This window comes from Sphingobium sp. RSMS (genome assembly GCF_005406185.4).
GTDB classification, from domain to species: Bacteria; Pseudomonadota; Alphaproteobacteria; order Sphingomonadales; family Sphingomonadaceae; genus Sphingobium; species Sphingobium fuliginis.
In genome coordinates, this window is record NZ_CM191257.1 from 2,203,136 (window position 1) to 2,260,806 (window position 57,671).

Consider the following 57,671-nt stretch of genomic DNA (forward strand, 5'->3'; position numbering starts at 1 on the left):
AGAGCGATGACTTGCTGGCGCAGGCGCGCACCGCTGCGGCTCCGCTTTATGAGCGGGCCTACAAAGCCCCTGTCATTGGCACGCCCACACTGGATTCGCTCATCAATACCCCGTTCGGTAGGCAGGCAGTCGGCAAGGCACGGACGATCGCGGCAAACGAACGTCGCGATCCTGCGGCCATGGGCTTCCGTCTGGACGCTGACGGCAATGTGGTGCTGGAGCCGACCGTGCCGATGACGCTTACCAGTGCAGGGCGAGAAGGCGGTGCACCCGTTCAACAGCCCGGCTACACCACGCAAACGCTCGACTATGCGAAGCGCGGCATGGATGACGTGCTGGAGCAGTATCGTAACCCCATCACCGGCAAGCTGGACCTGACCACGGCGGGCCGGGCGGAAAACGGCGTGCGCGCAGACTTCCTCACCGAACTGGACAAGTTGAACCCGGCCTATGCGCAGGCCCGCGCCGCCTATCAGGGGCCAATGGAGTTGCGCGACGCGCTGGCGGCCGGTCGTGATGCGGTGAAGCAAAGTCCCCGTGAGGTTCAGACTATCGCGGGCCGCTCCTCTCCCGCACAGATGGAGCAGATGCGACTTGGCTATCGCGTTGGCCTGAACGACCGCGCCAACGATATGCGCTATTCGTCCAACCCGTTCGAGGGCATTTTGGGGACGCCAGCGGCGGAACAGCGGCTGTCGGCGGTCTATGGCGACAACTTCCCTGGCGTCAGCCGCCTGCTGCGCCAGCGCGACATTGAGCGCAATCTGGCACGTTCCACCAATGACATTCTCGGCAACAGCAAGACGGCGCAACGGATGATTGCCGATGAGACGTTCGGCAACAGTGCCGCCGTCAACGCTCTCGACGCAATTTCGGACATCGCCTCCATGAAGGTCCCGGTCAAATCCACCATTGGATTTTTTGGCCGTGCGGCGCTTAAGGATCGCGCCCGCCTTGGCAGCATCCGGAACGCTGAGAAACGGGCCAATGATCTGGCGCCCCGCCTTTTCAGTCCCGATACTGCGGCGATTATCGACGCCGTAGACACGTTGATGGGCCAGACGGCTCGCTACCGGACTCGCCAGAATTTGCTGGAGCCTGTCGTCGGCCAGATGGGCGGCGCAATCGGGGGCATGACGCCCGGCTGGCTATTTGGCCACTAAGGCGGGATCAAAGCTAAGGAAGAGCGGGACGCCGACCGCAAACGCAGAGGCAATAAACACCCACAAAGCGATCTTGGCCCGACGCTCCCATTTTCTGAGCGTCAGGTCAGCCTCGTACATGCCGGTCTTGGGGTTATACTCCATCGGGATACTGCTCCGCCCGGCTTTCCATAGGCGATAGCGGGCGATCAGGAACATCCCGAAAGAGAAGCTGAACGCGTGCAGGAAGATGGAGAGGGTCGTCTGGCTCACGGGTTCAGCCTATCGCATCAGCGCGGCAATCGCCAGTCTATCGACGGGTCGGTATTGCACCCGGTAAAAGTGGTGCGATCTGCATCACTTTCTTGAAGCGCTACTGCTTTTCCCCGTCCGCGTCTGTGTAGCCCGCCATCCAGTTTATCCACAATTGCGCACGCGCCTTCAGATTGGGATGGTCAGCCACGGCGGACACCATCAGTTGATGCGCCCGGTCGGTGTCAATTTCGACCTTCTCGCCCAGAACCCGGATCATAGCCGCCAAGGCCACAAGAGCGGCGTCAATTTCATCAGCGCTGCGGGACTGGAAATTGGAGTGGACGGGCATAGCTTCTTCCTCGCTCGCAAGGGGTATCATTATTAGTGATACCCTTCGCATGGGGGCGCGCTCAATGCACACCCTTAAGCGCCCTGCTATAGATCGCGCTGCTACAAAGCATGTCGCACGATGGTACGAGCTTTCCGGTTCTCGCTTGGGGTGTGTCCAGTTTTGGGCATACCCATGTCACGCGCCGCGACATGGCACAGGAAACCAACGTCGCACGCTGCGACATAGGTTTGGACGGGTGCGACAAAATGACGCACCTGTCTTGTCCGATGGGAGGTGATCCGGCCCCAGCATGAAAAAGTTTCAAGGTTTCAACGTCCGCGCTCACCGTCATGAATTTGCTGCGCTGTGCAGCAAACTCCCTGACGCCCTATGCGCAACATAGACCCTTCGTCCGAAATTCGGACGATGAACCAAATTTGGATCATCCGCTGGCTTCCGGAATACTCCCCGAAATTGGGGAATACCCAAGCGTCTGAATTTCAGGCGGCCGGGCGTGATCGCACGATCCCCAATGGGGGACGTGCCGATGGTTCCCCCGATTTGGTGAACCAAGCCGAACGCCAGCGTCCCACTATCCGAAGCGCGGACAGTGACCAGCCAGGCGAAATTCGTTCGCTTGATCCGGCGCGGTGCCGTGCCGCGACGTACGTCCCAGACTGTTACGAACGTCACGGGAGATTTTTCCGGAACGGGAAAGAACTGCGGCTTCCACCAAAGGTGGGAGTTGCCGCCGATCGGTGTAACGGCCTGTGACGCCGATCCAGTTACCACCGTTGGTGGAAATTGCCGTTCGGCCTGTCCTGATCCCCGCCGCGACCGCAGGGTATGGGCATCATACACATACCTTCGCTCAAAATCGGTTCGCGCCACGGTGCCGCAAACCTATCGCGCCTAGCGACCTTCCTCTATCCTGCCCAGATGATGACCCGCGATCAGGAGCTATGGGGCATGGCGTCGATGGTCCTGCGCCAGCATGGCGACCGTGCGCCGGTCGTGGTGGCGGAGAGGATCGGCCAGCTTGCCAGCGAGGGAAAGGCGGAAGGCGTGGCGCTGTGGAAGGAGGTTGCGCGGCGGCTAGAGCAACTGATGGGACAGGATTCGACCCAGTAGCGCGAGTTTTCTCCCCGCGCTTATCGCGTGCTTATCCACGGCCGTTCACCTGAACGGACTGGCGTGGAGTGCTGCTAAGTGCTTGAAAACTGGTGCCGCTTACGTGACTCGAACACGTGACCCTCGCATTACGAATGCGATGCTCTACCGACTGAGCTAAAGCGGCGTTGGGGCGGGCAGATAACAGCGCTTGGCGGGAAGGACAAGCGGGCAAATGCGATTTGCCATGCCCATCCAGCGTCAAACCGCTTCGGATCATCATTTCACCCCGCCTTTACACCATCTTTACCATCCAATGGCACTGTCGATTCTCAAGGAAAAGCTTTTACCTGAACCAAGGACCGATGGGATGGACACTCTGCGGGGGCATGAAATCGCCGATGACGAGGACGATTTCGGCCCGGCCGACGATGCAGCGATCGAGACGCCGCCGCTTGTCGGCGCCGATGAGCGCCGGATGCAGGTGCGTGCCTATAATTATTGGGCGTCCCTGCTGGGCGACCGCAGCCTGCCGTCCATTGAGGATCTGGCGCCCCAGGATCTGGAAGATTTCGGCCCCTTCAGCGTCCTGCTCGACTTCAGCACCGGGCTGGAGAATCCCGCCATCGTCTATCTCGGCACCGCGCTGCGCGAAGAGTGCGAGATCGACGGGCCCATCCAGTATATCAACGACGTCCCCGCCCGCTCGCTGCTGTCGCGGCTGACCGACCATTATCTCCAGATCATCGCCAACGCCGCGCCGATCGGGTTCGAGGCCGGCTTCGTCAACCAGCGCGACGCGGAAATCCTCTATCGCGGCATTTTGATGCCCTTCTCCTCCGATGACGAGACGATCGACTTCGTCTTCGGCGTCATCAACTGGAAGGAAGCGGCGAGCCAGGCCGTCACGGCGGAGATCGACCGGGAGGTGGAAGCCGCCCTGCTCTCCAGCCCCGCCGCGCCGCCGGTCGCGCCGATCTGGGCGGACGGTCCGGCGGTCGAGGATTTCGACACGCTCGACCTTGGCGGCATGGAAAGCCCTGACGAGGACGCTCCGCTGGCCGATTGGCTGGCCCTCGCCCGCGACAGCGCGGAGCAGGCGCGCACCAGCGAGGCCCGCAGCCATGCGGCGCTCTATCGCGCCATCGGGCTCAGCTACGACTTCGCGCTGGTTACGCTCGCCCGGCCGGAGGAATATGCCGAACTGCTGGAGAATAGCGGCCTCAAGGTCCAGGCCCGAGCGCCGATGACCGCCGTGGTGAAGCTGGTCTTCGGCTCCAGCTACGACAAGACGCGCATCACCGAATATGCCACTGCGCTGGATCATGCCCGCGCCAACGGCATAGCCCTGGGCAGCTTCGGCGACTATCTCGCCAATTATGACGGCGGGCTGAAAGCGCTGGTCCGCGACGAACGCGCCCAGCGCCGCACCGACGGCCCGGCCAAGCCCGATCGCCAGCAGACCGCCCGCGCCGCGATGAAGGCGGCCGCCGCGCTCGATCCCTTCACTGTCGCCACCGATGGCGACGGGCTGGCGGTGGTCATCGCCCGGCGGGAGAAGGACGGATCGCTCGCCATTGTCGGCGCGCTGCCGGAAGGGTCGGAAATCGGCCAGAGGGCGATCGTCGCCGCTGCGAATTAGGCGTTGTCGCCCGGCCTGCTCCCGCGCGGGAGCAGGGTGCATTCAACCGGGGCGCATCCTTAATCGCGGCCCAGGCCCCTCCCATCGGCAGAAACGGCCGCGCCGGATTGACAGAACGGGATCATGGGCCGATTTCGTGGCTTACTCTCCAGGGCGTTCGTCCCATGCTGCGCTGCATCATATTATTTCAATTTTACGTAACTTTATTTCCCATCCTGGGTTGAGCCTCAAGACGCAGTGGCGCATAGTGGACGGCATCGGTTTGAGAAGTCGCGTGGCGGTTCTCCGGCGCCTTCTCCGTTCACAGAAGCGGGGCTGAACCCGCGGGCAAGAGGCAGGCGCATGACGGCATTGGCTGAATCGAGGCAAGTTGACCACAGCATAAGCGAAGCGCTGGAGGCGGCGCTGGCTCGGGGCGCCCTGCCCGGCGAAAGCGAAGGATTCGACCAGAAGGCGATGCTGGCGGCGGCGGCCTTCATCGCCGGCACCGCCGCGACCCGCCGGCCCGGCCATGTCGCCATCGGCATGGAAACGCTGGGCGAAGGCGCGACGGGGCGCTACATGCGGATCGCCATCGTCAATGACGACATGCCCTTTCTGGTCGATTCCATCGCCAATGCGCTGGCCGCCGCCGACATCATCATCCATCGCCTGCTTCATCCCGTCCTGTCGGTCGAGCGCGACGGCGACGGCCATTTGAAGGCGATACTCGACAATGAAGCCGCCGGGGCGCGCCGGGAATCGATGATCTATATCGAGGCGGACCGCGCCGACGCGAAGGCCCGCCGCGCGCTGGAAAAGGCGCTGGAGGAAACGCTGGCGGACGTCCGCGCCGCCGTGTCCGACTGGCCGAAGATGCGGGAGGCGATGGCGGCCGATGCCGATGCCGTGCCCGACGAGGAAGGGGCGGCGCTGCTGCGCTGGTTCCTGGCCCGCCACTTCACCCAGATCGGCCATGAGGTTCGCCACCGCGACGGAAAGGCGGACGCCGGCATCGGCATCTGCGGCCTGCGCGACCAGCCCCTGCTGGCCCCCGCGACGCTGGAGGCGGCCTTCAACTGGTTCGAGGAAGGCAAGCGCACGCCGCTGATCATCAAGTCCAACCGCCTCTCCCGCGTCCACCGCCCCGTCCTGCTGGACCTGATCATCGTGCCGGTCCGGGACGGCAAGCAGGTGACGGCGCTGTCCATCCACGCCGGCATGTGGACCAGCGCCGGGCTGGCGACCACGCCCGACAGGGTGCCGCTGCTGCGGTCTGCGCTGTCGGCGCTGATGGACAAGTTCGATTTCGATCCGCACGGCCATGCGGGCAAGGTGCTGACCCATGCGCTGACCGCCCTGCCCCACGACATCCTCATCGGCTTCGACCGCGAGACGCTGGAGCGGCTGGTGCTGACCTTCATGTCGCTGACCGACCGGCCGCGGCCGAAACTGGTGCTGGGCACCAGTGCGCTGGCCCGCCATCTCTATGCCTTCGCCTGGCTGCCGCGCGAGGAGCTGACCACGGCGCGGCGCGTCGCGGTGCAGGACATGCTGAGCCAGGCCTGCAACGGCCCGGTGCTGAGCTGGTCGATCGCTCTGGAGGAAAGCGGCCTGGCGCTGCTGCGCATCACGCTCGACCTGCGCGACGGCGGCGTGGTGCCCGATGAACAGCCGCTCGACCGGCAGTTGAAGCAAATGGTGCGCGGCTGGCTGCCCGCTGTCGAGGAGGCGCTGGCCGAAAGCGAGGAGGCCGGCCGGGCCGCGACGCTGGCGCAGCGCTACGCCCCCGGCTTTCCCATGGGCTATCGAAACGGCGCCGGCCCGGCCGAGGCGGCGATCGACATCCGCCTGCTGCACAGCCTGTCCGCCCCCGGCGACAAGTCGATCCGCATCTATCGCAACGAAGAGGATGCGCCCGAACGGCTGCGGCTGAAGCTCTACAGCCATGACGCCATCGCCCTGTCCGAAGTGGTCCCCGCCTTCGAGAATTTCGGTTTCCGCGTGATCGACGAGATGCTGACGGCGGTCGAAGCCAGGGGACAGGCGGGCGCGCTGGGCCATGTCCAGCGCTTCGTCCTGGAACTGCCGGCGGGAGGCGATGCCGAAACCGTGATCGCCCGCGCCAACATCGTGACGGAAGCGATCGCGCAGGTCACCGAAGGCGTGGCGGAGAATGACCGGTTCAACGAGTTGATCGTCACCGCCGGGCTGGACCAGCGATCGGTCGTGCTGCTGCGCGCACTGTTCCGCTATCTGCGCCAGACCGGCATGGCCTATGGCATGGCGACCTTTGCCGAAACGCTGCGGCGTGAGCAGGGCATCGCCCGCCAGCTCATCGAGCTGTTCGAGGCGCTGCACGATCCGGAGGCCAAGGATGGACCGGCGCGCGCCGCCGCCGCGCAACAGACGATCGAGGCGGGGCTGGAGAAGGTCACGGCCATAGACGAGGATCGCGTGCTGCGCCTGCTGCGCGCCGTGATCACCGCGACGCTGCGCACCAATTTCTACAGCCCGGCCGCGCAGGAGGCGCTGGCCTTCAAGCTGGACAGCGCGCAGGTCCCCGGCCTGCCCGCGCCGCTGCCATGGCGGGAAATCTGGGTCTATTCGCCACGCGTCGAGGGCATCCATCTGCGCGCGGGGCCCGTAGCGCGCGGCGGGCTGCGCTGGTCCGACCGCCGGGACGATTTCCGCACCGAAATATTGGGCCTGATGAAGGCGCAACGAGTGAAGAATGCCGTCATCGTGCCGACAGGCGCCAAGGGCGGCTTCTATCCCAAGCAGCTTCCCAACCCGCAGGTCGACCGCGACGCCTGGTTCGCGGAAGGCACGGAAAGCTACCGCATCTTCATCCGCGCCCTGCTTTCGGTCACCGACAATATCGTCAAGGGCAAGGTGAAGCACCCGGCGCAGGTCGTCATCCACGACGGCGACGATCCCTATTTCGTCGTCGCCGCCGACAAGGGCACGGCCACCTTCTCCGACGTCGCCAACGCCCTTGCACTGGAACGCGACTTCTGGCTGGGTGACGCCTTCGCCAGCGGCGGCTCCCACGGCTATGACCACAAGGCGATGGGCATTACCGCCAGGGGCGCGTGGATCAGCGTGAAGCGGCATTTCGCGGAAATGGGCGTCGACGTGCAAAGCGAGCCGGTGCGCGTCGTCGGCTGCGGCGATATGTCGGGCGATGTGTTCGGCAACGGCATGCTGCTGTCGAAGGCGATCAAGCTGGTCGCCGCCTTCGATCACCGCCACATCTTCCTCGACCCCGATCCCGATCCGGCGAAAAGCTGGGAAGAACGCAACCGCCTGTTCCAGTTGCCGCGCTCAAGTTGGGACGATTATGACAAGACGCTGATCTCCAGGGGCGGCGGCGTCTTCCCGCGCAGCCTCAAGAGCATCCGCCTCACCCCGGAGGTGCAGGCGATATTGGGCGTCACCGACGCCGAAATGGAGCCGACGGCGCTGATCTCCGCGATCCTGAAAAGCCCCAACGACCTGCTCTGGTTCGGCGGCATCGGCACCTATGTGAAGGCCGCCGCACAGAGCCATGGCGATGTGGGCGACCCCGCCAACGACCGCCTGCGCGTCAATGCCGAGCAGCTTCGCGTGAAGGTGGTGGGCGAAGGCGCCAATCTGGGCGTCACCCAGGCGGGCCGCATCGCCTTCTCCCTGCGCGGCGGGCGGATCAACACCGACTTCATCGACAATTCGGCCGGCGTCGACTGTTCGGACAATGAGGTCAACATAAAGATCGCGCTCAACAAGGAAATGGCGGAAGGCCGCCTCTCCTTCGACGACCGCAACAGGCTGCTGGTCGGCATGACGGACGCGGTGGCCGACATCGTGCTGGAGGACAATCGCCTCCAGGCGCTCGGCCTTTCCATCGCGGAGGCGGGCGGCGCGGCGGAACTGGCGAGCTATGTGCGGCTGATCGAAACCTTCGAGGAGACGGGCCGGCTCGACCGGCAGGTGGAAGGGCTTGCCGCCAACGACCAGTTGCTGCGGCGCGGTCAGGAGGGGCTGGGCCTCACCCGGCCTGAACTCGCGGTGCTGCTGTCGACCGCCAAGCTCGCCTTGCAGGACGCCATCGAGCATGGCGACCTGGCCACCGACCCCAGCATGGACGACGAACTCGCCCAGGCCTTCCCGCCCGCGATGCGGAAGAAGGAGGCCGACGCCATCGCCGCCCATGCGCTGAAGAGGGAGATCATCGCCACCAAGGTCGCGAACCGCATCGTCAACCGGCTCGGCCTGATCCATCCGTTCGAACTGGCGGAGGAGGAGGGCTGCTCGCTGGCCGACCTCGCCAGCGCCTTCCTGATCGCGGAAAGGCTCTACGACATCCGCCGGCTATGGGATGACATCGACGCGGCGGAGATGTCCGAAGCCGCCCGGCTCGCCCTGTTCGGGGACATCGCCAACGGCATGCGGGCGCAGATCGCGGACATATTGCGCAGCCTGCCGTCCGGCACGCTGCCGCAGGCGGGCCATGGCGCGCTGGCCAAGGGCGTGGGCATGCTGGCGAAGCAGGTGGACGACCTGCTCACCAGCGAGGCGCTGCGCCGGGTCACGGCCGCAACCGACCGGCTGCTCTCGCTGGGCGCGCCGGAAGCGCTGACCCGCCGGACCGCCGGCCTGTTCAAGCTGGACGGCGCGGTGGGCATCGCCGCGCTGGCCGGGCGCCTGTCGGTGGATGAAGTCGCCCTGACCCGCGCCTTCACCCATCTGGGCGAAGCGGTCGGCATCGACTGGGTGCAGTCCACCGCCGCGCGCATGGCGCCGTCCGATCCGTGGGAGCGGCTGCTGATCTCCGGCGTGGCGCGCGACATGCAGCAGGTGCGGCTCGACTTCCTGGCGCAGGGGACGGGCAAGGACATCGCCCATCATGTCGAGGCATGGCTGAAGGAAAGGGGCGCCCGCATCCAGCAGTTCCGCGCCCTCGTCCAGCGCGCCAAGACGGCGGCGACGCCCAATGTCGCGATGCTGGCGGAGATCGCGGGTCAGGCGCGGGGATTGTTGGGGCGGTAGGAGGCTTTACGCTCTCTCCAACCCCCGTCATTCCCGCGCAGGCGGGAATGACGATTATGGGGTGGGGGTGGGAATCGGCTCCGGCGCAGGGACCGTTTCCGGCGGCGGCGCCTTCCCCAGCCCCGGCCCATAGACCGGCGTCACCGGTTCCTCCACCGTGCGTCCGTGCAGCGCCTCGATCTCCGCCTTGCGCTGTTTCAGATACAGCTCGCGATAATAGGCATAGGGATTTTCCTCGCTGCGAATCTGCTGGATCGTCTCGTCGAAGGCGGCGCGTTCGCCCAGCTGGTTCAGGATCGTCGCGGGAATCACATATTTCGGCTCGTTGAACGGCTTGCCGACGGCGAAGGGCACGACCAGCTTGTCCACCGTATCCCCCACAATGTCGCGCAGCGTCGTCGGCCCGACGATCGGCAGATACATATAGGGGCCCGGCCCCACGCCATAATAGCCCAGCACATTGGCAAGGCCGTTGGGCCGATAGGGCAGGAAGAAGGGCTTGCGCTTCGCCACGTCGAACAGGCCGGCCACGCCCAGGGTGGTGTTGATGGTGAAGCGTCCGACCGTCTCCATCGCCTTGCCCGGCTTGAACTGGAGCATATAGGCCAGGAAGACCACCGGCTCCTGCAAGTTGGAGAAGAAGTTGCGCAGCCCCTTGCGCGCGGGCTTTGGCAGACCCTTGTTATAGGCCTTGGCGACCGGTTCCAACACGGCCTTGTCGACCGCCTGCACCGTCTGGAAACTCTTCTCGTTCAGCCGCTCCAGCGGATCGCCCGGCGGCGGGCGGCTATGGCCCGTCACGACGATCTCGCCCGGCTGCGGCGCGGCAGCCGCAGGCGCGTCCGTGCCCGGCAGGTTCGGCATTACCGGCGGCGGCGGCACGACCAGCACCTGCGGCGTCCCTCCGGCGGCGGCCTGCGGAGCGGCAGACGCATCGGGCGCTGGCGCGGCAACGGCGGCAGGGTCGGACGCCGCCGCCCCCTCCGTTCCCGCTTGCGCGCCCATCATCAGCATTCCAGCGGCTATGGCCGGCGTCAGCATATCGTCATTCCTTGCAGGCAGGCCCTTTGGAGCGGATGACATTTTCATGTCACGCCCGTTTCATTAAGGCGGCTAATTGCGAAGGGGTCACCCGTCAATAGCATGACGCCGCCATCCTGCGCCGGCCGCCGCTCCATGGAAACGATCCGGCTTTGCCTCGCATATTTTGATACAAATTTTGCAACGCCCATAGTTTGCAATTGCGAGTCGTTCGCGTTATGCAGCCTGCCTCATCTCCCACAGGACTCGTCCCGCTTCCGATGCACGCCCCCGCCCGCACCCAGCCGAACAACAGGAAGAAGAGCCCGAAGGCCTTCTGGCTGAAGCAGCTTCATACCTGGCATTGGGTGAGTTCCGCGATCAGCCTGATCGGCCTGCTGCTGTTCGCCTTCACCGGCATCACGCTGAACCACGCCGCCGATGTCGAGGGTTCGCCGCAGACGGTGACCAGGTCGGCCACCCTGCCCCCCGCCTTGCTGAAGCAGGTCGCGGCGGACGAGGCGCCCGACGCCAAGAGGCCCCTCCCCGCCCCGATCGCCCGATGGGTGGAACAGGAAATCGGCCAAAGCGGCGCGGGCGAAGCGGAATGGTCGGCGGACGAGGTCTATCTTGCCCTGCCCCGCCCCGGCGGCGACGGCTGGGTATCGATCGACCGGCATAGCGGCGAAGTCACCAGCGAGGCGACGAGCCGGGGCTGGATCAGCTATCTCAACGACCTGCACAAGGGCCGCAACGCCGGCAATATATGGAAGTGGTTCATCGACATCTTCGCCGTCGCCTGCTTCCTCTTCGCCCTCACCGGCCTGCTCCTGCTCTGGCTCCATGCCAAGAAGCGCCCGACCACCTGGCCGCTGGTCGCCGCGGGCCTCGCCATTCCGGCCGTCCTGGCCATCATCTTCATCCATTAAGGGGGAGTTCTTCACCTCATGCAGATCAGCCACAAGATCGTCCTGACCGGCGCGGCCATGGGCGCCAGCGCCGTCGCCATGCCCGCCACGGGCCTGACCCTGGACGTCACGCTTGCCCTGCCGCGCCTGTCGGTGGCGGAATATCACCGTCCCTATGTCGCGATCTGGCTGGAGAAGGAGGGCGCGCCCGCCCGCACTTTGTCGGTTCTCTACGATGTCGACAAGCGCAACAATGGCGGCGTCAAATGGCTGCGCGACATTCGCATGTGGTGGCGCGCCTCCGGCCGCTCGCTCGCCCTGCCCGCCGACGGCATTTCCGGCGCCACCCGCGCCCCCGGCACCCATAAGCTGAGCTTCACCGCCGGCAAGGGCGGCATGCCGGTCCTGACCCCCGGCAAATATACGCTGGTGGTGGAGGCTGCGCGTGAATCCGGCGGGCGCGAGGTGGTTCGCGTGCCGCTCAACGTAACGGCGGCCGGGGCCAGAGGCAGCGCCGGCGGCCAGTTCGAACTGGGCGCGGTCAGCGCCGTGCTGTCGCGCTGAGGAGGGAAGCCATGATGACGTTCCGCAAGACGCTGTTGCTGCTCGCCGCCACCGCTGCCATGGCTCTGCCGCAAATGGCGGGCGCGGCGCGGCCCTGGATGCTGCCGTCCGAAACCATGTTCGCCGGCTCCGGCAATGAATGGCTGACGGTGGACGCCGCCATTTCCAGCGATCTCTATTATTTTGACCATCCGGGGCAGGACTGGCAGCCGGTCGTGACCGCACCGGACGGCAGCACGGCGCAGGTGGAAAACCGCGCCATCGGCAAGCTGCGCCAGACCTTCGACCTCGGCATCAGGACCAAGGGCACGTACAAGATCGCCATCGTCAACGAGATGCTGATGGGCAATTACATGCTGAACGGCGAGCGCAAGATGCTGCCGCGCGGCACCACCGCCGCGACGCTGGCGACCGCCGTGCCGCAGGGCGCGACGGACGTGCAGACGGCGACGGCGCGCACCCGGATCGAAACCTTCGTGACGGCGGGCGAGCCGGACCGAAAGGTCTTCACGACCACGGGCAAGGGGCTGGAGATGGTGCCCGTCACCCACCCCAACGACCTTGCCGTGGGCGAAGCCGCCACCTTCCAGTTCCTGTTGAACGGCAAGCCCGCGGCAGGGCTGGACGTGGTCGCCATCCCGGGCGGCATCCGCTACCGGTCGGACCTCAAGCAGATGGATGCGAAGACCGATGCCGAAGGGAAGGTCAGCTTCACCTGGCCGGAAGCGGGCATGTATTGGGTCAGCCTCAGTTCCGGTGGGCGGCGCGGACCGGGCGGCGAAGGCTCCGGCGGTGCGCCGGGCGCAGCCGGGCCCCAGGGCCAGCCGCAGGGTGTAGGCGGGCCCCGTCCGCCCATGGGCCCGCCCCAGGACCGCGCCACCTATGCCATGACGGTGGAGGTGCAGGGCTGACCGCCCGCCCGATCCGCATCGCCATCCCGCCCTGCCTCTCGCCCGACCTGTTCGGGCCAGACAAGCAGGCTGGCAGGATCAGCGACTTTGGCGGTCCGACCATGGGCACGAGCTGGTCCGCCCGCATCGTCGACGCCCCGCCCGGCAGCGCGGCGGCGATGGAAACGGTGCTGGACCGCATCATCGCGCAGATGAGCAATTGGGAAGCGGCTTCCGCCATCAGCCGGTTCAATGCCGCGCCGGTCGGCCAATGGATGCCGCTGCCCGGCGAGATGCTGACCGTGCTGCGCGCCGGACTGGAGATGGCCCGGCTGTCGGGCGGCGCGTTCGATCCGGCGGTGGGCCGGCTGGTGGCGAAATGGGGCTTCGGTCCGGACGGGCTGACGGGCCTTTCCGAAGCACCCCATCATCCCTCGCCCTGGACCGCCATCGCGATCGAGGGCGACCGCGCCCGGCGCACGGCCGACGTGACGCTGGACTTTTCAGGCATCGCCAAGGGCTTTGCCGTGGATGCAATGGCGGCTGCCCTGCGCGGCCTCGGCGCTGCGCATTTCCTGGTCGAGATCGGCGGCGAATTGCAGGGGCAAGGGGTCAAGCCCGACCTTCAGCCCTGGTGGGTGGACGTGGAGGCTCCGCCCGGCCTTGCGCTCCCTACGCTCCGGATAGCGCTTTGCGGCCTGTCGGTCGCGACATCCGGAGACTATCGCCGCTTCCGCCAGGAAGGCGGCGTCCGCCTTTCCCACAGCATGGACCCCGCCACTGGCGCGCCCATCACCAACGATGTGGCTTCCGTAACGGTGCTCCACGAAAGCGCGATGCTGGCGGACGCCTGGGCGACCGCGATCACGATAATGGGGCATGAACGTGGCATGGCCCTCGCCACACGGCACGGCATTGCCGCATGCCTGATCCGGCGGGTTGCTGATCGCGGGCAGGAATATATGACGCCTGCCCTGGCCGCGATGCTGGATTGAACCCGAACGGGTGGCGAGCGGAGGATCTGCCCCGCACGCCTGCGAAGGCAGCGGCTTGGCGTGCTGGCAGCGGCGATTTGGCCACCCAAACCGCGCTTCAACCCAAAGCGCGCCTCGACAGCCGAGTATCGATAGGCCAAAGGCGAGCGCATGATCGCTGCCATGGCTTCCCTTCTCTTCGTGCTGATCTGGTCGACCGGCTTCATCGTCGCACGGGCGATGGTGCCGCATGCCGCGCCGGAGCTGGTCCTGGCCGTGCGGCTGGCGCTGACGACGACCTTGCTCGCCGGGGCGGCGCTCTATGCGCGGCAGGCGCTGCCGCGTGGACGGCGACTGGGGCTGCATCTGGCGGCTGGCGCGATGCTGCATGGCTTCTACCTGACGCTCAGCTGGTGGGCGGTGAACAACGGCATGCCAGCGGGCGTCATGGCGCTGCTGGGTTCGCTGCAACCGCTGATGGTGGCGGTGGCGAGCGTCGCCTTTCTGGGCGACCGGCTGCCCGCCCGCGCCTGGGTCGGTCTGGCGATCGCGATCGGAGGGGTCGGTTGCGTGCTATTGCCGGCGATCGAGCGGTCGGGCGCCGGATCGATCGCGACAGGACCGGCTCTCGCCGGCGTGCTCGCCGTGCTCGGCATGGCGGGGGGCACGCTGATCCAGCGCGGATCGATAGCAGGCGACGGCATCGCGATTTCCGGGGCGGTGCAGAATGGGGGCGGCGCGCTGCTCGCCATCGCGGCCACGCTGTTCGCCGGGGAATATCGCTGGGACGGCACGCCTGTGCTGTGGATCGGCCTTGCCTGGTCGGTGCTGGGGCTGTCGGCGGGCGGACTGTCGCTGCTGGTGTGGCTGGTGCGGCATCAGGGGCCGACGCGCATGTCGATGCTGTTGCTGCTGGTGCCGCCGCTCGCGGCGGTCGAGGCATGGCTGCTGTTCGGGGAACGGCTGGGTCCGGTGCAGCTCATCGGCTTCGGGCTGGCGCTGGGTGGGGTGATGCTGGGCCGGTCGACGCAACCGACGCGCAATCAGGACATCGCCGAACCGGCCTGAACTCAGCCCTGCCTTTCCCGCAGCCGTTCGTGGTGGCGGATGACCTCATCGATGATGAAGCGCAGGAATTTCTCCGTGAAATCGGGGTCCAGATTGGCATCGGTAGCAAGCTGGCGCAGCCGGGCGATCTGGCGTTCCTCCCGGCCGGGATCGGCGGGAGGCAGGTCGTGGGTCGCCTTATGCTCTCCGACGGCCTGGGTGATCTTGAACCGCTCCGCCAGCATGAAGACGAGCGCCGCGTCGATATTGTCGATGCTCTCGCGATAGCGCTTCAGGGTCTCGTCCACTTTGGTCCTCCGCAGAGCATCGCCGGCGAAAATGGACGCGGGTTTTGCGCCCTGACGATGCGTCGATCAAATATCGCGCGCTTTTTGCCGCTTCCGGACGCCCGCGCAAGCTATTCCCGCTTGCCTTTAGCATTTTGCGCCGCCACATGGCGCTTGTCATGACAGCATCCGCCACCGGCAATGTCCACCCCATCGGCCGCGCCAGCAGCGCGCCTTCGCTCGCCCCCATGATGGCGCTGGTCGCTGAGGGCATGAATCAGGTGAACGCCGTCATTCTGGACCGGATGCAGTCGCGCATTCCGCTGATCCCGGAACTCGCCGGGCATCTGATCGCGGGCGGCGGCAAGCGGATGCGGCCGATGCTGACGCTCGCCTGCGCCGATCTGGTCGGTTATGCCGGGTCGCGTCATTACAAGCTGGCCGCCGCGGTCGAATTCATCCACACCGCGACCCTGCTGCATGACGATGTGGTCGACGGATCGGGGCTGCGCCGGGGCCGCAAGACCGCCAACATCATCTGGGGCAACAGCGCCAGCGTGCTGGTGGGCGACTTCCTCTTTTCCCGCTCCTTCGAACTGATGGTCGAGGCGGAATCGCTGAAGGTGCTGAAGATCCTCTCCAATGCGTCCGCCGTGATCGCGGAGGGGGAGGTCAACCAACTCACCGCCCAGCGCAAGATCGACACCAGCGAAGAGCAGTATCTCGACATCATCGGCGCGAAGACCGCTGCCCTGTTCGCCGCCGCCTGCCGCATTTCCGCCGTGGTCGCCGACCGCACGGAGGCCGAGGAGCAGGCTCTGGACGTCTATGGCCGCAACCTCGGCATCGCCTTCCAGCTTATCGACGACGCCATCGACTATGAATCGGACGGCGCGACCATGGGCAAGGATGCGGGTGACGATTTCCGCGACGGCAAGGTGACGTTGCCCGTGATCCTCGCCTACGCCCGGGGTTCGGAAGATGACCGCGCCTTCTGGAAGCAGGCCATTGCAGGCAACCGGGTGAGCGACGAGGATCTGGCGCATGCGACGGGCCTGCTGCGCAAGACGGGCGCGATCGCGGATACGCTGGCGCGGGCGCGGCATTATGGGCAGAGAGCGATCGATGCGCTGGGCATGTTCGACAATGGCAAGGCCAAGGCCGCGCTGACCGAAGCGGTCGGGTTCGCCATCGCGCGGGCTTATTGAGGGTCTGGCAGGCCGGTTCGTTTCCATCGTCGTGTTCCTGCGCAGACAGGTGCACTTAGCGCTTCATTCCGCCAAGACCTCCTGCCGATCATGATCCCTTCTCCTGAAACCATCGCCTTCCTCATGGCCGCCGCGCTTATGGCGGGATGCATCGACGCAATGGCGGGCGGCGGCGGGCTGATCGCCCTGCCTGCCTTGCTCGCTGCCGGAATCCCGCCCGTTCCGGCGGTCGCCACCAACAAGCTGCAATCCTCGCTCGGCACCTTCGGCGCCTGCGTGGCCTATGCGCGGGCGGGACATATGGATCTGAAGGCCTATCGCTGGCCGATATTCGCCGCCTTCGCAGGGTCGGTCGGCGGGGCGTGGCTGGTGCAGCGGGTCGATCCATCCATCCTCGCGGGGCTTATGCCTGCGCTGCTGATCGCGCTGGCGGCCTATTTCACCTTTTCGCCCAAGATGAGCGAGATCGACCGGCACCAGCGCATCGGCATGGTGCTGCTGAGCCTGCTGATCGGCGTCATCGGCTTTTACGACGGCTTTTTCGGACCGGGTGCGGGCGCCTTCTACACCAGCATCTTCATTGCGCTGGGCGGCCTGGGCCTCGTGCGCGCCACCGCGCAGACCAAGGCAGCCAATTTCGCCAGCAACCTCGCCGGCCTGCTTACCATGATCGCGGGCGGGCATGTGATCTGGATCGTCGGCCTCGCCATGGCGGTGGGCAGCATCGCCGGCGGGCAGATCGGATCGCGCCTCGCCATGCGCTTCGGCAGCCGCCTGATCCGGCCGCTGCTGATCGTCATGTCGCTGGCGCTGACGGCGAAGATGCTGCTCGACCCTGAAAACCCCATCCACGCGCTGCTGTTCGGCTGATCCTTGCACTCGGCCGGGAATGGCGCGAGAGGGACAGCCATGACTGCCCTGCCCATCGATGCCGTGCTGCCCGACCTGCTTGCCGCCCTGCGCGAAGGCAGCAACGCCGTGCTGGTGGCGCCGCCGGGCGCGGGCAAGACGACGGCAGTGGCCCCGGCGCTGCTGAACGAACCCTGGTGCACCGGGCAGGTGCTGCTGCTCTCCCCTCGCCGGCTTGCGGCCCGCGCGGCGGCGGAACGGATTGCCGAACTGATGGGCGAACAGCCCGGCGGCACGGTGGGCTATGCGACGCGGATGGATTCGCGGATGTCGGCCCGGACCCGCCTGCTGGTCCTGACCGAAGGCATTTTCGTGCGGCGGGTCCAGGACGATCCGGAGCTTTCGGGCGTTTCCGCGGTCCTCTTCGACGAAGTGCATGAGCGCAGCCTGGACAGCGATTTCGGACTGGCGCTCGCGCTGGACGCCCAGGGCGCGCTGCGGCCGGACCTGCGGATCGTGCCGATGTCCGCCACCCTGGACGGGGCACGTTTTGCCGCGCTGCTCGCCCATGGCGGGAAGGACGCGCCGGTGGTGGAGAGCGAAGGCCGCATCCAGCCGCTGGAACTGCGCCATGTCGGACGCGCTGCCGAAAAGCGGATAGAGGATGCAATGGCGGCCACCATCCGCCGGGCGCTCAACGAAGAGACGGAAGGCGACCTGCTCGCCTTCCTGCCCGGCGTGGCGGAAATCGAACGGACGGCGGAACGGCTGGAGGATGCCGGGGCGGAGGTTCACAAACTCCACGGGTCGCTCGATCCGGCGGCGCAGCGCGCGGCGATCCGCCCCTCGCGGGAGGGACGGCGGAAAGTCATCCTCGCCACCTCCATTGCGGAGACCAGCCTGACCATCGACGGCGTGCGGATCGTGGTCGACAGCGGGCTGGCCCGGCGGCCACGCTACGACCGGGCGGCGGGGGTGACGCGGCTGGTGACGGAGCGGGCGAGCCAGGCGGCGGCGACCCAGCGGGCGGGGCGGGCGGCGCGGCAGCGGCCGGGTGTCGCCTATCGGCTATGGGAAGCGGCTGCGACGGCCGGGATGCCGCCCTTCGACCCGCCGGAAATATTGGAGAGCGACCTGTCGAGCCTGATGCTGGACTGCGCGCTTTGGGGGGTGAGCGATCCGGGCGAGCTGCGTTGGCTGGACCCGCCGCCCGCTGCCGCCGTGGCGGAGGCGCGCAAGCGGCTGACGGTGCTGGAAGCGCTGGACGAGGATGGACGCATCACCGCCCATGGCAAGACGCTCGCCACCTTGCCGCTGGAACCGCGCATCGGCCATATGCTGGTGCGGGCAGGCGAAATGGGTTTGGCGGAGATCGCGGCGGAGGTTGCCGTGCTGCTGGGCGAGCGGGGAATCGGCGGACAGGACACGGACCTGTCGCAGCGGCGGATGCGCTGGCGGCGGGAAAGCGGCAAGCGCGCCGATGTGGCGCGGGCGATGGCGAAGCGATGGGCGAAGCTGGCCCCGACGGATTCATCCGGCGCAATCCCTGTCAGTGCGGCGGGAGGCCATGAAACCGGCCTCTGCCTTGCCCTCGCTTTCCCGGACCGGGTCGCAAGGCGCCGCTCTGCGGACGGAGCCGATTGGGCAAGCGTCGGGGGACGCGGCTTCCGGCTCGACCCGCTCAGCCCCCTGGCGCGGGAGGAATGGCTGGCGGTGGGCGAAGTGCAGGGCAGCGCCGCGGGCGCCCGCATCCTTTCCGCCGCACCGATCGGCGAGGCGGAGGTGATCGACCTGTTCAGCGCTCGCGTCGCGGAACACCGCACCGTGCGCTTCCGGGCCGCCAATGGCGGGATAGAGGCGCTGCGCGAAAGGCGGCTGGGCGCGGTGCGGCTCTCTTCCGGTTCCGACGATCGGCCCGATCCGACCGCCGTGGTCGCCGCCCTGACCGACGGCGTGCGGCAGGGCGGGCTGGACCTGCTTCCCTGGTCCGACGCCGCGCGGTCGCTCAGGATGCGCGCTGCCTTCGCCGGGGTGGAGGCGCTGTCAGATACCGCGCTGATGGAAACGCTGGACGAATGGCTGCCCCCGCTGCTGCAGGGCAGGCGCCGCCTTTCCGACATCGACCGCTCGCAGCTTTCGGGCGTGCTGGAAGGGCTGATCGGCTGGGACGGGAAGCAGCAGGTCGACCGGCTGGCCCCGCCCGAATTCCGTTCCCCCGCCGGCAGCGGCCATGAGATCGACTATGCGGCGGAGGGCGGCCCCCGCGTCGAACTGCGCGTCCAGGCCCTGTTCGGCCTCAACGAGCATCCGGTGGTCGGCAGCGGGCGCATTCCGCTGGTCCTCTCCCTCACCTCGCCCGCCGGCCGGCCGATCCAGACGACGCGCGACCTGCCGGGCTTCTGGAAGGGCAGTTGGAGCGCCGTGGCGAAGGAGATGCGCGGCCGCTATCCCAAACATCCCTGGCCGGACGACCCGGCGGCCGCCGGCGCCACGCTGCGCACGAAACGCGCCGACGCCAAGGGGAAGCCTTGACTTCGATCCAGTCGCTGGTGCAACGCAACCCGATCTTCCCTCAGGAGTCTCTATCGCGATGAGCGCGCGCATCTATCAGATCCAGAAGAACGCCCTGCAGTCCGGCAAGGCGCTGACCCGCAAATGGGTGCTGGAATATGTGGCGGCCGAAGCGAAGAAGCCCGATCCCCTTACCGGCTGGGCGGGTTCCGGCGACACGAAGCAGCAGATCAGGCTGACCTTCTCCTCGGAGGAAGCCGCCCGCGCCTATGCGGAGCGGGAGGGGATTCCCTATACGGTCATTCCGACCGCGCCGAAGACGCTGAAGATTCAGGCTTACGCGGACAATTTCCGCTAAGCCGCCGGGCAGGACAGGCCTGCGCCTTCAGCATCACCTGAGCGCCAGATCCGCCATCAACGCCGCGAAACTCGCCACCACGCCTGCCAGAAACAGCCGGTAAGCATAGCCCAGCCAGCGATATTTCCGCCGCTGGAGCACCTGCCCGTTCTGGTACATGTCGCGCAGCATCGCCCGGCACAGCGCGTCGTCATCCGCGACAAGCCGCATCATCCGATCGCTGAACTCCGCTTCGCCGAGACTGGTGAAGACGCCGAAGAACAAGAGATTATCCTCCTCTCCCACGCCGCCCCGTGGCTGGCTCACGCTCGGCAGCACCGCCAGGATCGCGCAGGTCGCGGCCAGGAACACGCCCACCGCCAGCACCGCCACCGGCCAGACCAGCGCGCCCGAGCGCAACTGCGCGACGCAAAGCGTGAAGATCACCATCGACGCGCCGATCAGCATGTTCGCCTTCTGGTCGGCCATCTGGCTGAGTTGCATATTGGTCTGCACCGCCGTGCGCAGCAGGTGGATCGCATTGGGCACCGGCGCATTCGCCCCATCGGCCATAGTCCCCCCTTCCCCTTTTTTCGCGACAGTCATGCCCGATTGCCGCCTTATTCCCTTGCCAAAGAGCGACGCTTAAGGGCAAAAGCCGCTCTTTCACGGAAAGCACCACGGATAATGACGGATCGCCAGCCAATTTTCGACAGCGTTTTGAGCCAGATCGCGCCTTTCAACAAAAAGGGCGTCGAACTGACCGAAGCCACCACCTTCGCCGGCGATCTGGAATGGGACAGCCTGACGGTGATGGATTTCGTCGCCGCGATCGAGGATGAGTTCGACATCATCATCACCATGAACATGCAGGCCGAGATCGAGACCATCGGCCAGCTCGTGGACGCCGTGGCGAAGCTGAAGGGCTGATCCGCCTGAGACTTTAACCGCCGTTCGGGCTGAGCGAAGTCGAAGCCCTTTGCTGAGCCAAGGCGAAGCATGGAGCCGCGGCTCCGCTCGGCAAGAAGCTTCGACTTCGCTCAGCCCGAACGGTTTTGGGACGATTGAGACAATGACCGACGCCACGCAAGCCCGCGACCTCTTCTCCAAATTCGATGCCCTGATCGCAGAGCGCGAGGCGCTGCTGGCGACCGGCGTGCGCGATCCCTTCGCCATCGTGATGGACGAGGTGAAGTCCCCGACCCAGGCGGTGATCAAGGGCAAGGACACGATCCTGCTCGGCACCTATAACTATATGGGCATGACCTTCGACCCGGACGTGGTCGCCGCGGGCAAGAAGGCGCTGGACGACTTCGGCGCTGGCACCACCGGCAGCCGCGTGCTGAACGGCACCTATCAGGGTCACAGGCAAGTCGAGGAAGCGCTCAGGGACTTCTACGGCACCAGCGGCGCGATGGTCTTCTCGACCGGCTACCAGGCCAATCTCGGCATGATCTCCACCCTCGCGGGCAAGGGCGACTATGTCGTGCTGGACGCCGACAGCCACGCCTCCATCTACGACGGCTGCTTCCTGGGCGATGCGGAGATCGTCCGCTTCCGCCACAACAGCGTCGAGGATCTGGACAAGCGCCTGGGCCGCCTGCCCGCCGACGCGCTGAAGCTGGTGGTGCTGGAGGGCGTCTATTCGATGCTGGGCGACGTCGCCCCCCTGCCGGACATGGTGGCGGCGGTCCGCAAGCATCCCAATTGCATGATCCTGGTCGACGAGGCCCACGGCATGGGCTTTTTCGGCCCCAACGGCCGCGGCGTCTATGAGGAGCAGGGCGTCGAAAAGGACGTGGACTTCGTCGTCGGCACCTTCTCCAAGTCGGTCGGCACGGTGGGCGGCTTCTGCGTCTCCAACCATCCGAAGTTCGAGGTGCTGCGCCTCGTCTGCCGTCCCTATGTCTTCACCGCGTCCCTGCCGCCCAGCGTCGTCGCCACCGCCGCGACGTCGATCCGCAAACTGATGCATGCCGGCGAGAAGCGCGCCCATCTGTGGAAGAACAGCCAGCGGCTGCACAAGGGCCTGACCGACCTCGGCTTCAGGCTGGGCACGGAAACGCCGCAATCCGCGATCATCGCCGTCATCCTGACCGACCAGACGCAGGCGGTCGCCATGTGGCAGGCGCTGCTGGAACTGGGGCTCTACGTCAACATGGCGCGCCCCCCGGCAACTCCCGCGGGAACCTTTCTGCTGCGCTGCTCGCTTTGCGCGGAACATAGCGATGAACAGGTCGGCCAGATCATCGCGATGTTCGAGGCCGCGGGCAGGGCGACGGGGGCGATCGGCTGATCGCGCCTTCCCATCGCCGCCGCGACCGGACGGGCATTTAACGCGACGGAATTTGCGGCGAAATCGGAACCTTTCACCTGCGGCATTTCTCCATTAATATTGTTCATCTAGTGTAACTGTCGATGGCGGACGGGTTTTTCATGGATGAACATGCGACAGGGTGGCGAGCGTTCGTTGCACGCTTCCTGCCGCTGGTGCTCGTCGTCCTGCTGGTGGGTTCTCTCGGCACGCTGCTCTACAGCGCCAGCCATGCGGCCCGCGACCATGAGCGCGCGCTGAAGGAACAGCGCCGCAGTTTCGAGATCATCGCCCTCGCCCGCGCGTTCGAGGCGAAGACCGCCCGCGCCGAAGTGACGCTGGCCCGCTATGTCATCAGCCTTGACCCCGATACCGGCCGCCTGTTCCAGGATCAGTGGCGCACCGCCGCAAGCCAGCTCAAGACGCTGAACTACACCACCCGCCATTCCGACTGGCAGCGCGGCAACGTCATGGCGTTGCAGGCGGCGTTCGACCAGCGCGGCAAGACGCTGAGCGAGATCGGCCTGCGCACCACCTACGACCAGAAGATGGCGGCGCTCGCGCAATTCCATCAGGCGGGCAGATCCCGCGACCTGATGCGCATCACGGCGCTGCTGGACCGCGTCATCCAGGCGGAGAATGCCCGCTTGCAGGAGCGCAGCCAGGCCGTGTCGCTGGCCGGGGATCGCAACGCCTGGTTCGGCAAGACATCGCAGCTTTTCGGGCTGGTGCTGCTCGTCTGCGTGCTGTTCGCGCTCTGGTTCGCCAATGCCGCCTATAGCGAGCGGCGCAATGCCCGCAGGCAGGCGGATGACGAGGCGGAACGCGCCGACCGGCTGGAGGAGGCCGTCGCCACCCGCACCGCCGAATTGTCGGACGCCTATGAACGGCTCAAGAAGGAGACCGCCGAACGCGCCGCCGCCGAGGAAAATCTGCGCCAGATGCAGAAGATGGACGCCGTTGGCCAGTTGACCGGCGGCATCGCCCACGACTTCAACAACATGCTGGCGGTGGTGGTCGGCGGTCTGGAACTCGCCAAGCGCAAGCTGCGGCTGAAACCGCAGGAGGCGAACCGCCATCTCGACAATGCGATGGAGGGCGCCAATCGCGCCGCCGCGCTGACCCGCCGCCTGCTGGCCTTCGCCCGGTCGGAACCGCTGCTGCCCAGCCCGGTCGATCCCGATGCGCTGGTGGCGGGCCTGTCCGACCTGATCGACCGGTCCATCGGGGACCAGATCACCATGGCCTTCGAAAATGAGGCGAAGGGCTGGCGGATCTTCGTCGATCAGCATCAGATGGAAAATGCGATATTGAACCTGTGCGTCAACGCCCGCGATGCGATGGACGGGCGGGGTCGGCTGATCATCAGGACAGGGCAGGCCGAACTCGCGCAGCATGAGATCGGGGAATGCGCCGGCGGGGAATATGTGACCCTAAGCGTCAGCGACGACGGCTGCGGCATGACGCCCGACATCCTCTCCCGCGTGTTCGAACCCTTCTTCACCACCAAGCCGGTCGGCAAGGGCACGGGGCTTGGCCTCAGCCAGATTTTCGGCTTCGTGCACCAGAGCGAGGGAGAGATCCGCATCGAATCCGAACCCGGCAAGGGCACGAGCGTCCACCTCTATCTGCCCCGTCATATCGGTGCGGAAGGCGAAGACGCGATGGATGCGTCTGCGCCGGACCGGGAACCCGTGCTTCACCCACCGATGCGCATCCTGGTGGTTGAGGACGATCCGCGCGTCCTCAACCAGACGATGGCGGCGCTCTCGGAACTGGGCCACCTGCCGGTCGCCTGCGATCATCCGTCGAAGGCGGCGAAGCTGCTCACCAGCCATCGGGACATCGGCCTGATCGTCAGCGACGTGCTGATGCCGGACATGACCGGGCCGGAGATGATCCGCACCCTGCCCCCCATCTATGCGCATCTGCCGGTGCTGTTCGTCACCGGCTATGCCGGCGATACGGCTGAAAGCGCCGATTTCGGGGGTCATGAGGTGTTGCGCAAACCCTATACGCTGACAGGGCTGGCACAGGCGCTGTCGAATGCGCTCAGCGGATCGCACCACCCCGGAACAGCCGCGGCAGCAGAGTAAGCGCACCGATCAGCGGCCAGCGGCGCTGCCAGGGCTTGATCTGGATAGCGGTGCCGGCGTGGCGGTTGATCTTCCAAGCCAGATAATCGATGCCGCCGGCATAGGTGAAGCTCGCCTTGGCGAGGCGGACGACCGACAGCCACTTGCCGCGCCTTTGCAGCCGCCGCCAGAGGGCGGCCGCCTGATCCGGCTCCGGCGACGGGGGCAGGCCCTGGGCCAGCGCGGCTTCCCCGAAGCGCCGGTAACGGTCCGGATCGGCATCGACGATGGAAAGGGAGCGGCCCTTGCGCTCGGCCCGCAGTTCCGCGCCATAGGTCAGGGTGAAGCCGGTCTTCCACAGCGACAGCGCGTCCTGTTCCCGCACCATCGGGCGAGCGAGCGAAAGCAGCGTCGGGGCGGCGCCGGCAACGGCGGCGATGGCGCGCTGGCGGGCAAGGTCGTCCGCCGCCCAGAGCAGCCGCGCAGGCTGGGCAAAGCGCGCCCAGACCGACACATTGTCGGCGGCAGGGCTGTTGAGGCGCGCGAAGTCGGCCTCCGACAGCACCGCATATTTGGCGATCAGGCCATTATGTTCGAAGGGAAAGACATTGGGCGGGATCAGCCGGTTGGCGGTCGCGAGCCAGCGCTTTCCATAAGCGGCGCGATAGTCTGATACGATCAGGTAGAAATCCAGCATCAAGCCGTCGAGATTCTCCTCCCGCAGGCAGGAGCCGTAGAAGAGCACCGCCCGCGAAGCGTCGGGATATTGGGCCGCCAACGCGCCCGCCATCGCCGCCGCGCGCGGATCGGCGGGCGCGGCCAGTTCGGCGGTGACGAGGGAGAGGAGAGTGTGAGGCATCGGTCCTTGGGCTCTCCCTTCGCAGGAGCGCGGCAGTCTTTCAATCCCGCCGCCGGAATATCAAGGACAGATTGTTCGCGGGCATTTCGACCAGTCGCTGAAATGCCAGCCCCTCGCCCTCCGCAATCGCAATGACATCCTCGACCCGACGCAGGCCCCACTCGGGATCGCGCGCCCGAAGCGATGCGTCGAAGGCAAGATTGCCTGGCGCGGTTTCGACATCCTCCCGCAGATAGGGCCCATAGAGATAGAGCAGGCCACCCGGCGGCAGCGCGGCCCCCGCCGCCTTCATCAAACCGAGCGTCGCTTCCCAGGGGCTGATGTGCACCATGTTGATGCACAGGATCGCGTCCGTCCTTTCCACCGGCCCGCCTGCGCTGGCATCGAGCCTGAGTGGCCGACGCACATTGGGGAGCCCCGCTTCCTGCCGCCACGCTTCTATGGATGCCAGCGCAGCCGGATCGGAATCGCTCGGTTGCCAATCGAGCGCGGGCAGGGCGGCGGCGAAGTACATCGCATGCTCGCCGCTGCCGCTCGCCACTTCCAGCACCAGGCCGGAGGATGGCAGTTCCTCCCGAAGCACCGCCAATATGGCGTCGCGATTGCGCTCCGTCGCGGGGGCGTGGCGCTTGCCCGCGGCGGCGAGGCCGGAACCGGGTTCCCACGGCTCCGGCCCGTCCGTCATTCGGCCGCTTCCGCCAGCGCCGGCTCGGTCCATGTGAGGACCGGCTTGCGCGCAGCCAGCGTTTCGTCCAGGCGGCGGCGCGGGGCGAAATAGGGCGCGCCTTTCAGCGCCTCGTCACCTGCCTTGGCGCGTTCGGCCAGGCTGCGCAGCGCCAGGATGAACTGGTCGAGCGCGGCCTTGCTCTCCGTCTCCGTAGGTTCGACCAGCATCGCGCCATGCACCACCAGCGGGAAATACATGGTCATCGGGTGGAAGCCCTCGTCGATCAGCCCCTTCGCGATGTCGAGCGTGGTGAAGCCTTCCGCCAGCCCCTTGTCGCTGAACAGCGCCTCATGCATGCAGGGGCCGCTGCCGCCGAAGGGCGCGTCCAGCACATCGTCCAGGCTGCGCAGGATATAGTTGGCGTTCAGCACCGCATCGCTGGCGACCTGCCGCAGGCCGTCCGCGCCATGGCTGAGGATGTAGGTCAGGGCGCGGGTGAACATGCCCATCTGGCCATGGAAGGCGACCATGCGGCCAAAGGTCTGGCCGTGATGGTCTTCCGCCGTCTCTTCCTCGACCAGCACGAATTTGTCGCCCTGCTTTTCGACGAAGGGCAGCGGCGCGAAAGGGGCGAGCGCTTCGGACAGCACCACCGGGCCGGAGCCGGGACCGCCGCCGCCATGCGGCGTGGAGAAGGTCTTGTGCAGGTTGATGTGCATCGCGTCGACGCCCAGATCGCCGGGGCGGACCCGCCCGACGATGGCGTTGAAGTTCGCGCCGTCGCAATAGACGAAGGCCCCGGCGGCATGCACCGCGTCGGAGATCGTCTTCATGTCCCGCTCAAACAGGCCGCAGGTATTGGGATTGGTGATCATCACCGCCGCGACGTCAGGGCCGAGGCGGCCCTTCAGCGCTTCCAGATCGACCCGGCCGTCCGGTGTCGCCGGAATATCCTCGACCTTATAGCCGCAGAAGGCGGCGGTCGCAGGGTTGGTGCCATGAGCGCTTTCCGGCACCAGGATGACGCTGCGCGCATCGCCCCGCGCTTCCAGCGCCGCGCGGATCGCAAGCAGGCCGCATAATTCGCCATGCGCGCCCGCCTTGGGGCTCATCGCGACGGAATGCATGCCGGTCAGGGTCACCAGCCAGGCGGCCAGTTCATGGATCACCGCCAGCGCGCCCTGCACCGTCGATTGGGGTGCAAGCGGGTGAAGGTCCGCGAAACCGGGCATCCGCGCCACCTTCTCGTTCAGGCGCGGATTATGCTTCATCGTGCAGGAGCCGAGCGGAAACAGGCCAAGGTCGATGGCGTAGTTCTGGCGGCTGAGGCGGGTGTAATGGCGCACCGTTTCCTGCTCCGACAGGCCGGGCAGGCCAATGCTGTCGGTGCGGGCCAGATCGCCGAGACGGCTGGCGACCTCTGGCGCTTCGGCAAAGTCGACGCCAGTTGTCTCGGTCGAGCCGATTTCGAAGATCAGCGCTTCCTCCAGCATCAGCGCCCGGTTGCCCGTGGCGGTCGCGGGCGCGCTGTCGGCTTTGGTCAGAGCCTGCGGCGTGGTCGGCCGGCCTTCCTTGAGCATGGTCATGCCAGTTCCTCCTCCAGCGCCTTCGCGAAGATTTCGATATCCTCCACCGTCACGGTTTCGGTGACGGCGACGACCAGTCCGTTGCCGATTGCCGGCGCGTCCGGGAACAGGCGACCGAGCGAGACGCCGCCCAGCACGCCCTTGTCCGCCAGGTTGCGGACGACTTCGCGGGCGTCCTTCGACAGGATCAGGGTGAATTCGTTGAAGAAACTGTCGTTGAGCAGCGTGACGCCGGGCACCTGGGCCAGCCGGTCGGCCGCCTGAACGGCCAGCCCATGGTTGAGCGCCGCCAGTTCCCGCAATCCCCTTTCGCCCAGCAGCGTCATATGGATGCTGAACGCCAGCGCGCAGAGGCCGGAATTGGTGCAGATGTTCGACGTCGCCTTTTCACGGCGGATATGCTGCTCGCGCGTAGAAAGCGTCAGCACGAAGCCGCGCTTGCCCGCCGCGTCCACCGTCTCGCCGCAAAGGCGGCCCGGCATCTGGCGGACATATTTCTGCTTGCACGCGAACAGGCCCAGATAAGGCCCGCCAAATTGCAGGCCGACGCCGATGGACTGCCCTTCCCCGACGACGATGTCCGCATCCATATGGCCCGGCGCCCTGATCGCACCCAGGGCGACCGGCTCGGTGACGACCGCGACCAGCAGCGCGCCCGCCGCGTGGGCGGCATCGGCGAGCGGCGTCAGGTCGGCGATGCGGCCGAGAATGTCGGGATATTGGACGACGACGCAGCTTGTATCCTTGTCGATCCCGGCGATCAGCGCGTCGGTGTCGGTGGCGGCGTCCAGCGTCGGCGCCTGATGCACCAGCGCGTCGCCGGTGAACTTCGCCATGGTGTTGGCGACCGAGACATAATGGGGGTGCAGGCCGGACGACAGGATCGCCTTGCCGCGCCTGGTGATGCGGCGGGCCATGCCGATCGCTTCCCAGCAGGCGGTCGACCCGTCATACATGGAGGCGTTGGCGACGTCGCAGCCCAGCAGGCGCGCCACCTGCGTCTGGAATTCGAACAGCACCTGCAAGGTGCCCTGCGCGATTTCCGGCTGATAGGGGGTGTAGGCCGTCAGGAACTCGCCGCGCTGGATCAGATGATCGACGCTGGCGGGGACATGATGCCTGTACGCGCCCGCACCCAGGAAGAAGGGCGCTTCCCCCGCCGACAGATTCTTCCGCGCAAGGGCCGCCATGTGGCGCTCGACCGCCAGTTCGCTGGCATGGTCGGGCAGGCCGGCGATCTTGTCCGAAAGGCGGGCCTCGGCAGGAACGTCCACGAACAGGTCGTCAATGGAGGACGCCCCGATGACGGACAGCATGTCCTGCCGGTCGGTATCGGTAAGGGGTAGGTAGCGCATTTCACATATCTCCTCTCCCCTCCCCTTCAGGGGAAGGGCCGGGGGTGGGGACCATCCTCCAGACGCGGCGCCCGGGGCGGTCCCCAACCCCTCCCCCGAAAGGGAGGGGCTATTTGCTTCTCAAAGGCTCGCGACGAACTTCTTGTAGGCGGCTTCGTTCATCAGGCCTTCCAGTTCGCTGGCATCCGTGACGCGCAGCTTGAAGAACCAGCCATCCTCCTCGGCATCGCTGTTCACCAGCGCAGGCTCGTCTTCCAGCGCGCTGTTGGTTTCCACGACCTCGCCGGAAATCGGCGCATAGACGTCCGAGGCGGCCTTGACCGACTCCACCACGGCCGCGTCATCGCCCTTTTCGAAGGTCGTGCCCTCCGCAGGCAATTCGACGAACACGATGTCGCCCAACTGCTCCTGCGCATAATCGGTGATGCCGACCGTGGCGATTTCGCCCTCGACATCGATCCATTCATGTTCGTCGGTGAAATAACGGCTCATAAATCAATCCCCTTCCGAAAAGGACTCAGGCTTTGCGGCGATAACGGTGCGGAACGAACGGCATCGGCGCAACCTCCGCCGCGATGCGCTTGCCGCGCACTTCGATTTCGAGCGCCGTGCCGATCGCGCTGTGGGGCAGGCTGACCCAGCCCATCGCGATCGGCGCGCCCACCGTAGGCGCGAAGCCGCCGGACGTGACTTCGCCCACCTGCGCGCCGCCGGCATGGATCGTCGCGCCCTCCCGCGCCGGCAGGCGGCCCTCGATCCTCAGGCCCACGCGCTTCGAACCCGGTCCGTCGGCCAATTCCTTCATCACCCGCGCATGGCCGATGAAGCCGCCTTCTTCCCGCCTGCGCTTATGGATGGCGAAGCCCAGATCGGCGCCGATGGTGCTGACGGCAGGCGTCAGGTCATGGCCGTAAAGCGGCAGCCCAGCCTCCAGGCGCAGGGAATCGCGTGCCCCAAGGCCGATCGGCTTCACCTGCGGCAACGCGCAGAGCGCATCGGCCAGCAGCGTCACATCCGCGGCGGGCAGGCTGATCTCGAAGCCATCCTCGCCGGTATAGCCCGACCGGCTGATCCACAGCGGAACGCCGCGCCAGGTGAAGAGGCCGGACTGCATGAAGATCAGATCCGCGGTTTCCGGGACCAGCGTGGCCATCGCCTCCCCCGCTTCCGGCCCCTGCAAGGCGAGCAGGGCCTGCTCGTCCATGTGATTCATCACCACTTCATCGGGCAGATGCTCGATCATCCAGCCGATGTCGTCATATTTGGTCGCGCCGTTGACCACCATATAGATGTCCGCGCCGTCGAAGGCGCCGTCCCCCAGGCGGGAGACCATCAGGTCGTCCAATATGCCGCCTTCTTCATCGAGCAGCATCGAATAGCGCTGGCGAAAGGGCTTCAGCCCCTTGATGTCGCTCGGCAACAGGATTTCCAGCGCGTCGTCCACGCCTTCGCCGGAAAAGCCTATCTGGCCCATATGGCTGACGTCGAACAGCCCGGCATGTTCGCGGGTCCAGGCATGTTCGGCCATGATGCCTTCATATTGGATCGGCATGTGATAGCCCGCGAAGCCGACCATGCGCGCGCCCCTGGCGCGGTGCCAGCCATCCAGCGGCAGGTCCTGCAACGGCAATTCTTCTTCGAGATGGGCGATGTCGTCATTGCCGGACATGAGGGGCGGCCTTTCCGTGCGAGGGTCATTGGCGACAGACGCGCCCGTCCGGAGTCGGACTCATCGCGTTTGCCACCCCCTCTGTCACGGAACCTGAGAGCTTTGACCACCAGTCAGGCGACCGGATGGCTTACCCCTTCGGTGGGACGGCGCGAACCGTCCGCTTTCCAGAGTGCCTGCCCATGATGCGGTCCTTTGGCCTGAGAGATTCCGGGGCGGTTGCTCCTTCGGCGACGGGGTGGCCTGAAAGGCTTCCCATGCTCTCCCGCATCAAGTCCGATGACCGAATCCACGGCACCGGCGACAGTTCCGCATTGCGTGAAACGCGCCGCGCCGTCAATCGCTCAATCGGCGCCTTCCTCTTTTGCCAGCCGTTCGGCCAATATGCGCGCGGCCTGCCGCCGTTCGATCAGCCGCCGGTTGGCCGATGCGTCGTTCAGGACCAGGGCGCCAAGCCCCTCCTCCCCTTCGAACAGGCGCAGAAAGCGTTCGACGCCGGCGAAATTGGAGTCCGCGACCAGATGTCGCACCAGGTCGATCCGCCCCAACCAGAGCCGGTCGCCCTGCGCGCGCAGCAGGTCGGCAAGATCCTCAAGCTGGGCCGCGAGCGCGGCGATCTGCGGATGAAGGGCCATGACCCGATGCGTAGAGCGGTTTCAGGGCAAAGGGAATGCCGGACCGTCGCGAATCTCCGGACAATGGCTCAGGCCAGCGCCAGTTCACCGAAAATCTCGGCATGCCGCTTTTCGGCATAGCGGTCGGTCATGCCCGCGATGAAGTCCGCTATATGGCGGCTGCGCCGGGGTTCCAGCGTCGCGCAATCGTCGCGCCACTCCTGCGGCATCAGTTTCGGGTCGGCCTGATAGGCGCGAAACAGATCGGTCACGATCACGCGCGCCCGGTCGGCGGCCGCCAGTTGTGATGGGTGGTGATAGAGCGTCGCATACATGAACCGCTTGAGATCGCGCTCCTGCGCTGCGAGTTCGGGCGAGAAACCGACCAGCGGGCGTCCGGCCCGGCGAACGTCGTCGGCTGTCTCCACGCCCGCCGCAAGGATGTTGGCGCGGGTGGCGGCGATCAGGTCGTTCGCCATCACGCCGATCTGTTCCCGCACCAGTTCGCGCAGCAGGCGATCCTCCGGCACATCGGGATAGCGCGCGCGAACCCGGTCCCAGCAGCCTTTCACCAGCGGCACGCCCAGAAGCTGGTCCAGCGTCAGCAGGCCCGCGCGCAGCCCGTCGTCGATGTCGTGATTGTCATAGGCGATGTCGTCCGCGATCGCCGCAAGCTGCGCCTCCAGCGAGGCATGGCTGGCAAGGTCGAGCGGGAACAGCGCATCCACCTCCCGCATGGCCCAGCCGGGCCGCGTGACCGGGCCATTATGCTTGGCCAGCCCCTCCAGCATCTCCCAGCTCAGATTGAGGCCGCGGAACAGCGGGTAGGGACTTTCCAGCAGCATCAGCGTGCGCAGCGTATGCGCATTATGGTCGAAGCCGCCATGTGCGTCGAGCGCCGCCTCCAGCGCATCCTCCCCCGCGTGGCCGAAAGGCGGATGGCCGATGTCGTGCGCCAGGCAAAGCGCTTCGGTAAGGTCTTCGTTGAGGCCCAGTGTCCGCGCCGTCGTGCGCCCGATCTGCGCCACCTCCAGGCTGTGGGTCAGCCGGACGCGGAAATGATCGCCGTCGGGCGACACGAACACCTGCGTCTTGTGGCGCAGGCGGCGGAAGGCGATGCTGTGGATGATGCGGTCGCGGTCCCGCTGGAACATGTCGCGGGGCCCCCGCACCTCCCCGCCGGGTTCGGCATGGAGGCGGCCCCGGCTCTGGCCGGGATGCGAGGCATAGGATGCAAGCAGCGTCATGCCGCGCCCTTTAATGCCGTTTTCGACCATTGCCGAGTCGTTCGATGTTCCGATCGATGGGAAATCGCCCTATTTCGCCGGAAGCCGCTCAACCACTTCCCCGGCATCGCTTTTCCAGGCGAACACGTCCGCGCCCGCCGCCTTCAGCTTGTCCTCCAGCGCCCTGGCCCGCGTGAAGCTGCTGAACGGCCCGACAAGCAGGCGATTGGTGCGGCCCCAGCTCGCCACCCAGGCGTCCTGCGGTTCGAGCGAGTCATATTTCTTGCGCAATCCCTTCATGGTGAAGGCCAGTGCGCCCTTGTTCGCACCCGTACCGACCTGAAGCCAGTTGCGCGAGGGATTGGCGGCAAGGCGGGCCTTTTCCTCGGCCGCCTTCTTCTTTTCCTCAGCCAGTTGCCTGGCCTTGGCATCCGCTTCGGCCTTCGCCTTGGCGGCGGCGGCCTTCTTCGCCTTTTCCGCGGCAGCGGCGGCGGATGCCTCCCGCTCGGCGCGGCGGGCGGCCTGGATCCGGGCGACCTCCGACAGGTCGACCGCGACGACGCTCGACTGGCGTTCGGATTCCGGCACATCGATGGCGTGGATGATGTCCGCCAGCGAATGGGTGACGGCCGGATCGATCTGCTGCTGCTGCGGCGCAGGCGTTGCGGTTGGTGGCGGAGCAGCCGGCTGAGCCGACGGCGCGTCCACCCCGCCCTGTGGCGGGCTGGATGTGGGGGGCGCCGATGCCTGCGCCAGCGTGATCGCGTTGAGCTGGCTCGGCGGCGGGCTGGCGGGCGCCGGGCTTTGCGCCGGGACGGATTCGAAGCCGGGCGCCGGCGGGCCCTGCACATTGGAGGTGGCGGGAGCGGCGGCGGAGGCGGCAGCTTGCGGCGCGCGCTGCGGCGGAGGCGGCGTCTGGGTCTGGGTCTGGGTCTGTGGAATGGTGGAGGTGGGAACGGGCTGGCTTGGCGCTGGCGCGTTACGGGCCGGCGCTTCGGCCTGCGCAAGCCTCGTGGCGGTTTCGGTGCGGCGCGAACGACGATCCTGCTGCGCGGATCGGGCCGGCGGCGGCGTCCGGGCGGCGGGTTGGCTGGCCGGCGGTGCGGCAGGCGTGGCGGCCGCGAAAGCGGGCGGCGTGGGCGTGATGGCGGCGACGGTCGAACCGACATTGGCCGGGAAATGCCCGAAATGCACCGCCGCCGCCTTCTGGGCAGCGGTCAGATAGGGCATTTTCTGCATATAGGGCAGGATCGCCGTGGCAAGCTGCGACGGCATGGTCTGCTCCGCGATCTTCCTGGCGTCGGCCTGTCGGTTGTTCATCGCCAGGATGAACGCCCGGTAGCGCCAGGCCGCCCGGTCGCTCTTGTAGAGCAGCGGTTTCAGCACTCGTTCCGCCGCATCGACCTGACCGGAAATGCCAAGCGAGGCGGCATAGCGGTGGGTGAGTTCGACATCGTCCGGTGTCCGCTGGAGCGCCGCCTGATAGTCGCGCTGCGCGCCCGCCTGATCGCCGGTCATGTCCTTGGCAAGGCCCCGGTCGGACAGCAGGGTCGCTTCGGGAAAGCCCAGCCGCGTCGCCTGATCGAACAGGCGCAGCGCTTCGGCGGGGTTCTGGTTCTTCAGCATGACGCGGCCAAGGCCCGCCTTCACCTTGCCGTTGTTCGGCGCCAGCGTGTCGGCCCGGGCAAAGAAACCCGCCGCCGCCCGCGCGTCGTCCATGTCCAGCGCAGCCTCGCCCGCGCCGATCAGCGCCGTCACGTCACGCGGATTGGACGCCAGCCGCGCCAGATGATTGTTGAGGTTTTCCGCGCTGGAGGGACGCATCGCCTGCACCTGGGCGGGCTGCGCCAGAACCGGTTGCGCCAGCGCGGTGCCCGCTAGAAGCAGTCCGCGGAGAATCCATATGTCATAACGTCTCACAGACAGCCCTTTAGCGGATGGAGGCGGGACAAGGGAATATGTCGAAAGAAAAAGCGCGCCCGGTTGCCCATGGCAGCCGATGGCGCGCTTGTCAGTATGCCCCGGGGCGAACCCCGCGGCCGATTACTGGTTGCTCTGACGGTTCAGGAAACGCGGAATGTCGGGCGTCGGCGCGCCCTCATCGCTGGCGGCGGCGCCCTTGTCGGCGCCGCGGGTCAGGCCCGCCATCCGCTCGAACAGCGTGCCACCGGTGGCGACGCGCGGCGCGGCCTGCGGCGCCGGAGCGGGCTGAGCCGGCGCTTCTTCGGCCGCATCCTCACCCAGCAGCAACTCGTCCTGCGAAGGGTCTTCATCCGAAAACACTGCGGCGGGACGCTGCGGACTGAAAGGCGCAGGCTTCGCCGCCGCCGGCGCTGCGGCAGGCGGGGTCAGCGGAGCCGGGGCCGGCGCGGCGGGCACGTCGAGTTCCAGCGTTTCAGGCTCGGCTTCCGGCGCGGGCGCAGGAGCCGCGACCGGAGCCGGCGCAGGCTGCGGCGCGGGCTTGGGCGCGGCGGCGGTCGGCACCGCGACCGCCGGACGGCTGGCGAAGCTGAACGGCTGGGTCAGCGGCGCGGCATTGGCTCCCGCATCGCTGTCGATGCCGGTGGCGACCACCGATACGCGGATCTTGCCGTTCAGATTGTCGTTGAAGGCCGAACCCCAGATGATGTTCGCATCGGGATCGACCAGTTCGCGGATGTGGTTGGCGGCCTCGTCCACTTCCATCAGGCGCATGTCGTCGCCGCCCACGATGGAGACGATCACGCCCTTGGCGCCACGCATCGACACGCCGTCCAGCAGCGGATTGGCGATGGCCTTTTCAGCAGCCTGCAGAGCGCGGCCGTCGCCTTCGGCTTCACCGGTGCCCATCATCGCCTTGCCCATTTCGCCCATCACGGAACGGACGTCCGCGAAGTCGAGGTTGATGAGGCCCGGCATGACCATCAGGTCGGTGATGCCGCGCACGCCCTGCTGCAGCACCTCGTCCGCCATCTGGAAGGCTTCCTTGAAGGTGGTGTTCGGGTTGGCGATCAGGAACAGATTCTGGTTCGGGATGACGATGAGGGTATCGACATGCTTCTGCAGTTCCTCGATGCCCGCCTCCGCCGACTTCATGCGGCGATTGCCCTCGAAGGTGAAGGGCTTGGTCACCACGCCGACGGTCAGGATGCCGCGGTCGCGGGCGGCCTTGGCAATGACCGGCGCGGCGCCGGTGCCGGTGCCGCCGCCCATGCCGGCGGCGATGAAGCACATATGCGCGCCGTCCAGCGCCTGCTCGACCGAGGCGATGGTCTCTTCAGCGGCGGCCTTGCCGATTTCAGGGCGAGAGCCGGCGCCCAGCCCTTCGGTGATCTGCGGGCCAAGCTGGATGCGCCGTTCCGCGGGCGAGGCATTCAGCGCCTGCGCGTCGGTATTGGCGACGATGAAATCCACGCCCTCGACGGAGGCGGCGATCATGTTCGCGATGGCGTTGCCGCCCGCGCCGCCGACGCCGATCACCGCGATGCGTGGCTTCAACTCGTCCACATGCGGCGGGCTGATTTCAATGCTCATAAATTCTAGCTCCCTCCAGCTTCGGTGACGTGAGCGAAACTGTCATCGAAGGTTAATGCAACAGATGATGGCGTATTTCACCAGTAAAATTCGTCTGACCTGTGTTTATTTCAATAGTTCGTCTTCATCGCCTTCACCATTCTGTGCCACCATGCTGGCGCGCCGATACGATGAACGGTCTGGGGAGCGGGCGCTATCGTTCTAAGATCAACCGGGTTCGAAGCGCCGTAAAGCGCAAGTCCGGCCAGCGTCGCGAAGGCCGGGCCGCTATGCGCCTCCGGCATGGCGGCCAGGCCGCGCGGCCGTCCGATCCGCACCGCGCGGCCCAGCGCGCCCTGGGCATAGTCGGCAATGCCCTTCATTTCCGCGCCGCCGCCAGTCAGCACGACCTGCCGTCCGGTAGGCGTGTTGAAGCCCATGCCGGCGAGCGCCGCATTCACCTCCACCATGATCTGGTTCAACCGTTCGCAGATCACCGCCACCAAAGCGGCGCGGGTGATCTTGCCGCCATCGGCATTGGGGCCGGCGCTCTGCCCCGGAATGGCGACGTCGCCATGGGGCGCGGCGATCTCTATCATGTCGCGGAAGTCGCGGCGGTTCTGCATCGCGGACCCATAGAAGCATTTGATCCGCTCCGCCTGGCTGCGGCGGATGCCGAAGGCGGAGGCGATGTCGTCCGTGATGTCGGACGCGCCGATCGGAATGCTGTGCAGCCCGACCAGCATGCCGCCTGCATAGAGCGAGACATTGGTCACGCCAGCGCCCAGTTCGACCAGCGCCACGCCCAGGTCCCGCTCCTCTTCCGACAGGCACGCGAGGCCTGTGGCAATGGGGGAAGCCACGATGGAGTTGACGTTCAGATAAGCGCCGCGCACGCAGAGGTCGAGATTGGCGAGCGGCGCCCCGTCTGCCAGCACGACATGGATGTCGACGCCCAGCAGGTCCGCATGCATGCCTAGCGGCTTCTTCACCGGCACGCGGCCGTTGATGGTGAAACAGGTCGGCTGGGCATGCAGAACCACGCGCCCGTCCGGATCGATCCCCTGCTGGCCGGTGGTCAGAAGGTCATCGATGTCCGCCTGTTCGACGCGATAGCCGCCCATGTCGCGCTCGACCGTGACGACATCGCTGACCAGCGAGCCGCCGGAGAAGCTGACCCACACATCCTCGATATTCGTGCCCGCGACGCGTTCCGCCTGTTCCACGGTTTCCCGGACGGCGAGTTCGGTCCGCTCCATGTCCGCGATGAAGCCGCGCCGCACGCCCCGGCTTTCGCGCTGGCCGGTGCCCAGGATCGCCAGTTCGCCATTTTCGGTGCGCCCCGCGATCAGCGCGGACACCTTCCACGATCCGATGTCGATCGCGGTGACGAACTTCTCGACCTTGGGTTGAGCCATGGGGGTTCAGCCTTCCTCGCCCTTGGCGGGCGCTTCGGCGCTCGCATCGGGCTTGTCGCCGGACGAACCGCTTCCCTGGCCCTGCGGCAGGCGCAGCACGAAACGGTCGGGATCGCGCATGTCGAACTTGACGATGCCCCGGCCCAGCAGGCGGTTCACCCCGTCCATCCGCGCGAAATTGACCAGCGCCGTGGCCGACGGCTTGTCGCCTTCGGGCAGGGAAAGCGTCTCCCCCGACTGAAAGCGCAAGTCCCAGCGCCGGTTCCCGACCCAGGTGGCGCCCGCCAGCATGGGTTTGAGCGCGGGCGCATTTTCCATCAGCCTGTTGAGGCCCGCGGTCTGGAGATTGGCGTTGGGACCGACCACCAGCGGCAGGTCCGGCATCGCCCCGGCGGACACCGATTGCAGCACCACGCCGGCCACGTCGATCAGGTGAAGCTGTCCATCATGCTGCCACACCGCGACAGGATCGCGTTCGACGATGTCGACCACCAGCGTATCGGGCAGGCGGCGGGAAATGCGCGCATCCTTGACCCAGCCGAGCTTCAGCATGTCGGCCCGCACCTTGGGCAGGTCGAGCGAAAGCATGGACCGGCTCACCTGGCCCAGGGCGATATTGTAGATGGGCAGTTCGTCCATCCGCTCGACGCCGCGCACTTCGACCTTCTCGACTTCGAAACCGGCCTGGGCGGCAAGTTCGGACGCCTTCTGCCCGGCCATGGCGGGAACGCCCATCAGCATGGCGATGCCGACCAGCGCCGCCAGCACGATGCCGACGATGGTCCAGCTCGCCATGCGCTGGAGCGTTTCCTCGCTCACCGGCAGCAGGTCGATCAGGCCGTCGATCCAGCTCCGCTGCTTGACCGAACGCCCTCGCCCCCCGCTGCGGCCGCGCGCGCCGGTCGTTCGCGTCAGCCGCGCCGTTCCGCCACGCCGGATGCGTGCTTCAGCCATGCTTCGCCCCCCCATTGGCTGCAATTCGGGCGCCGTTCAGCGCGTCCTCGACTATACGCTCCACCAGCTCGGCATAGTCAATGCCCAGCCTCGCCGCCTGTTCGGGCACGAGACTGAGCGGCGTCATGCCCGGCTGGGTGTTCACTTCCAGCAGGAACAGCCCGTCGACCCCCTGTTCATCGTCCCAACGGAAATCGGCGCGCGACGCCCCCTTGCAGCCCAGCAACCGATGCGCGCGCAACGCGATTGCCTTGCAGGCTTCGCTGATCTCCTGCGGAATATCGGCGGGACACACATGCTCGGTCATGCCGTCGGTATATTTGGCGTCGAAATCGTAGAAGCCGCTTTTCGGGCGCAATTCCGTGACCAGCAGCGCTTCGTCGCCCAGCACGGCGGTCGTGAGTTCCCGGCCGCGAATATAGGGCTCGGCCAGCAATTCCTCGAAATGCAGCCACGGTCCCTCGACATCCCGGCCGATGGGCGATCCATAATTGCCGTCCCGGGTCACGATGGCGACGCCGACCGAACTGCCCTCATTGACCGGCTTCACCACATAGGGGCGCGGCAGGGGATCGCCCTCGAACAGGCTTTCGCTGGGCACGATATGGCCGCCGGGCATGGGGATGCCATGGGGCACCAGCGCCTGCTTGGTAAGCTGCTTGTCGATCGCGATGACCGAGGTGGCGAGGCCGGAATGGGTGTAGGTGAGGCCCATCAGGTCCATCATGCCCTGCACCGTGCCATCCTCGCCGGGCACGCCGTGAAGGGCGTTGAACACGACATCGGGCCTGGCCTCCGCAAGGCGCAGCGCGACGTCGCGGTCCATGTCGATCCGCGTAACCCTGTGGCCGCGCGATTCCAGCGCCTTGGCGACGCCCTCGCCCGACGAAAGCGAAACGGGCCGTTCGGCGGACCAGCCCCCCATCAGGACGGCAACATGCCAGGGGCCACGAGTCATGTATCTGTTCCTTCAACCAGCTGAACGCCCACCCTTTGAATTTCCCATTCGAGGTCAATGCCGCTCTTTTCCTTCACCCGGCGGCGCACCTCCTCGCCCAGCGCCTCTATATCCGCGCTGGTCGCATCGCCCAGGTTGAGGAGGAAATTGGTGTGCTTTTCCGAAACCTGCGCGCCCCCCCGTTGGAGCCCCCGGCACCCGGCCTCATCCACCAGCTGCCAGGCCTTGTGACCGGCCGGGTTCTTGAAGGTGGACCCTCCGGTCTTGCTGCGGAGCGGCTGGCTTTCCTCGCGGGCGGTCGCGATGCGGTCCATCTCCGCCTGGATGGCCGCGGGCTCGCCGGGAAAGCCCCGGAAAACCGCGCTCACCACGACAGCGCCGTCGGGAAGAGTGCTGTGGCGGTAAGTGTAGCCCAATGCATCGACCGGCAATGTCACCCGCTCGCCGGACCGCAGCAAAACCTCGCATTCCACAAGAATATCGCAGGTCTCACGACCATAGGCGCCCCCGTTCATCCTTACGAAGCCGCCGACCGTGCCCGGAATGGAGCGCAGGAATTCAAGCCCGGCGATCCCTGCATCCCGCGCGGTCGATGAAACGAGGATGCCCGAGGCCCCTCCCCCGCAGCGCAGGCTGGTCGCATCGACCTGCTCCACCTTGGCAAAGGGCTTGCCAAGACGCACCACAACGCCCGGAACGCCGCCGTCCCGCACGATCAGGTTGGAACCGAGCCCCAGCGCCATCACCGGGATCGCCGGGTCCAGCCGGGTGAGGAAATCGGAAAGATCGTCCGCGTCCTTCGGCTCGAACAGCCATTGCGCGACGCCGCCCGCCTTGAACCAGACGAGCGGTGCCAACGGCGCATCGGCCTTGAGCGAACCGCGAACCGGAGGAAGGGACGTTGCCGCCAGCGTCAATCGCGCATCCCCCAAAGCCGCATCCAGCCCTTCATCGCCTTCATGCCCGCCTCGCCCGCGCGGGTCGCGGCGAGGCCCGCATCCACATTGCGCTGGGCGGCGTCGACCATCTGCTGCGCCGCTTCGACGCCCTGCATCTGGATGTCGATCATCCGCTTCTGCATTTCCAGCCCGACATTGAGCAGTTCGAACATCAGGCGGCTTCCCTCTCCGCAACGGCGGAGGCCAACCCCGCCGCCCATTTGGTAATGTCGCCCGCGCCCAGGCAGATGATCATGTCATCCGCCTGCACATCGGCGGCGACCAGGCGGGCAAGATCGTCCGCGCCCTCGACCGTCGCGGCGTTGCGATGGCCCCGGCGCTTGAGGCCCGCGACCAGTTCCGCGCTGTCCACGCCCTCGATCGGCTGCTCGCCGGCTGGATAGACCGGGGCGGCATAGACGATGTCGGCATCGTTGAAGGCCTGCTGGAACTCGTCCATCAGGTCGCGCAGGCGGGTGAAGCGATGCGGTTGGACCACGGCGATGACCCGGCCTTTCGCCCCTTCGCGGGCGGCAGCCAGCACCGCCTTGATCTCGACCGGATGGTGGCCGTAATCGTCGATCACCGTCGCGGCGCCGCCACCGACCGCGATTTCCCCGACCTTGGTGAAGCGCCGCTTGACGCCGCCGAACTTGGCGAAGCCGGTCTGGATCGTCGCGTCATCGATGCCCATCTGCAACGCCACGCCGATCGCCGCCATGGCGTTCAGCACATTGTGGCGGCCCGGCATCGGCATTTCGATGCCCTCGATCCGGCGGAGCGAACCGTCGCGTTCCCGGATCTGCACGTCAAAGCGGTTGCCGCCGGGAATCGGCTGCACATTTTCGCCGCGAATATCGGCCTGGGCGGAGAAGCCATAGGTGACGATGCGCCGGTCCTGCACGCGCGGCAGGATCGCCTGCACCTCCGGATGGTCGAGGCACAGCATCGCCGCGCCGTAGAAAGGCACATTCTCGACGAACTCGACAAAGGCGTCCTTCACCTTGTCGAAACTGCCATAATGGTCGAGATGCTCGGGATCGATATTGGTGACGACCGCCAGCGTGCCGTCCAGGCGCAGGAAGCTGCCGTCACTCTCGTCGGCTTCTACCACCATCCATTCGCTGTTGCCGAGGCGGGCGTTGGAGCCGTAGCTGTTGATGATGCCGCCATTGATGACGGTCGGGTCCACCCCGCCCGCATCCAGCAACGCCGCGACCATCGATGTGGTCGTGGTCTTGCCGTGCGTGCCCGCGACCGCGACGGTCGATTTGAGGCGCATCAGTTCCGCCAGCATTTCGGCCCGGCGGATGACGGGGACGCGGCGCTCCAGCGCCAGATCGACCTCCGGATTGCCCTTCTTGATCGCGGTGGAGGTCACGACCACGGCGGCATCGCCCAGATTTTCGGCCTTGTGGCCGATCATCACGGGGATGCCCTTCTTGCGCAGCCCCTCGACCACATAGCCTTCGGCGACGTCGCTGCCCTGAACCCTGTAGCCCAGATTATGCATCACCTCAGCGATGCCGGACATGCCGATGCCGCCGATGCCGATGAAATGGATCGTGCCGATGTCGGTGCCGACACCCTTCATGCGTGGGATTCCTTGCTGACAGAATAGAGAGAGCCGTTGGGGGAGAGTTTGGCGTTCTTCATGCAGGAACACCCTGCAAATTGAGGCTGGTGGGCGTCGGGCCGACACGCAGCGGGTCATTGATGATGGGCGCCGGGCCAATGCTTTCCAGCAGATCGGCCATGTCGCGGGCCGCATTCGGGCGACCGCAGGCGCGGGCGCGCTTGGCCGCATTCTGGAGCGCGCCGGGTTCCAGCGCCATCTTCTGCATCTGCTTGGCAAGTTCCACAGCCGTGAAGCGCGCCTGCGGAATGGTGCGGGCGCCGCCGGCCTCGGTCATCTCGCGGGCATTGGCGGTCTGATGGTCGTCCATCGCGCTCGGCAGCGGTATCAGGATCGCCGGACGCCCCGCACAGGTCAGTTCCGCCAGCGTCGAAGCGCCCGCCCGCGCGATGACAAGGTGCGACCAGCCCAGTTTTTCCGGGACATCGTTGAAATAGGTCGCCAGGTCCGCCGGGATTTCCAGATCGGCATAGAGCCGGCGCACCCGCTCAATATCCTCCGCCCGGCATTGCTGCGTCACCTGCAGGCGCCGGCGCAGGCTGAGCGGCAGCATGCCCAGGCCATCGGGCACGACGCTGGAAAGGATCGTCGCCCCCTGGCTGCCGCCGATGACCAGCACACGGAATACGCTCTCGTCGGTCAGCGCGGGAAAATCCTCCTCGCGAAGCTGCTTCACCTCCTCGCGCACCGGATTGCCGACGAGGTGGACCTTGCCGGCATATCTGTCCTTGAGCCGCTCGACATCCGGATAGGCGGTCGCGATGGCATCCACCCGTCCCGCCAGATAGCGGTTCACCCGGCCAAGCACGGCATTCTGTTCGTGAATGGCGGTCGGAATGCCATCGGCCAGCGCGCCCAGCAACGCGGGCATGGCCGGATAGCCGCCAAAACCCACAACGGCCGTCGGGCGGAACGTCTCGTTCAGACGCCGCGCCATCGCCCGGCCCGCCAAAATCGCCTTCAACGCGCCCGGCCAGCTTCTGGGATTCCGGGTCATCCGCCCGGCGGGCATGACATGGACCTGTGCCCGGTTGTCAGGCGCCTTGTCGAAAATGCCAGGTATCTTGGCGCCGCGCTCATCCGTCACCAGCGCGACATGATGGCCGCGCAGCATCAGCTCTTCAGCAACGGCATGCGCCGGAATCATATGACCACCCGTCCCGCCGGCGGCGAGGACGAAGTGTCGGGAAATGCTCATCGACCACTCCATTTGACGACCGTGTGCCGACCCATGAAGGGGTTGCGCCGCGTGAATGCGAGCAACAGGCCGACGCCGATACAAAGCGCCAGCATAGAGGAGCCGCCATAGCTGATAAAGGGCAGCGTCATGCCCTTGGACGGAAATATCTGGGCGTTGACGCCCATGTTGATGATCGCCTGAAGCCCGAACTGGGTGGTGAGGCCCGCCGCGGCGAGAATGGTGAAATTATCGTCCTCGTCCAGCATGCGCAGGAACACCCGCACGACGATGGCCAGATAGACGCAGGCGATGCCGATGCAGGCGAGCAGGCCGAACTCTTCCCCGATGACCGAGAAGATATAGTCGGTATGCGCTTCGGGCAGGCGGAACTTGTTCTGCCCGCCGCCCGGCCCGACGCCCAGGAAGCCGCCATGGGTGATGGTGCGGAAGGCCAGTTCGGTCTGGTCCGGCCCGACATCCTGCGCAACGCCGATGCCCAGGAAGTCGTTGATGCGCTGACGTCCGTTCTCATAGAACATGTACATCAGCACCAGCCCGCCAAGCCCCGCGCCCGCCATCCCGCCGATGAAGCGCATGGACACCCCCGACAGCAGCAGCAGGCCGCCCCAGCAGGCGAGGAAGATCACCGTCTGGCCGAAGTCCGGCTGCTTCATCAGGATCGCCGCGATCAGCAGCGTCAGCACGCCGGTCAGCGGGATCACGGGCAGCGTCATGTCCTTGCCGCGCAGCGACAGCAACCAGGCCATGGTGACGACATAGACGGGCTTGAGGAATTCCGATGGCTGGAACCGGAAACCCGGCAGGTCGATCCAGCGCTTGGCGCCGTTCACCACCGAACCCAGCACCGGCACCAGCAGCAGCGCCACGGCAAAGACGATGCACAGGATAAAGGCCAGCCGGCGCGCCTGCGTCCGGGGCAGCATGGAGATCACCAGCATGATCGGCAGGCCGATGAACACCCACATCAACTGGCGGTAGAAATAGATGAGCGGCGTCACCGAAACCGTGCTGGTCGACCGGTCGATCGCCGCCACCGGGGAGGCCGCCGCCACGGCGACCAGCCCGATCGCCATCAGCGCGACGATCAGCGACAGCAGCACGCGGTCGATTTCCCAGAACCAGATGGCCAGCGCCGTACGCTCACGCGGGACGGTGCGGTTCCTGAACTCCTTTACAAGATCGCCTGCCCTCGACATGCCCCCCAAAGCTCCTCCGATTCCCTTTATTCCAGCGCGGCGACGGCAGCGGCGAAGGCATCGCCCCTCGCCTCGAAATCGCGGAACTGGTCGAAACTCGCGCAGGCTGGCGACAGCAGCACCACGTCACCCGGCTGCGCCACCCGCGCAGCGCGGCGAACGGCGGCCGATAGCATTTCCGAATCGTCCACCGCCATATGCGGGCGCAACAGCTCAGCGAACATGGGGCCCGCTTCGCCGATGGTATAGGCCTGGGCCACATTGGCGAACCAGGGCGCGCACTCGTCCAGATTGTCGGTCTTGGCCAGGCCGCCGACGATCCAGTGCAGCCGCTTGCGGCCATCGACCGGCGGATAGGCGGCCAGCGCCGGCGCGGTCGAGGCGGCGTTGGTCGCCTTGCTGTCGTTGACGTAGAGGACGCCGTTCAGTTCCCGCACCCGCTGCATCCGGTGGGGAAGGCTGGCATAGCTTTGCAGGCCCTGTTCGATTGTCGCTTCGCCGATGCCCAGCGCGCGGGCGACCGCGATGGCGACGGCGGCGTTCTGGGCGTTATGCGGGCCTTGCAATGCGGGCCAGCCGGCCTGAGCGGAGGGAGCGATGTCGCTCGATCGCACCTCCACAACCCCGTCATTCCCGCCTTGCCGGGAATGACGGACGGAATGGAATATCCCCCGGCTCGGCTCATCTTCCGTCGCGATTACCGCGGCATGCCCGGCCGACTGCATCGCAAACAGCCGCGCCTTGGAGGCTACATAGCCTTCAAAGCCATTATAACGGTCGAGATGATCCGGCGTGATGTTGAGCAGCACCGCCACGTCGCAATCCAGGCTGCCCGTCAGGTCGATCTGGTAGCTCGACAGTTCCAGCACATAGACGCCGCCCTCCGGCAACGGGTCCTGTCCCATGATCGGCAGCCCGATATTGCCGCCCATCCGCGTGGGAATGCCCGCCGTCTCGACGATATGATGGACCAGAGCGGTCGTGGTGGACTTGCCGTTGGTTCCGGTGATCCCCACCACCCGATGCCTGGGCAGGCTGGGCCGGGCGAGCGCGAACAGCTCTATGTCGCCAATGACCGGCACCCCCGCGAGCTTCGCATGCATGGCGATGGGGTGCTTGTTGAGCGGCACGCCGGGCGACACCACCACGCCGTCGAAGCCCTTGAGGTCGATTTCGGTGGGATCGGCCAACTCCGCCTTGCCCTTAACGGAGGCGCGCGCCTCGTCCCGGCTGTCCCATGCCACGACCTCAGCCCCGCTCGCCGCCAGGCACTCGACCGTGGCGAGGCCGGACCGCGCCAACCCCAGCACCGCATATTTCCTGCCTGCAAAGACGTCGGAAACGATCCCCATGGCGCTCACCGCAGCTTCAGCGTGGCGAGGCCTGCCAGCGCCAGCACGAAGGAAATGATCCAGAAGCGGATCACGACGGTCGGCTCGGCCCAGCCCAATTGTTCGAAATGATGGTGGATCGGCGCCATCTTGAACACGCGCTTGCCGGTGCGCTTGTAGAAGAAGACCTGGATGATGACGGACATCGCCTCCACCACGAACAGCCCGCCGATCACGCCCAGCACGATCTCATGATGCGCGGTGACGGCGATCACGCCGATCGTGCCGCCGAGCGCCAGGCTGCCGGTGTCGCCCATGAAGACGGCGGCGGGCGGCGCGTTGAACCAGAGGAAGGCGAGGCCCGCCCCGATGATCGCGCCGCACAATATGGTGAGGTTGCCCGCCCCCGGCACATGCGGAATGCCAAGATAGCCCGCAAAGTCGGCGCGCCCGACCAGATAGACGATGGCCATGAACGCCATGCAGGCGATGATGACCGGCATCGTCGCAAGCCCGTCCAGACCGTCGGTCAGGTTCACCGCATTGCCGAACGCCACGATCACGAAGGCCGCGAAGAGGAAGTAGAACGGCCCCAGTTCGATCGCCGGACCGTTGTAGAAGGGCACGTACAGCGCGGTATTGCCATGCTGGCTGACGATCAGCCACGCCGCGAAACCGGCGATCAGGAACTCGAAGGCCAGGCGCATCTTGCCCGAAAGCCCCTTGTGGCTGGCTTTCGTCACCTTGTCATAATCATCGAGGAAACCGATGGCGCCGAAACCCAGCGTCACGAACAGGCAGGCCCAGACATAGATGGAGGAAAGGTCCATCCACAGCAGCACCGACGACACCATGGACGTCAGGATCATGAGGCCGCCCATGGTCGGCGTGCCGCGCTTGGCGAGGTGCGTCTGCGGACCGTCGTCGCGGATCGGCTGCCCCTTGCCCTGCCGCACGCGCAGCCATCCGATGAAGCGCGGCCCGATCAGCAGGCCGATGATGAGCGCGGTCGCGATCGCCGCGCCCGCCCGGAAGCTCAAATAGCGGATGAGGTTGAACACACCCGCGAAATCCATGGTCTGGGCAAGCCAGTAGAGCATCAGTTCTTTGCTTCCTGTAGCGCGGCGACGAGGCGCGAGAGGCCGATGCCGTTCGATCCCTTCACCAGGACCGCATCGCCCGCGCGTATTTCATGTCGAATGAGGTCGGTGGCGCTGGCTGCGTCGGATACATGGTCGAAGGCGATGACGCCGCCCAGCGCTTGCGCCAGCGGCTCCATCTCCTCGCCCACCAGCACCGCATAATCCACCTGGCCCGCCGTCAGCGGTTCGACCAGCCCGGCATGCAATTCGCGGCTGCGGTCGCCCAGTTCGCGCATCCCGCCCAGCACGGCAATGCGGCGCTCCGCCTGCTCCCGGCCCAATTGCCTGAGCGTCGCCGTCATGCTCAACGGATTGGCGTTATAGCTTTCGTCGATCAGCAACGCCTCGCCGCCCTCGACAGGCAGGATGCTCCGCTGACCCCGACCCGGAAGGCCCGGCATTTCCGCCAGCGCCAGTCCCGCCGCCGCCAGATCGCCGCCCAGCGCCTCCACCGTCGCCAGCACCGCCAGAGCGTTGGAAACCCAATGTTCGCCCGGAGCCCCCACGGTGAAGCACAGTTCGACGCCCGGCAGCGCCGCCGTGACCAGCGTGCCGCCGCCCACCGCAGGCACGGTTTCGCGGGCGCGGACATCGGCCTCCGGATCGAAGCCGAAGGTCAGGATTCGTGCCGCATGCTTCTCCGCCTTGGCATAAAGGGTCGCGACATGCGGGCTGTCATAGGGGATGACCGCCGTGCCGCCCGGCTCCAGCCCCTCGAAAATCTCGGCCTTGGCCTCCGCGATCTTCTCCTCGGTGCCGAAAAATTCGATATGGGCCGGCGCGATGGCGGTGACGATGGCGACATGCGGCCGCACCTGCCGGGTCAGCGCCGCCAGCTCGCCGGCATGGTTCATGCCCATTTCGAACACGCCAAAGGCGGATTCGCGCGGCATGCGCGACAGGCTCAGCGGCACGCCGACATGATTGTTGTAGCTCTTGACGGAGCGGTGGACCTCCCCCGGACAGATGCGGTCGAGCGCATGGAACAGCGCCTCCTTGGTGCCGGTCTTGCCCACCGATCCGGTGACGCCGACCACCTTGCCCTGCATCCGCGCGCGGGAGGCGCGACCAAGATCCTCCAGCGCCGCCGCGCTGTCGGGCACCAGCACATGCGGCTGCGCGATCGGCTGGCTGACGATGGCGCCCGCCGCGCCCTGACCGAACGCCTTGTCGACGAAGCGATGGCCATCCGTGGCCTCGCCCTTCATCGCGACGAACAGGTCGCCGCCCGTCACTTCGCGGCTGTCGAACGCCACGCCAGAAACGGCGAAGGGCGCCGAAGCGACGCCCCCCGTGGCCTGCGCAATCTCTTCGGAGGTCCAGAGTGCGCTCATCCGGCGCATTCCCGCGCCACGGTCACATCGTCGAAGGGCAGCACCCGGTCCCCGATGATCTGGCCCTGCTCATGCCCCTTGCCTGCCAGGAGGACAATGTCGTCCGCGCCTGCCTGAGCGATGGCGGCGGCGATGGCGGCACGGCGACCACCAATCTCCTCCGCGCCCGGCGCGCCCGCCATGACGGCGGCGCGGATGGCGGAGGGCTCCTCCGAACGCGGATTGTCGTCGGTGACGATCACATGGTCGGCAAGGTCCGCCGCCACCTTGCCCATTTGCGGCCGCTTGCCCGCGTCGCGATCCCCGCCCGCGCCGAACAGCGCGATCAGCCGACCCCGCGTATGCGGCCGCAGCGCCTCGATGGCGGCACGCAACCCGTCGGGCGTATGGGCATAGTCGACATAGACCGGCGCGCCCGTCCTGGTGATGACGGCCCGCTCCAGCCGCCCGCGCACGGGCTGCACCCGGCCCAGCAGTTCCAGCACCTTGCCCGCATCCTCGCCGCCGGCAATCACCAGACCGGCGGCGGTGAGCGCATTGGCCGCCTGATAGGCGCCGATCAGCGGCAGGTTGACCTTGTGGCTTTTGCCTTCAACCTCGACGTCCAGCGTCTGGCCCAACTGGGTCGGGGTGCGGTTGGCAAGGCGCAATGCCTGCCCCTGCACCCCGACGCTCAGCACACGAAGCCCCCGCTTCGTAGCCCGCTGGATAACCTTTTCCGACCATGCGTCATCGGCCCAGACGACCGCCGCGCCCTGCGGCTCGACCACCTCGTCGAACAGCCGCATCTTGGCATCGAAATAGCTGTCCATGTCGCCATGATAATCGAGATGATCCCGCGACAGGTTGGTGAAGGCGGCTGCGGACACGGGCAGTCCTTCAGTGCGATATTGCGCCAGCCCGTGGCTCGACGCCTCGAACGCGGCATGGGTGATGCCCTCGCGCTTCAGGCCCGACATGTTGGCGAGGAAGGTCACGATGTCCGGCGTGGTGAGCCCGGTGGAAACCTGATCCACGGAGGTGGTCACGCCCAGGGTGCCGATGGAGGCGGATTTATGCCCCAGCATCCGCCAGAGCTGCCGGGTCAGTTCGACGGTGGAGGTCTTGCCGTTGGTCCCGGTGACGGCAACGGTCACCTCCGGAAACGGCGCGAAATAGCGCGCGGCAAGCTGCGCGAACAGGCGGCGGGGGTTGTCCGAGGCGATATGGATCGCGCCGTCCACCCGCGCCTCCGGCCGGGCGACGACCGCCACTGCCCCTGCCTGCACGGCGGCGGGAATGAAGTCCTCGCCATTGACCCGTGCTCCCTGGAAGGCCCCGAACACCGTGCCCGGCGCGACCTTCCGGTTATCGATCGCGAAGCCCGATACCGGCAGGTCCAGCGACGCGCCTGTATCGAGCTTCGCATCCAGCCCCTCGATAAGCGACCCGAGGCGCATTATTCTTTCTCCTTGTCGCCGTGCAGCAGCGGCATGAGGTCGGAAATGTCGACGTCGCGCCGCTCGTCGGGCAGCACGCCCAGCATCGGCCCGGTGCGTTCCACCACCCGCTTCACGACCGGCGCCGCCGTCCAGGCGGCCGTGCGCAGGCCATATTGACCCGTCGCCTCGTCCATGGTGACGAGGACCACATAGCGCGGATTGTCCATGGGAAAGGCAGAAGCGAAAGTCGTCACCAGCGAAGTCTTGTTATACCGGCCCTCTTGGGGCTTTTCGGCGGAACCCGTCTTGCCGCCCACCCGGTATCCCTTGGCGTCGGCGCTGCGACCTGTACCCGCCGCCACGATCATGCGCAACAGTTGGCGCATGCGCGCGCTGGTCGCGGCGGAGAAGACGCGGCGGCCCTCCGGCACCTCGTCCGCCTTCAATTTGCGCAGGGTAGCGGGCCGCCACAGTCCGCCGTTCACCAACGCCGCATAAGCCGAAGCGAGATGCAAAGGCGTTACGGCGATGCCATGGCCATAGGAAACGGTCAGCGTCGTGATGCGCCCCCAATTGGCCGGCCAGAGCGTGCCTGCCCGTTCATTGAGCTCGATCGGCGCGCGCTGATCGAAGTGCAATTCCCGGAAAAGATGCTGCAAAGGCTCCGCGCCCATCTGGTCGGCGATCCGCGCCGTACCGATGTTGGAACTGTGCACCAGGATTTCCGGCACGTTGATCCAGCGGCCGAGCGGATGGTCGTCCTTGATCCGGAAGCCCGCAATGGCGAGCGGCGCCGTCGCGTCATAGGTCTTCGACATGGAAGTGACGACGCCGCGATCCATCGCCGCGGCAATGGACAGCGGCTTGAACGCCGATCCCAGTTCATAGCGCGCCTGCACCATATGATTGCAGAGCGGCGATTCGCTGCAACTCTTGCCCGCATAATTTTGCAGCTTGTTGGGATCGAACACGGGGATTGACGCCATGGCGATCACCTCGCCGGTATTGGCGTCCAGTATCACGCCGCCCGCCCCCTTTGCGCGGGTCTGGACGAGCTGCGCGTACAGCTCGCTTTCCAGCGCGCCCTGCACGCGGCTGTCGATGGACATGGCGAAGGGCTGGCCGCGCAGCGCCGCATCGGTCAGCCGGTCGTTGAACGCCGCTTCCACGCCCATGCCGCCCTTGCCGTCCGTATTGGGCGCAAAGCCCATCACATGCGCCGCCAAGGTGCGCTGCGGATAGAGCCGCTCCTTCTCGCGCGGGAATTCGATGCCGATCTCGCCCAGGGCGTTCACGGCCGCCACCTCTTCCGGCAACGCGCGACGGCGCAGATAGGCCCAGCCGCGCCCGGTCAACTTCTTGTGGAAGGCGGCTTCCGGTTCGTCGGGGAATATCTCATGGAGCTTGCGGGCCAGTTCGGACGGGTCGCCGATCAGCCGCGAAGGCCGCACCGCAATCGAATAGGCATCCATGGTGCGCGCCAGCGGCACGCCGTTGCGGTCGACAATGTCGGCCCGCGCAGGAAGGCCGCCCATCGCGTCGCCGCCCCGCCCGTTGCCGGCGAAGACCCCCACCCAGGTCAGGCGCAGGATCAATACCGCCGTGATCACCATGAACAGGATCAGCAGCAACATCAGCCGGTTATGCGCGATCGCCGTCAGGTCGACGCGCTGCTTGCCCGCTCTCGCGCCGCCCGGCTGAACGATGATCGTCGCCATCTAGCGATCCCCCTTGGCGCGCTCGCGCTTCGCCTTGGCGCTGATGTCCCCCAGCGTGCTGTCGTCGAGCAGCTTCGCGTCCAGCATCGCCATCCGCTCCGCGCGGCGGGCGACGGGATTGGGCTTCGTCGTGTCGGCGTCCTCCTTCGCCTTTTCCTTGGGCGTCTTGACGGGCGGCGCCTTGGCGATCTTGTCGACATTGTCCGCCGCATGCGCCTCCCGGATCACGGCGATGTCGCTGCGGATCTGGGTCGGCGCGGGGCTGGCGGGCGCGGCCTGCGGCGCCGACGGCAGATCGGCGGGCGTCTGCACCATCGCCACCATCACCGGCGGCGCGACATAATCGGGCCCGTTGGGCTGCACCCCGTCGAGATGCGCCAGCGCCCGCTCGCCCGCCAGATATTGCTGGGCGGTGGGCGTCGCATACATGAAGTCGTCCTGGTTCCAGCGCTCAAGCTGCCGCATGTTCGCCCGCGCGCTGAACTCGGTCTCCAGATAGCGGATGTCGGCCTTCGCCCGCGCGATCTGCGCCCGCACCTTCATCAACTCATTACGCTCGGTCGCGACCTTGAGCGACACCAGATAAGCGCCCAGCGCCCCCAGCGCGACCAGAAGGATCCAGATCAGGCTCTGCAATCTCTTGACCGCGATCATGAGCGGGGTTTCCTGTCTTGGGTTCGGCGGGGGGAAACAGGGGCGGACGTGCGAACGGCGCTGCGCAACGTGGCGGATCGGGAGCGGGGGTTGCGCGCCAGTTCCGCCATGCCGGGCCGCACCGCCTTGGCTGGCCTTTCGAAAGTCGGCGCGGGACCGGACTGGAGTTGGGGCAAATGGCGCGATCCGCTCGCCTCGCTGCCGCTGCGGTTGCGCAGGAACTGCTTGACGATGCGGTCCTCCAGGCTGTGGAAGGTGACGACCGCCAGCCGGCCGCCTTCCTCCAGCATCGCCTCGGCCGCTTCCAGCCCCCGCTCCAGCTCCTCCAGCTCGCGATTCACATGGATGCGGATCGCCTGGAAGGTGCGGGTGGCGGGGTCCTTCTTGTTATGCGGCTTGTGGCCAAGCGCCTTGCGCACGACGCCGGCAAGCTGCCCGGTACGCTCCAGCGGCCGCGCCTCGACGATCGCCTTCGCCACGCGGCGCGAGCGGGGTTCCTCGCCATAGCGATAGAGGATGTCGGCAATCTCCTGCTCGGGGGCATTGTTCAGGAAATCGGCGGCGCTCATCCCGCTCCGGCTCATCGTCATGTCGAGCGGCCCGTCGCCCTGAAAGGAAAAGCCCCGCTCCAGCCGGTCGAGCTGCATGGACGAAACGCCGATGTCCAGCGTGACGCCGGAAACCGATGTCACGCCCCGGTCCGCCAGCAGTTGCTCCATCCGCGAAAATTCGCCCGCGATCAGGGTGATGCCCTTTTCGTCGGCCAGCGCCTGCCCTTCGCGAATCGCGTCGGGATCGCGGTCGAAGGCGAAGACCCTCGCCCCCTTGTCCGCCATGGCGCCCGAATAGCCGCCCGCGCCGAACGTGCCGTCGACATGGACCTCGCCGGGGTTGATGGCGAGGGCGTCGAGCACTTCGTCGATGAGCACCGGAATATGGCGCTCGGGGTCCTTGGCATGATCGGCGGAAGCGCTCACCTGGCCCCTCCAGCCGTCCGCTGGTCCAGCCAGCGGCAAACCTTGTTGCGGATCAGTTCCGGCCGGTCCTTGCTGTCGACTAGCGTTTCCGGCTTCCAGATCTGGATGTAGCGACCCACGCCGTAGAAGAAGACGGCGTCGGTGATGCCATATTCCTCCTTGATGTCGGGATGCATGGCGAAGCGGCCGCCGTCATCGAAATTGACCTCCTCGATCGTGCCGAGGCGGCGCTCCAGTTCCAGATCGGCATCATAGTCGCGCCCCGCGGCGCGCGCTTCGCGGGCCAGTTCCTCGACTTCGGTGAACAGATGACGGCGGTGCGATTCGCCAAAGCCCGTGGCGCAGGGGTTGCCGCCATGGACCGAGAGGAAAAGCCGGGTTTCATTGCCGCTGGACAGCTTGACCTGCCGGCGCATCTCCAGGGGCAGCACGAAACGGCCCTTGCCGTCCGCGACGCTGAATGCGTTGCCCGTATAGAGAATGACTTCCGACACTTTTGGACTGCTGCCCCTCTGTTCCCGGGGCGCAGGCTATCGCCAGCCGGATTCGCGCAGAGACGAACCGGCTCACAGGACTAGCAAAGCCTGACAAACCCCTATGGCTTTCAAATACCAAGCCACGGGGTGCAAGAAAAGGGATATTTTGGGAAAAGCCGGGAAATCCTGTTTTGTTCTGGTAATTAACCCTCTTTAAATGGCGTTGGCCGGGCAGGACGTGGCGAAGAAAGGTCCAAGGGAGCCGCCCCGCGCCGCCGGAAAAACACGGTTCCCAAGGCCGCCCAGAAAATCCCGACGAGGACAGCCCAGCGAACGGCGTTGACCAGCGCGTCACCCGACCGGACCCAGCGCCGCCCTGCCGGAAGCGTGGCGCCCAAAGCTTCCGCCACGAACTGCGGGGTATCGGCGGTCCATTGTCCGGGCTCCAACGACGCGGCGGCATCCGCGAGCCAGAGCCTGTCGTCGATCAGATCGGCATCCGCGACGATGGTTGCGCTGCCCTTCCCCACCATGCAGCGTGCCACCAACCCCCGCCCCACGATGCGGCACTTCGGCCCCGCATCCTCGAAACCGGAGGCGGAATAGACGGTCAACACCCGCCCATCGCCCAGAAAATGACGCTTTTCGCCCGCGCTGGGGGGCGTCAGCCTGACGCCCCAATATTCGATCATCGCCGCGAGCAAGGTGACGGCCGGCGGTCGCCGCCGGTCGCCCAACGGCAGGTCCATCGGCCAACGCAGTTCCGGATCGGCCAGGACCAGCGCCTTGCCGCCCCGGCTGATCCATCCGTTCAACGCGACCAGTTCATCCATCGAAAAAGCCCGCGGCTGGACCAGGAGGAGCGTCTTGGCAGGGCTGTTTTCCAGAGCGAGCGGCGAATCGAGCGGGCTCAGGTCGAATCGCTGGCGGAGGACGGTGACGATGGGCGCATCCACCTGGGCGCCATCGCGCCAGAACAGCGGCAGTCCGGTGATGATGGACAATTTGGGAGGATGAGGCGCGCGCTGAACAGCCGGCTCCTGAGCCAGCCAGCACGCCGCGAGAGCCAGCAAGGCCAGGCCCATCGCAGCAATCCGCCCTGCTCCTGCGAAGGCACGAACCCAGTCCCGCCATTTGGACCGGGCGGTCGCGAGCCATTCGTCTCTCTCGAGCGCCTTGGTGGGAATACGGAACATCAATCCCGCAAACATGGCCGCCAGCACCACCGCAAGCAACCAAAGCACGGGCAGCAAAGCCGGCACGCGCCAAGCCGCCAGAAACGCGCAGGACAGCACCGCCCCAACCGTTCCCAGCCCGGCCCACCACGCCGCCCCGTCCCCCAGCCGCCCCTTCAGCACAGCGGCCATCGGGATCGACAGCAATGCCGGAACCATCCAGCCCCGAGGATCGACCTGCCCGGTCCGCAGCAGCGCGGGCAACCCGCCGAGCAGCACCAGGAGCCCGGGCAGAGCCAGCATCACAAATGTCCGAAGCGCAGCCTTCAAGCCGAACCCGCCAGCATCAGCGCGAAGCCGGCGGAATCTCGCGATCCATGGGTTTCTTGAGATTGGGGTCGGGTTGCAGGTCCGGCACGATCGGCGCCTGCTCCGGCGCGGGCTGCACGCCCAGTTCCGCCAGCGGCTCCTTGGGCGATACCGCATTCACGTCCAGCGTGGGCACGGTCGGCGGCGGCACCGTCGGATCGTCTATCCGCGCCTTGTCGATCACGATATTCGCCAGACCCACGAGCAACACCACGCCCGCCAGCCCGGTGAGGCCAATCTGGACACGCTGCAACCCTTCCTGTTGGCGGGGTGTTTCAGCCATGAAGCGCTCTTTTTTATCGCCGCCGCGACCTGTGTCGGCGGTCAACGAGTTTGCGCGAGCCAGGGGAAGACAGTCAAGCCCTTCAATTCCAGCCATTCGCGATTATAAAGCGTTGAAAGATAACGGAATCCGGTATCGCACAGGATCGTGACGATCCGCTTGCCGGGCCCAAGACGCTTCGCCAGCGCCACCGCGCCCGCGACATTGATGCCCGACGACAGGCCCAGGCACAGCCCTTCCTCGGCCAGCAGACGCCGTACCCAGAGCAGCCCTTCCTCATCGGAAATGCGAAACTGGGTATCGATCGGCGCGCCCTCCAGATTGGCGGTGATGCGTCCCTGCCCGATGCCCTCGGCCACCGAAGACCCCTCCGCCTTCAGCTCGCCATGGGCATAATAATTGTAAAGCGCCGCGCCATGCGGATCGCTGAGCGCGATGGTGATATTCTCGTCATGCGCCTTCAGGCCCAGCCCGACGCCAGCGATCGTCCCGCCCGTCCCCGCCGCGCAGGTGAAGCCGTCGATCTGCCCGTCCATCTGGGTCCAGATTTCTTCGGCGGTGCCAATGATATGCGCCTTGCGGTTGGCGATATTATCGAACTGGTTGGCCCAGATCGCACCTTCCGTCTCTTCCGCCAGGCGGCGGGAGGTGTGGACGAAATGGCCGGGATTGGAATAGGGCGCCGCCGGCACCGTCACCAGCTCTGCGCCCAGCGCGCGCAGCGTGTCCATCTTCTCTCGGCTTTGCGTCTCCGGCATGACGATGATCGTCCGATAGCCCTTGGCGTTGGCGACCAGCGCCAGCCCGATGCCGGTATTTCCCGCCGTCCCCTCGACGATGGTGCCGCCGGGCTTCAACAGCCCCTTTTCCTCCGCATCGTTGACGATGAACAGCGCCGCGCGATCCTTTACCGAAGCGCCGGGATTGGCGAATTCGCATTTGGCGTAAATGTCGCAACCCGTCTCTTCCGAAGGGCCGGCAAGGCGCACCAACGGCGTGTTGCCAATCAGGGCGAGACTATCTTTCTGAACCAGCATGGCTTCCGCATAGCGGACCAGATACGCGCTTGCCAAGCAACGGATTGATGGCCGCGCGAAAGTCGGGATTGTCGCTGGACTCGTTAAGCTTTGCACCCTCCACCGTCTCAGAGCGGGACAGGCCGGATTCCGCAGGGGAACTGGCGAGGCTTTTCCCCTATGATGGGCACCAATATGCGGATTTTCGGGGGAAAAGGGGCTTTGAAGGGCCAGCGGACAGGGGTGAGGCACGGCGTCGTCGCCGCGCTGGCGCTGCTCGCCCTCGGCGCGCCGCGCCTGATCACAGCGGCACCGCTTGACCTGCTGGCCGCCAACCATGCGCAGGATGATCCCGCGGAGAAGCCTGGTGAGAATTTCCCGGGATCCGCCTTCTTCTTCGCGCAGGGCGCCTTCGATCCCGCGCCCGGCGCCGCAACGCTGCGAAGCGAGCATGTACTTGGGCTTGATGCCGTGCAGGCTGCTCCCGCCATGGCTTTCCGGGGCCTGACCGCGCTCGACAGCTATCGGGCGCTCAACTGCCTGACATCCGCCGTCTATTATGAGGCGGGGAGCGAGCCGGAGGACGGGCAACGCGCCGTGGCGCAGGTGGTGCTGAACCGCGTCCGCAACCCCGCCTGGCCCAAGAGCGTGTGCGGCGTCATCTACCAGGGGTCGGAACGCACCGACTATCGCTGCCAGTTCACCTTCAGCTGCGACGGCTCCATGGCGCGCGGCGCGAGCGCGGACGGATGGGCGCGCGCCCGCCGCATCGCCGCTCAGGCGCTTTCCGGCATGGTCTATCGGCCCGTCGGCCTTGCCACCTATTATCATACGCTGGCGGTGCGACCCGAATGGGCCGGCGCGATGCGGCCGGTTGCCGTGATCGGCGCGCATATCTTCTACCGCCCGCCCGGCGCCGGTGGCACGGCCGCCGCTTTCCGCATGGCTTATTCAGGGCGCGAAACACAGTCGGGGCCTGCCCGGCTGGCATTGACCGCGAAGTCCCCGATGTTCGATCCCATGGTGGCGGAACCCGTCACGGTATCCCCCGCGCCGGCCGTGCCCGTCACCGGGCCTTTTGCCCCTCTGTCTCCCGATGCGCCGGGCCTTCCCCAATCGACGGTCCGCCCCGAATATCGCAACAGCGGCCGGCCGCTGATCTGACGAGCTTTTTTTGCGGAAAAATGCCGATTATTTTATGGTTACCGTTTCAGAAACCAATCAAACCGTTGAAAAATAACGAAATAAATTTCTCATCATTTTTTCGGTCGTGGGGAACCTAATCCTTCCTTCATGGGTTCTGCACTGCGGATAGCAAATCTTTTGCCCCCCGCTCTTGCTATCCAAAAAAACATGAGCCCGGAACGCATCTCCCCCCCCCCGACGCGTTCCGGGCTCAGAATTTTTTAGCCAACTCCCCGGAAATCAGAGATATTTTCGCTCTCGGAACGCTTTTCCGGGCAGCGGGTTGTTCACTGGTCACCGGCATGACGCCCGGTTGAAGCATTTCCTGCCAGCTATGCAGGACAAAG

General features: G+C 66.3%; 51 protein-coding genes, 1 tRNA gene and 1 riboswitch (1 of these 53 cut by a window edge). Of the genes, 17 read left to right on the forward strand and 35 right to left on the reverse strand.

Annotated elements, in window-relative coordinates:
• Positions 1-1,163, forward strand: partial view of a hypothetical protein gene (locus EGM87_RS10590; protein ID WP_044660107.1) — the 3' end only. The gene continues 1,708 nt to the left of window position 1, outside the view; only the last 1,163 of its 2,871 coding nucleotides appear in the window; its start codon lies off the left edge, out of view; it ends in the stop codon at positions 1,161-1,163.
• Here the strand turns inward: EGM87_RS10590 and EGM87_RS10595 are convergent.
• Both EGM87_RS10595 and EGM87_RS10600 read right to left on the reverse strand, forming a co-directional pair.
• Complete coding sequence (locus EGM87_RS10595) at positions 1,149-1,415, reverse strand: hypothetical protein (protein WP_044660108.1); 267 nt, start codon at positions 1,413-1,415, stop codon at positions 1,149-1,151. The two genes, EGM87_RS10590 and EGM87_RS10595, sit on opposite strands and share 15 nt — an antisense overlap.
• A gap of 100 nt (positions 1,416-1,515) precedes the next feature.
• On the reverse strand, positions 1,516-1,746 hold the full coding sequence (locus EGM87_RS10600; RefSeq protein ID WP_171407195.1) for a hypothetical protein: 231 nt from the start codon (positions 1,744-1,746) through the stop codon (positions 1,516-1,518).
• Between the two features lie 924 nt (positions 1,747-2,670).
• Here EGM87_RS10600 and EGM87_RS10605 point away from each other — a divergent pair.
• Positions 2,671-2,859 (forward strand): DUF6961 family protein, encoded by a 189-nt coding sequence (locus EGM87_RS10605; RefSeq protein WP_052628246.1) that lies wholly within the window; start codon positions 2,671-2,673, stop codon positions 2,857-2,859.
• 90 nt (positions 2,860-2,949) lie between these two features.
• Here EGM87_RS10605 and EGM87_RS10610 read toward each other — a convergent pair.
• Positions 2,950-3,025 (reverse strand) — tRNA-Thr (locus EGM87_RS10610).
• Positions 3,026-3,208: 183 nt separating this feature from the next.
• Between EGM87_RS10610 and EGM87_RS10615 the strand changes: the two genes are divergently transcribed.
• Together EGM87_RS10615 and EGM87_RS10620 are read left to right on the forward strand one after the other, a co-directional pair.
• Entirely contained in the window at positions 3,209-4,480 is a 1,272-nt protein-coding gene (locus tag EGM87_RS10615; RefSeq protein ID WP_025549597.1) for a PAS domain-containing protein, read from the forward strand.
• 342 nt (positions 4,481-4,822) lie between these two features.
• Positions 4,823-9,490, forward strand: coding sequence for an NAD-glutamate dehydrogenase (locus EGM87_RS10620; protein ID WP_044660110.1), 4,668 nt, complete (start codon positions 4,823-4,825; stop codon positions 9,488-9,490).
• 54 nt (positions 9,491-9,544) lie between these two features.
• Here the strand turns inward: EGM87_RS10620 and EGM87_RS10625 are convergent, their stop codons facing one another.
• Positions 9,545-10,531 carry an MlaA family lipoprotein gene (locus tag EGM87_RS10625; RefSeq protein WP_044660111.1) on the reverse strand — a complete coding sequence of 329 codons (987 nt, stop codon included), beginning with the start codon at positions 10,529-10,531 and terminating at the stop codon, positions 9,545-9,547.
• 260 nt (positions 10,532-10,791) lie between these two features.
• Between EGM87_RS10625 and EGM87_RS10630 the strand changes: the two genes are divergently transcribed.
• The 5 genes from EGM87_RS10630 to EGM87_RS10650 all read left to right on the forward strand — a co-directional run bounded on the left by EGM87_RS10630 (position 10,792) and on the right by EGM87_RS10650 (position 14,914).
• Positions 10,792-11,439, forward strand: a complete 648-nt coding sequence (locus tag EGM87_RS10630) for a PepSY-associated TM helix domain-containing protein (protein ID WP_044660112.1) — start codon at positions 10,792-10,794, stop codon at positions 11,437-11,439.
• Positions 11,440-11,457: 18 nt separating this feature from the next.
• Entirely contained in the window at positions 11,458-11,982 is a 525-nt protein-coding gene (locus tag EGM87_RS10635; protein WP_044660113.1) for a DUF2271 domain-containing protein, read from the forward strand.
• Between the two features lie 11 nt (positions 11,983-11,993).
• The gene (locus EGM87_RS10640) at positions 11,994-12,893 is read left to right on the forward strand and encodes a DUF4198 domain-containing protein (RefSeq protein WP_044660114.1); all 900 of its coding nucleotides are present in this window, start codon (positions 11,994-11,996) and stop codon (positions 12,891-12,893) included.
• A 101-nt stretch (positions 12,894-12,994) separates the two neighbouring features.
• Complete coding sequence (locus EGM87_RS10645) at positions 12,995-13,867, forward strand: FAD:protein FMN transferase (protein WP_044660115.1); 873 nt, start codon at positions 12,995-12,997, stop codon at positions 13,865-13,867.
• Positions 13,868-14,017: 150 nt separating this feature from the next.
• Positions 14,018-14,914 (forward strand): DMT family transporter, encoded by an 897-nt coding sequence (locus EGM87_RS10650; RefSeq protein WP_044660116.1) that lies wholly within the window; start codon positions 14,018-14,020, stop codon positions 14,912-14,914.
• A 2-nt stretch (positions 14,915-14,916) separates the two neighbouring features.
• Here EGM87_RS10650 and EGM87_RS10655 read toward each other — a convergent pair whose 3' ends face one another.
• A complete protein-coding gene (locus EGM87_RS10655; RefSeq protein ID WP_025549589.1) occupies positions 14,917-15,201 on the reverse strand; it encodes a chorismate mutase in 285 nt (94 codons plus the stop codon).
• A 158-nt stretch (positions 15,202-15,359) separates the two neighbouring features.
• Between EGM87_RS10655 and EGM87_RS10660 the strand changes: the two genes are divergently transcribed.
• From EGM87_RS10660 to EGM87_RS10675, 4 genes are all read left to right on the forward strand, one after another.
• On the forward strand, positions 15,360-16,388 hold the full coding sequence (locus EGM87_RS10660; RefSeq protein ID WP_025549588.1) for a polyprenyl synthetase family protein: 1,029 nt from the start codon (positions 15,360-15,362) through the stop codon (positions 16,386-16,388).
• Between the two features lie 90 nt (positions 16,389-16,478).
• Positions 16,479-17,258: a TSUP family transporter gene (locus EGM87_RS10665; RefSeq protein WP_044660117.1), complete on the forward strand. Its 780-nt coding sequence runs from the start codon at positions 16,479-16,481 to the stop codon at positions 17,256-17,258.
• A gap of 39 nt (positions 17,259-17,297) precedes the next feature.
• The gene (hrpB, locus tag EGM87_RS10670) at positions 17,298-19,769 is read left to right on the forward strand and encodes an ATP-dependent helicase HrpB (RefSeq protein ID WP_044660118.1); all 2,472 of its coding nucleotides are present in this window, start codon (positions 17,298-17,300) and stop codon (positions 19,767-19,769) included.
• 58 nt (positions 19,770-19,827) lie between these two features.
• Positions 19,828-20,106 carry an ETC complex I subunit gene (locus EGM87_RS10675; protein ID WP_025549586.1) on the forward strand — a complete coding sequence of 93 codons (279 nt, stop codon included), beginning with the start codon at positions 19,828-19,830 and terminating at the stop codon, positions 20,104-20,106.
• Between the two features lie 33 nt (positions 20,107-20,139).
• Here the strand turns inward: EGM87_RS10675 and EGM87_RS10680 are convergent, their stop codons facing one another.
• Entirely contained in the window at positions 20,140-20,658 is a 519-nt protein-coding gene (locus tag EGM87_RS10680; protein WP_238320092.1) for a Pycsar system effector family protein, read from the reverse strand.
• A gap of 114 nt (positions 20,659-20,772) precedes the next feature.
• Here EGM87_RS10680 and EGM87_RS10685 point away from each other — a divergent pair, with 114 nt between their 5' ends.
• From EGM87_RS10685 to EGM87_RS10695, 3 genes are all read left to right on the forward strand, one after another.
• Positions 20,773-21,015: an acyl carrier protein gene (locus EGM87_RS10685; protein WP_044660120.1), complete on the forward strand. Its 243-nt coding sequence runs from the start codon at positions 20,773-20,775 to the stop codon at positions 21,013-21,015.
• A gap of 142 nt (positions 21,016-21,157) precedes the next feature.
• Entirely contained in the window at positions 21,158-22,381 is a 1,224-nt protein-coding gene (gene spt, locus EGM87_RS10690) for a serine palmitoyltransferase (RefSeq protein WP_044660121.1), read from the forward strand.
• A gap of 122 nt (positions 22,382-22,503) precedes the next feature.
• The gene (locus EGM87_RS10695) at positions 22,504-24,495 is read left to right on the forward strand and encodes an ATP-binding protein (protein ID WP_025549584.1); all 1,992 of its coding nucleotides are present in this window, start codon (positions 22,504-22,506) and stop codon (positions 24,493-24,495) included.
• Here the strand turns inward: EGM87_RS10695 and EGM87_RS10700 are convergent.
• From EGM87_RS10700 to EGM87_RS10840, 29 genes are all read right to left on the reverse strand, one after another.
• A complete protein-coding gene (locus EGM87_RS10700; RefSeq protein ID WP_044660122.1) occupies positions 24,452-25,333 on the reverse strand; it encodes a hypothetical protein in 882 nt (293 codons plus the stop codon). The two genes, EGM87_RS10695 and EGM87_RS10700, sit on opposite strands and share 44 nt — an antisense overlap.
• 40 nt (positions 25,334-25,373) lie before the next feature.
• Positions 25,374-26,018 (reverse strand): DUF938 domain-containing protein, encoded by a 645-nt coding sequence (locus tag EGM87_RS10705; RefSeq protein WP_044660123.1) that lies wholly within the window; start codon positions 26,016-26,018, stop codon positions 25,374-25,376.
• A complete protein-coding gene (gene gcvPB / locus EGM87_RS10710) occupies positions 26,015-27,586 on the reverse strand; it encodes an aminomethyl-transferring glycine dehydrogenase subunit GcvPB (protein ID WP_044660124.1) in 1,572 nt (523 codons plus the stop codon). Before gcvPB ends, EGM87_RS10705 begins: the two co-directional genes overlap by 4 nt.
• A complete protein-coding gene (gcvPA, locus tag EGM87_RS10715; RefSeq protein WP_044660125.1) occupies positions 27,583-28,941 on the reverse strand; it encodes an aminomethyl-transferring glycine dehydrogenase subunit GcvPA in 1,359 nt (452 codons plus the stop codon). The genes gcvPB and gcvPA overlap by 4 nt, the downstream gene beginning before the upstream one ends.
• A gap of 120 nt (positions 28,942-29,061) precedes the next feature.
• A complete protein-coding gene (gene gcvH / locus EGM87_RS10720) occupies positions 29,062-29,433 on the reverse strand; it encodes a glycine cleavage system protein GcvH (protein WP_013040940.1) in 372 nt (123 codons plus the stop codon).
• Positions 29,434-29,458: 25 nt separating this feature from the next.
• On the reverse strand, positions 29,459-30,610 hold the full coding sequence (gene gcvT / locus EGM87_RS10725; protein WP_083199155.1) for a glycine cleavage system aminomethyltransferase GcvT: 1,152 nt from the start codon (positions 30,608-30,610) through the stop codon (positions 29,459-29,461).
• A gap of 178 nt (positions 30,611-30,788) precedes the next feature.
• Positions 30,789-30,888: riboswitch (glycine riboswitch) on the reverse strand.
• Between the two features lie 66 nt (positions 30,889-30,954).
• Complete coding sequence (locus EGM87_RS10730) at positions 30,955-31,245, reverse strand: hypothetical protein (protein WP_044660126.1); 291 nt, start codon at positions 31,243-31,245, stop codon at positions 30,955-30,957.
• Positions 31,246-31,313: 68 nt separating this feature from the next.
• Entirely contained in the window at positions 31,314-32,471 is a 1,158-nt protein-coding gene (locus EGM87_RS10735; protein WP_044660127.1) for a deoxyguanosinetriphosphate triphosphohydrolase, read from the reverse strand.
• A gap of 69 nt (positions 32,472-32,540) precedes the next feature.
• Complete coding sequence (locus EGM87_RS10740; RefSeq protein ID WP_044660128.1) at positions 32,541-34,370, reverse strand: SPOR domain-containing protein; 1,830 nt, start codon at positions 34,368-34,370, stop codon at positions 32,541-32,543.
• A gap of 123 nt (positions 34,371-34,493) precedes the next feature.
• Positions 34,494-35,963, reverse strand: coding sequence for a cell division protein FtsZ (gene ftsZ, locus EGM87_RS10745; RefSeq protein ID WP_044660129.1), 1,470 nt, complete (start codon positions 35,961-35,963; stop codon positions 34,494-34,496).
• 110 nt (positions 35,964-36,073) lie between these two features.
• Positions 36,074-37,360 (reverse strand): cell division protein FtsA, encoded by a 1,287-nt coding sequence (gene ftsA, locus EGM87_RS10750; protein WP_044660130.1) that lies wholly within the window; start codon positions 37,358-37,360, stop codon positions 36,074-36,076.
• A 6-nt stretch (positions 37,361-37,366) separates the two neighbouring features.
• Entirely contained in the window at positions 37,367-38,314 is a 948-nt protein-coding gene (locus EGM87_RS10755) for a cell division protein FtsQ/DivIB (RefSeq protein ID WP_044660131.1), read from the reverse strand.
• Positions 38,307-39,272 (reverse strand): D-alanine--D-alanine ligase, encoded by a 966-nt coding sequence (locus EGM87_RS10760; RefSeq protein ID WP_044660132.1) that lies wholly within the window; start codon positions 39,270-39,272, stop codon positions 38,307-38,309. Before EGM87_RS10760 ends, EGM87_RS10755 begins: the two co-directional genes overlap by 8 nt.
• Positions 39,269-40,189, reverse strand: a complete 921-nt coding sequence (murB, locus tag EGM87_RS10765) for a UDP-N-acetylmuramate dehydrogenase (RefSeq protein WP_083199206.1) — start codon at positions 40,187-40,189, stop codon at positions 39,269-39,271. Before murB ends, EGM87_RS10760 begins: the two co-directional genes overlap by 4 nt.
• The gene (locus tag EGM87_RS10770; protein ID WP_025550630.1) at positions 40,186-40,383 is read right to left on the reverse strand and encodes a hypothetical protein; all 198 of its coding nucleotides are present in this window, start codon (positions 40,381-40,383) and stop codon (positions 40,186-40,188) included. Before EGM87_RS10770 ends, murB begins: the two co-directional genes overlap by 4 nt.
• Complete coding sequence (murC, locus tag EGM87_RS10775) at positions 40,383-41,804, reverse strand: UDP-N-acetylmuramate--L-alanine ligase (protein ID WP_044660134.1); 1,422 nt, start codon at positions 41,802-41,804, stop codon at positions 40,383-40,385. Before murC ends, EGM87_RS10770 begins: the two co-directional genes overlap by 1 nt.
• A gap of 58 nt (positions 41,805-41,862) precedes the next feature.
• Positions 41,863-43,044, reverse strand: coding sequence for an undecaprenyldiphospho-muramoylpentapeptide beta-N-acetylglucosaminyltransferase (gene murG / locus EGM87_RS10780; protein ID WP_025550628.1), 1,182 nt, complete (start codon positions 43,042-43,044; stop codon positions 41,863-41,865).
• Positions 43,041-44,243: an FtsW/RodA/SpoVE family cell cycle protein gene (locus EGM87_RS10785; protein ID WP_025550626.1), complete on the reverse strand. Its 1,203-nt coding sequence runs from the start codon at positions 44,241-44,243 to the stop codon at positions 43,041-43,043. The genes murG and EGM87_RS10785 overlap by 4 nt, the downstream gene beginning before the upstream one ends.
• Positions 44,244-44,269: 26 nt before the next feature.
• The gene (gene murD / locus EGM87_RS10790; protein WP_044660135.1) at positions 44,270-45,595 is read right to left on the reverse strand and encodes a UDP-N-acetylmuramoyl-L-alanine--D-glutamate ligase; all 1,326 of its coding nucleotides are present in this window, start codon (positions 45,593-45,595) and stop codon (positions 44,270-44,272) included.
• A 5-nt stretch (positions 45,596-45,600) separates the two neighbouring features.
• Positions 45,601-46,674, reverse strand: a complete 1,074-nt coding sequence (gene mraY, locus EGM87_RS10795) for a phospho-N-acetylmuramoyl-pentapeptide-transferase (RefSeq protein WP_025550622.1) — start codon at positions 46,672-46,674, stop codon at positions 45,601-45,603.
• Positions 46,674-48,050 carry a UDP-N-acetylmuramoyl-tripeptide--D-alanyl-D-alanine ligase gene (locus EGM87_RS10800; protein WP_044660136.1) on the reverse strand — a complete coding sequence of 459 codons (1,377 nt, stop codon included), beginning with the start codon at positions 48,048-48,050 and terminating at the stop codon, positions 46,674-46,676. The genes mraY and EGM87_RS10800 overlap by 1 nt, the downstream gene beginning before the upstream one ends.
• Entirely contained in the window at positions 48,047-49,489 is a 1,443-nt protein-coding gene (locus tag EGM87_RS10805; protein ID WP_044660137.1) for a UDP-N-acetylmuramoyl-L-alanyl-D-glutamate--2,6-diaminopimelate ligase, read from the reverse strand. Before EGM87_RS10805 ends, EGM87_RS10800 begins: the two co-directional genes overlap by 4 nt.
• On the reverse strand, positions 49,489-51,189 hold the full coding sequence (locus tag EGM87_RS10810) for a peptidoglycan D,D-transpeptidase FtsI family protein (RefSeq protein WP_044660138.1): 1,701 nt from the start codon (positions 51,187-51,189) through the stop codon (positions 49,489-49,491). The genes EGM87_RS10805 and EGM87_RS10810 overlap by 1 nt, the downstream gene beginning before the upstream one ends.
• Positions 51,190-51,843: a hypothetical protein gene (locus tag EGM87_RS10815; RefSeq protein ID WP_025550614.1), complete on the reverse strand. Its 654-nt coding sequence runs from the start codon at positions 51,841-51,843 to the stop codon at positions 51,190-51,192.
• A complete protein-coding gene (rsmH, locus tag EGM87_RS10820; protein WP_044660139.1) occupies positions 51,840-52,820 on the reverse strand; it encodes a 16S rRNA (cytosine(1402)-N(4))-methyltransferase RsmH in 981 nt (326 codons plus the stop codon). Before rsmH ends, EGM87_RS10815 begins: the two co-directional genes overlap by 4 nt.
• A complete protein-coding gene (locus EGM87_RS10825) occupies positions 52,817-53,314 on the reverse strand; it encodes a division/cell wall cluster transcriptional repressor MraZ (protein ID WP_044660140.1) in 498 nt (165 codons plus the stop codon). The genes rsmH and EGM87_RS10825 overlap by 4 nt, the downstream gene beginning before the upstream one ends.
• A gap of 185 nt (positions 53,315-53,499) precedes the next feature.
• A complete protein-coding gene (locus EGM87_RS10830) occupies positions 53,500-54,774 on the reverse strand; it encodes a Gldg family protein (protein WP_229742382.1) in 1,275 nt (424 codons plus the stop codon).
• Between the two features lie 43 nt (positions 54,775-54,817).
• A complete protein-coding gene (locus EGM87_RS10835; protein WP_044660141.1) occupies positions 54,818-55,123 on the reverse strand; it encodes a hypothetical protein in 306 nt (101 codons plus the stop codon).
• A gap of 41 nt (positions 55,124-55,164) precedes the next feature.
• Positions 55,165-56,160, reverse strand: a complete 996-nt coding sequence (locus EGM87_RS10840; protein WP_044662761.1) for a cysteine synthase A — start codon at positions 56,158-56,160, stop codon at positions 55,165-55,167.
• A gap of 174 nt (positions 56,161-56,334) precedes the next feature.
• Between EGM87_RS10840 and EGM87_RS10845 the strand changes: the two genes are divergently transcribed.
• Entirely contained in the window at positions 56,335-57,303 is a 969-nt protein-coding gene (locus EGM87_RS10845) for a cell wall hydrolase (RefSeq protein WP_044662762.1), read from the forward strand.
• Positions 57,304-57,671: the final 368 nt, after the last annotated feature.

Coding starts and splice junctions, on each gene's coding strand:
- EGM87_RS10770 (WP_025550630.1), bottom strand. CDS start 40,383: ATGTTCGAACTGCTCAATGTCGGGCTGGAAATGCAGAAGCGGATGATC.
- spt (WP_044660121.1), top strand. CDS start 21,158: ATGACCGACGCCACGCAAGCCCGCGACCTCTTCTCCAAATTCGATGCC.
- EGM87_RS10815 (WP_025550614.1), bottom strand. CDS start 51,843: ATGATCGCGGTCAAGAGATTGCAGAGCCTGATCTGGATCCTTCTGGTC.
- EGM87_RS10840 (WP_044662761.1), bottom strand. CDS start 56,160: ATGCTGGTTCAGAAAGATAGTCTCGCCCTGATTGGCAACACGCCGTTG.
- EGM87_RS10605 (WP_052628246.1), top strand. CDS start 2,671: ATGACCCGCGATCAGGAGCTATGGGGCATGGCGTCGATGGTCCTGCGC.
- EGM87_RS10785 (WP_025550626.1), bottom strand. CDS start 44,243: ATGTCGAGGGCAGGCGATCTTGTAAAGGAGTTCAGGAACCGCACCGTC.
- EGM87_RS10685 (WP_044660120.1), top strand. CDS start 20,773: ATGACGGATCGCCAGCCAATTTTCGACAGCGTTTTGAGCCAGATCGCG.
- EGM87_RS10600 (WP_171407195.1), bottom strand. CDS start 1,746: ATGCCCGTCCACTCCAATTTCCAGTCCCGCAGCGCTGATGAAATTGAC.
- ftsA (WP_044660130.1), bottom strand. CDS start 37,360: ATGGCTCAACCCAAGGTCGAGAAGTTCGTCACCGCGATCGACATCGGA.
- EGM87_RS10625 (WP_044660111.1), bottom strand. CDS start 10,531: ATGCTGACGCCGGCCATAGCCGCTGGAATGCTGATGATGGGCGCGCAA.
- gcvH (WP_013040940.1), bottom strand. CDS start 29,433: ATGAGCCGTTATTTCACCGACGAACATGAATGGATCGATGTCGAGGGC.
- EGM87_RS10700 (WP_044660122.1), bottom strand. CDS start 25,333: ATGCCTCACACTCTCCTCTCCCTCGTCACCGCCGAACTGGCCGCGCCC.
- EGM87_RS10760 (WP_044660132.1), bottom strand. CDS start 39,272: ATGACTCGTGGCCCCTGGCATGTTGCCGTCCTGATGGGGGGCTGGTCC.
- EGM87_RS10845 (WP_044662762.1), top strand. CDS start 56,335: ATGCGGATTTTCGGGGGAAAAGGGGCTTTGAAGGGCCAGCGGACAGGG.
- mraY (WP_025550622.1), bottom strand. CDS start 46,674: ATGCTCTACTGGCTTGCCCAGACCATGGATTTCGCGGGTGTGTTCAAC.
- EGM87_RS10705 (WP_044660123.1), bottom strand. CDS start 26,018: ATGACGGACGGGCCGGAGCCGTGGGAACCCGGTTCCGGCCTCGCCGCC.
- EGM87_RS10830 (WP_229742382.1), bottom strand. CDS start 54,774: ATGCTGGCTCTGCCCGGGCTCCTGGTGCTGCTCGGCGGGTTGCCCGCG.
- EGM87_RS10645 (WP_044660115.1), top strand. CDS start 12,995: ATGGGCACGAGCTGGTCCGCCCGCATCGTCGACGCCCCGCCCGGCAGC.
- murC (WP_044660134.1), bottom strand. CDS start 41,804: ATGAAGGGTGTCGGCACCGACATCGGCACGATCCATTTCATCGGCATC.
- gcvPB (WP_044660124.1), bottom strand. CDS start 27,586: ATGACCATGCTCAAGGAAGGCCGGCCGACCACGCCGCAGGCTCTGACC.
- EGM87_RS10660 (WP_025549588.1), top strand. CDS start 15,360: ATGACAGCATCCGCCACCGGCAATGTCCACCCCATCGGCCGCGCCAGC.
- EGM87_RS10620 (WP_044660110.1), top strand. CDS start 4,823: ATGACGGCATTGGCTGAATCGAGGCAAGTTGACCACAGCATAAGCGAA.
- EGM87_RS10735 (WP_044660127.1), bottom strand. CDS start 32,471: ATGACGCTGCTTGCATCCTATGCCTCGCATCCCGGCCAGAGCCGGGGC.
- EGM87_RS10730 (WP_044660126.1), bottom strand. CDS start 31,245: ATGGCCCTTCATCCGCAGATCGCCGCGCTCGCGGCCCAGCTTGAGGAT.
- EGM87_RS10640 (WP_044660114.1), top strand. CDS start 11,994: ATGATGACGTTCCGCAAGACGCTGTTGCTGCTCGCCGCCACCGCTGCC.
- EGM87_RS10805 (WP_044660137.1), bottom strand. CDS start 49,489: ATGCGCCTCGGGTCGCTTATCGAGGGGCTGGATGCGAAGCTCGATACA.
- hrpB (WP_044660118.1), top strand. CDS start 17,298: ATGACTGCCCTGCCCATCGATGCCGTGCTGCCCGACCTGCTTGCCGCC.
- EGM87_RS10630 (WP_044660112.1), top strand. CDS start 10,792: ATGCACGCCCCCGCCCGCACCCAGCCGAACAACAGGAAGAAGAGCCCG.
- ftsZ (WP_044660129.1), bottom strand. CDS start 35,963: ATGAGCATTGAAATCAGCCCGCCGCATGTGGACGAGTTGAAGCCACGC.
- murD (WP_044660135.1), bottom strand. CDS start 45,595: ATGGGGATCGTTTCCGACGTCTTTGCAGGCAGGAAATATGCGGTGCTG.
- EGM87_RS10695 (WP_025549584.1), top strand. CDS start 22,504: ATGGCGGACGGGTTTTTCATGGATGAACATGCGACAGGGTGGCGAGCG.
- gcvT (WP_083199155.1), bottom strand. CDS start 30,610: ATGTCCGGCAATGACGACATCGCCCATCTCGAAGAAGAATTGCCGTTG.
- EGM87_RS10615 (WP_025549597.1), top strand. CDS start 3,209: ATGGACACTCTGCGGGGGCATGAAATCGCCGATGACGAGGACGATTTC.
- EGM87_RS10810 (WP_044660138.1), bottom strand. CDS start 51,189: ATGGCGACGATCATCGTTCAGCCGGGCGGCGCGAGAGCGGGCAAGCAG.
- EGM87_RS10650 (WP_044660116.1), top strand. CDS start 14,018: ATGATCGCTGCCATGGCTTCCCTTCTCTTCGTGCTGATCTGGTCGACC.
- gcvPA (WP_044660125.1), bottom strand. CDS start 28,941: ATGCGCTACCTACCCCTTACCGATACCGACCGGCAGGACATGCTGTCC.
- EGM87_RS10675 (WP_025549586.1), top strand. CDS start 19,828: ATGAGCGCGCGCATCTATCAGATCCAGAAGAACGCCCTGCAGTCCGGC.
- EGM87_RS10635 (WP_044660113.1), top strand. CDS start 11,458: ATGCAGATCAGCCACAAGATCGTCCTGACCGGCGCGGCCATGGGCGCC.
- EGM87_RS10680 (WP_238320092.1), bottom strand. CDS start 20,658: ATGGCCGATGGGGCGAATGCGCCGGTGCCCAATGCGATCCACCTGCTG.
- EGM87_RS10800 (WP_044660136.1), bottom strand. CDS start 48,050: ATGAGCGCACTCTGGACCTCCGAAGAGATTGCGCAGGCCACGGGGGGC.
- murG (WP_025550628.1), bottom strand. CDS start 43,044: ATGAGCATTTCCCGACACTTCGTCCTCGCCGCCGGCGGGACGGGTGGT.
- EGM87_RS10665 (WP_044660117.1), top strand. CDS start 16,479: ATGATCCCTTCTCCTGAAACCATCGCCTTCCTCATGGCCGCCGCGCTT.
- EGM87_RS10835 (WP_044660141.1), bottom strand. CDS start 55,123: ATGGCTGAAACACCCCGCCAACAGGAAGGGTTGCAGCGTGTCCAGATT.
- EGM87_RS10755 (WP_044660131.1), bottom strand. CDS start 38,314: ATGGCTGAAGCACGCATCCGGCGTGGCGGAACGGCGCGGCTGACGCGA.